The following is a 56,237-nucleotide window of genomic DNA, read 5'->3' on the forward strand; positions in this document are numbered from 1 at the left end:
TGTCGTCGATGTCCGAGGTGAGAAGGACGACTGGACGCCGCTGCCGTACGGCCATCTCGGCCACGACGGCGTCGATCGCGTACTTGTGGCCGTGCAACCCGGCGTTGATCAGCCTCGTCGAGGCGGCCTTGGCCTCCTCTTCGCCGACGTGAACGATCCGCACACCTGAGAGGAGCCAGGCCAGTCGCGCCTTGTCGGTCCGGCGATGCGCGGCTTCGATGATGGTCAGCGCGCTGATCACCACCTCCATGCCTCTTTTGCGGGATTCCGTGACCAACGCGACGACACGCTCGTGATCATCGACGAGCTTCGACAGTCCCTCACAGTCGAGCACGAGGGTGCCCTCGTGGCTCAGCTTGCGGCGGGCCAATTGCCCTCCTCGGCGAACACCTCGTCGAAGACCTGGCGCGCCGTCTCCTGTTCTCGTGCTGAGACCGGTCCCTTGCGGCGTTCGTAGTCGGCCAGGTACTCATCCAGGATCTGGCCGCGCAGCTCGCGCTCGACCGCTTCCGTGATGAAGGCCGAGAACTCGCGCTTGCCGACCCGTTGGCGGATCGCTTCGGCCGTTCCCTCGGGTAGGGAGAGACTCACCCTGGTCGCTGGGCCTTCGCCGACGCTGTACGCCTGCTCGCTCATGGAGCCAGATTATCAAAGAAGTAGGAATTCAGTCCGGCTACTGACGGGAGAGGACCCGGGTGACGCCTGTGGCGATCGTGGTGGCGAGGATCCAGCCCGACGCGACGAGTGCGGCGGCGAGCCACTGCTGCCAGCCGCGCGGCGCGTACGCCGACTCCTGGCCGAAGCCGATGATCGGCAGGAGCAGGTCGAGCGTGTAGAGGACCGGGTTGAACGGAGGGGCCTCGCCGACCTTGAGCGGTGGCGGGTGGTGGGCGCCGAACGCCGCGGCGCCGATGAGCAGCAGCCCGGCCAGCCAGAGCACCGCACGCTGCGGCCGGTAGCCGTAGCCGACCGTCCAGTCCTGCACCACGCCCCAGAGGGCGAGCCAGCGCGGCAGGGTCCGCCGACGGCGGCGTTGCCGGGCGAGCTGGACCGTACGGGCGTCGGCGTCCTGCCCGAGCCGCCGGTAGACGGCCGCGAGCTGCTCGTACGGCTGCGGCTGGTACCCGGCCGCGCCGTCGAGCCAGGCTACCCGGTCGGTCGCGGACAGCGGCGTGTCGAACGAGTCGTAGGAGAACCCCGTGAGCAGCGTCTCGGCGGGCCAGGCCGCCGGGTGGTCGCGGACCACACCGATCGTCGCGTGCTGGAGGTCGAGGGGGCCCGTGATACGCGTGCCCTCGGTGAGCCGCAGGGTGTCGGCCCGAGCGCCGTGCAGTGTGACGGAGGCGTCGATCTTCGCGTCCGTGAAGCACACCTGGCCGCCGATCCGGGCGCTGGAGAAGGAAACCCGGCCGTCGGCGGTGAACCCGTCGCAGCAGTCGACCACGCGGCCGACGTCGATCCCCGAGGCGGTCAGCGCGCGCCCGCCCGGATTGGACAGCGTCGCCCCGTTGAACTCGACGCTCGCGCCGACGCGGGCGTCCAGGAGCCAGATCCCGCCTTCGGCCGTCAGGCCGCCTTTGCCCGAGATCGTCCCGCCCACCTCGATCCGGTTCGCGGACAGCGCCGGACCGCCCGGATTGGACAGCCGGGCCCCGTCCAGGGCGAGTGAGTCCTGCACCGTGGCGGCCTCGAGCGACACCTCGCCGACGGCGGTGAAGCCGTCGCAGCAGTTCACGGCACCGCCGACGGAGATTCCACCGGCCTTGAGCGCCACGGTCCCCGGCGCGGTGATCCGGGCGCCGGACAGGTCGACGCCCGCCCCGACACGCGTGTCGACCAGGTGGACTGCGCCGTCGGCGGCGAAGCCGTACCTGCCGAAGATGCCGCCGGTGACCTCCACTCGGGAGGCGCGCAGCGCCGTTCCACCCGGATTCGACAGGTTGGCCCCGTCGAGAACGATCGACCCGGTGATGTGCGCGGCGTTGAGGTAAACCTGTCCGCTCGCCCGGATCGAGGCCCGAAGGCTGCTGCCGACGGTGAGGAGATGACCGCGCAGCGCGATGCCCGAGGGATTGACCAGCTCCGCGCCGCTCATCTCCAGGGTGCCGCCGATCACCGCCGACCGCAGGCTGACCATCCCCTCGGCGCGCAGACCGTTGCCGAGGGCGACCGCACCCTCGACCCGAGCCCGGTCCAGGTCCAGCGCCACACCGCCCGGGCAGAACAGCCGGGCGCGGTCGAGGATGATCGCGCCCTGCACCCGTACTCCCCGCAGGCGAGCCGATCCGGAGACGGTCAGGCCGGCGGCGATCAGGTCGCGGGCGACGGTCAGGCCGTCGGCCTGCAGAGCGCGTTCACCATCGACCCGCGCCGAGCTTAGGGACAGCGCGCCGTCGACCTGCGTCCCGACGAGAAGGACGGGGCCATCGAACCGGCAGCCCTTCAGCCAGAGCAGGCCGTCGATCCGGGCGTCGGAGGCATGCAGGCCCGGCAGCCGGGAGCCGGACAGGTTCATCTGCCGGAGCCGGGCGCCGTACAGGCTCGGCGTCTCCGCGAAATCGCAGTCGCGCAGCAGTGCGGCGTACGGCACGTCGGCGAACGACAGGTCGAGCAGCCCGGTGATCTTCGCACCGGTGAGACGGACCGCGGGCACCCGTCCCGGCTCGGGCGGCCGTGCGCCCGAGAGCAGCGCCGCGATGACCTCGGCCCGCACTTCGCCCCGGCCGCCGAGGTCAACGGTCCGCGCGGCGGGGAACGCCTCCCACAGTGCCGACTCCGACTCGGTCAGTTCCTCGGCGCGCATGACGATTCCTCCGGGGGCGGTGATCGGCCCCTACGATCCCATCGGAAGAGGCTTCGCGTCATCGGGTGGCCGGACGTGCCGTACGCTTCGATGCCGTACCTGCAGATCAGAGGGGGTCACCATGGCGCGTTTCATCGTCGAGGTCATGCTCAAGCCGGAAATTCTCGATTCCCAGGGCCAGGCGGTCGCCCGCGCACTGCCGCGCCTCGGTTTCGAAGGGGTCACCGGGGTAAGGCAAGGCAAGCGGTTCGAGATCGAAGTGGAAGGACCGGCCGACGAAGCGGCCACGGAACGTGTTCGGAAGATGGCCGAGACGTTGCTGGCCAACCCCGTCATCGAGACGTTCGAACTGCGCGCCGAATAGTCGCCCAAAGTTAGCTCGGTAACGCGATTACGCCAGTTTCCACCGGGGAAGCCTTAGCTTCGTTGAAAGAATCACGGAGACGGGGTCGACCCCCAGGTCAGGGGTCAAAGGATGACACGAGGTGACCGGTGGATATGAAGTTCTCACTCGACTTGCCGCGTGAGACTCTCAGCATCCCGGTGATCCGCCGGGTCCTGGGCGATACGCTGCGCGGGTTGGGGGTTTCGGAAGCCTGTATTGCCGACCTTCTCGTGGCCGCATCCGAAGCCTGCACGAATGTCGTGCAGCACGTTGATTCGACGAGTCACTATGAGGTGATCGCCAGTATCGCCGGGGATCACTGTGTCCTGAAGGTCGCCGACACGGGGCACGGCTTCCAGAGTGACGCGGAGAAGAACGCGGGCCTCGATTCGGAGTCCGGACGCGGGATCAAGATCATGCGGGCGCTCGTCGACGACGTCACGTTCGACAGCCGCCCGGACACGGGCACCGTCGTCTACCTCCAGAAGCGGCTGAGCTGGCAGGAGGAGTCGCCCATGCGGCTCCTCGAGCCGCAACTCCTGAAAAGCGCAGGTTAGAACCCCGGATAAGCTAGGGCACGCCCGAGTCCGTTCCTGTATCGGAGTGTGCCCATGTCAGCCCGTGTGGGCGTGATCACCTTCCCCGGGTCGCTGGACGACCGGGACGCCGCACGAGCGGTCCGCCTCGCGGACGCCGAGCCGGTGTCCCTGTGGCATGCCGAGGGCGATCTGCTCGGCGTGGACGCCGTCATCCTGCCCGGCGGATTCTCCTACGGCGACTACCTTCGCGCCGGGGCCATCGCGCGGTTCGCGCCCCTCATGGAGAAGTTGGTCGCCGCCGCGCGCGACGGCCTTCCCGTGTTGGGCATCTGCAACGGCTTCCAGGTGCTGTGCGAGTCGCACCTGCTGCCGGGCGCGCTGACCCAGAACGCCGGCCTCCACTTCGTGTGCCGCGCCCAGCGGCTGCGCATCGAGAACACCGACACCGCCTGGACCACCGACTACGAGGAGGGCCAGGAGGTCGTCATCCCGGTCAAGAACATGGACGGCTGCTACGTCGCCGCCCCGGAGACCATCGACGAGCTGGAGTCCAGCGGCCGGGTCGTGGCCCGCTACCTCGACGTCAACCCCAACGGTTCGCTGAACGACATCGCCGGCATCTGCAACGAGGCCGGCAACGTCGTCGGCCTCATGCCGCACCCGGAGCACGCGGTCGAGGCCCTGACCGGTACGTCCACCGAGGGCCTCGGCTTCTTCACCTCGGTCGTCAAGAAACTGGTTCATTCATGAGCGAGCGAAGCGAGCGAAGCATTGAGCACAGCGCTTCTGGTCACTCCTCCGACGAAGGAGGCCTCATGAGCGAGCAGGTGCCGGACAGTCCGGTGAACGAGCAGGGTGACGAGCGGTCCGAAGAGCAGGTGGCGCCGGCCGTGGCGGGCTCCGCCGAGGCGGCCACCGAGCCGACGCCGGTACGGCCGGTGGAGGTGGACACCGTCGACCGCGCCGCGGGGACGCCCGAGTTCCCGCTGCCGTACGCCGAGCTCGGCATGAAGGACGACGAGTACGCCCGCGTGCGGGAGATCCTGGGCCGGCGGCCGACCTCCGCCGAGCTGGCGATCTACTCCGTCATGTGGAGCGAGCACTGCTCGTACAAAAGCTCCCGCGTCCACCTGCGGCAGTTCGCCGACAAGGCCCCGAAGAACGACGCGCTGCTCGTCGGCATGGGGGAGAACGCCGGGGTCGTCGACGTCGGCAACGGCTGGGCCGTCACCTTCAAGATCGAGTCGCACAACCACCCGTCGTACGTCGAGCCGTACCAGGGCGCGGCCACCGGCGTCGGCGGCATCGTCCGCGACATCCTGTCCATGGGCGCCCGGCCGGTCGCCGTGATGGACTCCCTGCGGTTCGGCCCGCCGGACGCGCCGGACACGCGCCGGGTGCTCGACGGCGTCGTACGCGGCGTCGGCGGTTACGGCAACTGCCTCGGCCTGCCCAACATCGGCGGCGAGGTCGTCTTCGACGCCTGCTATTCCGCGAACCCGCTGGTCAACGCCCTGTGCGTCGGCGTGCTCAAGCCCGAGGACATCAAGCGGGCGATCGCGCCGGGGCCGGGCAACAAGGTCATCCTGTTCGGCGCGGGCACCGGGCCGGACGGCATCGGCGGCGCCTCCGTGCTGGCCAGCGCCACCTTCGACGAGCCGGGGGTGGCGGGGCGAAGCCAAGGGGGTGGCAACAGAGCGCAGGCGAAGCGGCCGTCGGTGCAGGTCGGCGACCCCTTCATGGAGAAGCTCCTCACCGAGTGCTGCATGGAGATCTTCGCCGAGGACCTCGTCGTCGGCATCCAGGACCTCGGCGCGGCCGGCGTCTCGTGCGCCACGACCGAGCTGTCCGCGGCCGGCACCGGCGGCATGGACATCGACCTGAACAAGGTCCCGCTGCGCGACCCGACGCTGCGCCCCGAAGAGATCCTGATGAGCGAGTCTCAGGAGCGCATGATGGCCGTGGTCGAGCCGGCCAAGGTCGAGCGCTTCCTCGAACTCTGCGCCAAGTGGGACGTCCCGGCCACGGTGATCGGCGAGGTCACCGACACCGGACGGCTGCGCATGACCTGGCACGGCGCGACGATCGTCGACATCCCGCCGGGTACCGCCGCCGACGAGGGGCCGGTGTACGAGCGGCCGTACGAGCCGCCGGCGGACCTGGGGCAACTGCAGGCCGACGGCCCCGGCCGCCTGCCGCGCCCCGCGACCGCGGACGACCTGCGCAACACCGTCCTGTGGCTGGTGGGCTCGCCCAACCTCGCCGACAAGACGTTCGTGACCTCGCAGTACGACCGGTTCGTGCTCGGCAACACGGTGCTGGCCACGCCGGAGGACGCCGGTGTGATCCGCATCGGCGACGGGCCGCAGGGCATCGCGCTGGCCACCGACGGCAACGGCCGGTACGCCCGGCTCGACCCGTACGCCGGCGCGCAGCTCGCGCTGTCCGAGGCGTACCGCAACGTCGCCACGACGGGTGCGCGGCCGCTCGCGGTGACGAACTGCCTCAACTTCGGCTCCCCGGAGGACCCGGAGGTCATGTGGCAGTTCGCGCGCGCCGTCGAGGGGCTCGCGGACGCCTGCCAGGCACTGGGCGTCCCGGTGACCGGCGGCAACGTGAGCTTCTACAACCAGACCGGCAGCACCCCGATCAACCCGACTCCGGTGATCGGCGTCCTCGGTGTCCACGACGACGTCAACCGGCGGGTGCCGATGTCGTTCAACGTCGAGGGCACCACGCTGCTGCTGCTCGGCGAGACCCGGCCGGAGTTCGGCGGCTCGGAGTGGGCGCACGTCGTGTTCCAGCACCTCGGCGGCCTGCCGCCGCGCGTCGACCTGGCCGCCGAGGCGGCGCTGGCGTCGGTGCTCGTGGCCGGGGCGCACGAAGGCGTGCTGAACGCCGCGCACGACCTGTCCGACGGCGGCCTGTCGCAGTCGCTGGTCGAGTCGTGCCTGCGCGGCGGGCTCGGCTGCGTGGTCAACCTGCCGGAGGACCCGTTCACCGAGCTGTTCAGCGAGTCGGTGGCCCGTGCCGTCGTGGCCGTCTACCCGGAGCACGAGGAGCGGGTGACGGCGCTGGCCGAGGCGGCCGGCGTCCCGGTCCGCCGCCTGGGCACGGTCGGCGGCGACGCGTTCGAGGTCGAGGGCGTGTTCTCCATCCCGCTGAGCGAGCTGCGCGAGGTGCACCAGGGCGCCCTGCCCGCCCTGTTCGGCTGAGCGATCCGCCGCGCCGGGTGATCCCCACCCGGCGCGGCCAGGGCCCCATGGCGGCGTCGCCCGGCGCGGCAGGGTGTCCCATGGCCGCCGCGCCCGTGACGACGAGGCGTCCTGTGATCGCCGCGCCCGGGGCCGTACGCGGGCCGGTCGTCAGCCGTTCGGGGCCAGGGCCCGGACGCCCGCGACGAACAACTCGATGCCGAGGGCGACCTCGGCGTCGGACTGGTCGATGGCGGCGAGCGCCGGGGCGGCCTCGATGACGTGTCCGTACCGGTCGGAGGACAGCGTCTCGAACATGACGCGTTTGCGCCGGCGGGCCTCGGCGATCTCCTCGGCGGTCATCTGCGGCTGCATCTTCGGATCACGGACGGCCAGCATCGTCGCCGTGCGCAGGCCGTACCGGCTGATGGCGGCCGCCTGGTCGGGGGTGAACCCGCCCTCGGCGAGGAGCACGAGGGCCGCCTCCATCGAGTCGTAGCAGTACGGGGCCGCATCGAGGTCCGCGGTCATCATGAGCTGGGCCGCGCTCGGGTGTGCGCGGAGCACGGCCACGACCGACGTCATCAACACGTGCAGCCGGGCGTGCCACGGCGTGGCCGGATCGACGTCCGTGTCGACCAGTGACCACAACCGGTTGACGAGCGCGCCCTGCAGCTCCTCCTTGTTCTTGAAATGCCAGTACAGCGCCATCGGCGTGACGCCGAGCCGCTGGGCGAGCCGCCGGATCGTCAGCCGGTCCAGGCCCTCCTCGTCGACGAGCGCGAGCGCGCCGTCCACCACCGTCTCCCGGCTGAGCCGGGCCCGTTCCTCTGTCGTGGCCACTTGACAACTATACGCCGTACAAGTTTCCCTATACGGCGTACATGTACGTCGTACAAGAACGCTGTATAGGAGCGGGGACCGATGGAATCTCGTCGACGCTGGTGGACCCTGACCGGGGTGGCGCTGGCGACCTTCATGACCTACCTGGACAACAACGTCGTCAACGTGGCGCTGCCGTCGATCCAGCGCGACCTGCACCTGACGCTGTCCGGACTGGAGTGGATCGTCAGCAGTTACATCCTGGTCTTCTCCGGCCTGATGCTCGTCGGCGGCAGGCTCGGCGACGTGTACGGCCGCCGCCGGCTCTTCTTGGCCGGGCTGACGGTCTTCACCGGCGCGTCACTGCTGGCCGGGATCGCGAACAGCGAGACGATGCTGATCACGGCCCGCGTCCTGCAGGGCATCGGGGCGGCGCTGTCGGCGCCGTCGACCATCGCGATCATCTCCTCGACGTTCCCCGACCCACGGGAGCGGAGCAGGGCCGTCGGCGTGTGGAGCGCCGTGGGCGCGCTCGCCCTGGCGCTCGGCCCGCTCACCGGCGGCTTCATCAGCGACCGCTGGCACTGGGGCTGGATCTTCCTCATCAACGTTCCGGTGGGCGTGGTGACGATCGCCATCATCGCGGTGTCGATGCGCGAGACCGCCGAGGCCGCACGCCGCCGCCTGGACCTCCCGGGCCTGCTGACCTCCGCGGTTGCCCTGTTCTCCGTCACGTACGCGCTGATCGAGGGATCGGACCGGGGCTGGACGTCCGCGCTGATCCTGGGGGCCTTCGCCCTCGCCGCGGTCGCCATGGCGGCGTTCGTCGTGATCGAGTCCCGCGCCGACGACCCGATGGTGGACCTGTCGATGTTCCGGAACCGGGTGTTCAGCGGCGGTGTCGGCGCGATGGTCCTGTGGGGCTTCGGCGTCATGGGCGTCTACCTGTTCACGGCCATGTTCCTGCAGAACATCCTGGGCTTCTCCCCGACCGAGGCGGGCGCGTCCATCGTCCCCATGGCGCTGACGATGATCGTCATCACGCCGTTCGCCGGGCCCGTCGCGCGCCGCCTGGGCACCCACCGCACCGTGGCCGGGGGGCTCGCCCTCAACGTCGCGGGGCTGGTCCTGGTGTCGTTCGTGGGCGAGGGCGCCCACTTCATGGACCTCATGCCCGCCTTCGTGCTCTTCGGGGTCGGCTCCGGCTTCACGATGATGCCGCTCACCGACGCGGTGATCGGCGTGCTTCCGCCCGCCCGGGCCGGCGCCGCCTCCGGCGTCCTCAACGCCACCCGCGAGGTCTCCGGCCTCCTCGGCGTCACGATCATCGGTGCGATCCTGACCTCCCGCCAGTCCGCGGTCCTGCGCGGCGGCTCCACCCCGACCCACGCGTTCCTGGCGGGCTACCAGCTCGCCCTCCTGGTCGGCGCCGCGATCGTCTTCATCGGCGTCCCGATCAGCCTGTACGCCCTGCGTGCCCGGCAGGCGACCCCCGCCGAGACGAAACCGGTGCTGGAACGGGTCGCCTGACCCGGTCGCCTGACCCGGCTTCGGTGATCCCTGGCGTTCACCGCTCTCTATGGGCGGTGAACGCCAGGGATCTTCGGTCGTTCGGCCTGTCGGTGAGCTCGGGTAACGTCGCGCGCACGGGCAGCCGAGAGAGGGAGCACGATGGCCGACCGCAGGCACGGGCGGCCCGCGCCGCCCACCGAGAGCACCGTCAGCTCCGAGGACTGGGACGGCCGGGACCTGTCCGGGCAGGAGCACACCCGGGTCGAGTTCGTCGACGTGGACCTGACCGAGACGTCGGGGCGGAGCGCGGTGTTCACCGAGTGCCTGTTCCGGGGCGTCCGGTTCAACGCCTCCTCCTACACCGACTCGGCCTTCGTGAACTGCGCGTTCGTCCGGTGCTCGTTCTTCGACACCACCTTCACCGGATGCAAGCTGGTGGGCGGCCTGTTCGACGGCTGCACCTACGGCCTGCTGAAGGCGGAGGGCGGCGACTGGTCCTTCACCGGTCTGCCGGGCGCCGACCTGCGCGGGTCCTCGTTCCGCAGGGTACGGATGCGGGAGGCCGACCTCACGGGCGCGCGGTTGCAGAAGGCGTCGTTGCGCGAGGTCGACTTCTCCGGCGCGTCGCTGCACAAGGCGGACCTGTCGGAATGCGACCTACGCGGCAGCGACCTGTCGTCACTGGACCCGCACACCACCGTCCTGACCCGCGCGGTGATCGACCCCTACCAGGCGGTCGTGCTCGCCCAGGCGCTCGGCCTCGAGGTGCAGGAGGCCTGACCCCGCCTCAGGGGAACCTCGGCCGGCTCCGACCTCAGCCGACCTCGCCCCGTCTGCCTCCCGCCCACCAGAAGAACGGCCCCGAGGCCGGGTGGACCTCGACGCGCCAGCCGAGAGCTTCCAGCCGTCGTCCGAGGTCGGCGGGCCGGTGCGGGACCTTGACGATCCGGTACGCGGTTCCGTCGTCGAGCCGGCGCCGGATGGTGGTGGACCGCTCGCCTTCGATGAGTTCGTCGGCGGTTCGGTATCGCGACCGGCACCGCAGGTGACGTGGTCGACCAGACGCTGATCCACGCCTACGGGCTCACGCGCCGACGAACGCCTTTGATCGCTGGTGCGGCAACGCGAAGAGGCCGCCGTCCCGACCAGACGGCGGCCTCCTCGCTGGATCACGTCAGAGGGAGCTCTTGTACAGCAGGCGGTTGTGGGTGTTCGCCTTGTTGTTCTTGATGACGTTGTTGGTGGCGTTCGAGTGGATCCACGACTGGACCGTGCCGAACGACTTCTGCCCGTAGGTCGACTTGTACAGCGCCGCGACGCCGGCCACGAACGGCGACGCCATGGAGGTGCCGCTATCGAACGCGGTGCCGCCGGGGACGGTCGACTTGATGCCGTAGCCGGGCGCGTAGATGTCGACGCACTTGCCGTAGTTGCTGAACGAGGCGCGCTTGTCGCTCGACGTGCTGGCCGCGACGGCCTCGACGCTCGCCGCGCTCGAGGGGGACGTCTTGCAGGAGTCGCCGTTGTCGTTGCCGGCCGCGACCGCGACGAAGACCCCGGACTTCGACAGCTTGGTGACCGCGTTGTTCAGCGCGGTCGACTTGCTGCCGCCGAGGGACAGGTTGGCCACCGACTTGGCGGCGTGGTGGGCGATCACCCAGTTGATGCCGGCGATCACGTCGGAGGTGGAGCCTTCGCCGTCGCAGTTCAGCACCTGGACGCCGTGCAGCTTGACGCCCTTGGCGACGCCGTACGTCTTGGAACCGATGATGCCCGCGACGTGGGTGCCGTGGCCGTTGCAGTCGGCCTTGCCGTACACCGTGTCCGCGCGGCCCTGGAACTGGCTCAGGGTCGTGTCGATGCCCGTGTCGATGACGTACGCGTCGACGTCGGCGCCGGTGTGCGTGTACTTGTACGAGTGCGACAGCGGGAGCTTGCGCTGGTCGATCCGGTCCGGTCCCCAGTTCACGGGCGTCTGGGTGGTGGTGGTCCGGTAGATCTGGTCCTGCTCGATGGCGGCGACGTTGGGGTCGCTCTGCACCTTCTTGAGCTGCTCGGGCGACAGCTTGGCGGCGAAGCCGTTGGTGAAGTCGTGCACGTGGCGGAGGCCGGAGACCCGGGACAGGCGGGCTCCGGTGTGCTTCATCGTGACGATGTACTGCCCCGGAACGGCCTGGGAGGAGACGGCGGCGGAGGCCACCGCGACCTGGGCGCTGGGCTTGGTGATGGCGGCGTACGCCGGAACCGCGGCGGCCGCGAGCGCGACGGCGGAGGTTGCGATCACGAGTCTTCTGGCTCGGACCCTCAAAGGGGGCTCTCCTTAGATCTGGGGGGTGCGCCGGGAGGGGGCGCCGGCTACGAAAGCCGAAACCGCCACAAGACGGTACTCCTGCGGCATGTGGGGTTAAGTGGCATATGGGGGATTACGACAATTTAGTGGGTCCAGTGGGGGAAGGGGCGTCGTACGGACCCGGTAGCGTCGTCCTGCCATGGCCAAACCCACACCGGAGCGGCTGCGTGCCGCGCTCGACGACCAGCTCGCCGCCCTCGGCGAGGAGCCCTACACGGGCCCGGCCGCCCGCCTCGCCGACGCCCTGATCGACGCGGTCGTGACCGCGTACGCCGCCGGCGCCGACCCCGAGCGCGCCGCCGTGCGCCTGGCCGTGAAGCTGCTGCTCGATCGGCTCGCCGGGCAGGCGCCGGGCAAGTCGGTCGAGGTGCGCGTGCCGCCGTACGCCGCCGTGCAGTGCGTGGCGGGTCCCCGCCACACCCGGGGCACGCCCCCGAACGTCATCGAGACCGACCCGAAGACCTGGGTCCTGCTCGCCACCGGCCGGCTCGCCTGGGCGGACGCCGCCGACCGGATCTCGGCGAGCGGCGCACGGGCCGACCTGTCGCCGTACCTGCCGGTCGACCCGTACGAACCCCGGTAGGAGAAGGTCAGCCCTGGTCGAGCGGTTCCAGGCGCTCGGCCGTCACGGCGAACGGCGCCCGGATTCGCGCCTCGTCAGGGGGTCGGGCTGGGTTTCAGGAAGGGGACCCGCTCCTGGAGGCACCGGTCGCGGTCCGCCTTCGTGGGGTAGCGGGCCCGGTCCGCGCACGGTTCGATGCGGCCGTAGAACCACACGGCGAAGCCGATCGCGATGAGGAGTGTCAGCGTGGACAGGACGACGCCCGCCACGGCCATGCCGCGGCCGTTCCGCCGGACCACCGCGACGATGCCGATGACCAGGCCGGCGAGGGCCAGGATCACGCCGACCCCGCACAGCGCGAGCGTCAGGAGCCCCGCGATCCCGAGGACCAGCGCGGCGATGCCCAGGCCCCTGCGCTGCGGCGGCGTCTCACGGATCGGCGGATACACTGCGTCATCACCTCGGCACCCATAGTGCTCGATCATCGGGTGGCCGGGCGGCGCGGCACGCCGATCGCCGGGCGCGGCGGATACGGGCAGATGAGGGGGCGCTCGACCGGCGCGGGCGTGAGCTTGGCGAATGCCCCATTAGACTGGGCGTGTGCCGCATGGAGACGGACGTCTGAGTCACGACCTCGACCCCCGTGATCGAAGCCCCCAGGACGCCTGCGGGGTCTTCGGCGTGTGGGCACCCGAGGAAGAGGTCAGCAAGCTCGCCTATTTCGGGTTGTACGCCCTGCAGCACCGCGGCCAGGAGTCGGCCGGCATCGCGGTCAGCGACGGCTCCCGGATCGTCGTGTTCAAGGACATGGGCCTGGTGTCCCAGGTCTTCGAGGAGTCCGTGCTGAACACCCTGCGCGGGCACATCGCGGTCGGTCACTGCCGCTACTCGACGACCGGGTCCAGCGTCTGGGAGAACGCCCAGCCGACGTTCCGCTCGACCGAGGTCGGCAGCATGGCGCTGGGCCACAACGGCAACCTGATCAACACGCCGGAGCTGGCCGCGCGCGTGCCGGCGGGCGAGCTGACCGCCACGACCGACACCGAGGTGCTCACCGCCCTGCTCGCCGGCGGGGAGGGCAGCGTCGAGGAGACCGCGCTGAAGGTGCTGCCGCTCGCCCGCGGCGCCTACTCCCTGGTCTTCATGAACGAGCGCACGCTGTACGCCGCGCGCGATCCGCAGGGCATCCGCCCGCTGGTGCTCGGCCGCCTCGAGCACGGCTGGGTGGTCGCCAGCGAGACCGCCGCCCTGGACATCGTCGGCGCGACGTTCGTCCGCGAGGTCGAGCCGGGTGAGCTGATCGCCATCGACGAGGCGGGCGTGCGGTCCACGCGGTTCGCCGTCGCCGAGCCGAAGGGCTGCCTCTTCGAGTACGTCTACGTGGCCCGGCCCGACACCTCGATCGCCGGCCGCAGCATCCAGGCCACCCGCGTCGACGTCGGCCGCCGGCTGGCCCGCGAGCACCCGGTCGAGGCCGACCTGGTGATCCCGACGCCGGAGTCCGGCACGCCGGCCGCGATCGGGTACGCCGAGGAGTCCGGCATCCCGTACGGCCAGGGCTTCGTGAAGAACTCCTACGTCGGCCGCACGTTCATCCAGCCGTCGCAGACGATCCGCCAACTCGGCATCCGGCTCAAGCTGAACCCGCTGCGCGAGGCGATCGCGGGCAAGCGCCTGATCGTCGTCGACGACTCGATCGTGCGCGGCAACACCCAGCGGGCGATCGTGAAGATGCTCCGGGAGGCCGGGGCCAAGGAGGTGCACGTGCGCATCTCCAGCCCGCCGGTCGCCTGGCCGTGCTTCTACGGCATCGACTTCGCGACCCGCGCCGAGCTGATCGCCGGGAACCTCTCGGTCGAGGAGATCCGGCAGTCCCTCGGCGCCGACACGCTCGGCTACATCTCCCTCGACGAGCTGATCGCCGCGACGCAGCAGGACAAGAACACGCTCTGCCGGGCCTGCTTCGACGGCGTATACCCGATCGACGTCGCCGACGACGCCCGCGGCAAGCACCTGCTCGAAGAGGCCCGCCGGTGACCGACGACTCCGCAGCCGGCACGTCCTACGCCGCGGCCGGGGTCGACATCGCGGCCGGCGAGCGCGCGGTCGAGCTGATGAAGTCCCGCGTCGCCGCGTCCCACCGGCCGGAGGTCGTCGAGGACGTCAGCGGCTTCGCCGGCCTGTTCGACGTCTCGGCGCTGAAGCGGTTCGAGCGGCCGCTGCTGGCCACCTCCACCGACGGCGTCGGCACCAAGGTCGACCTGGCCCGGCGTCTCGGGGTGTACGACACGATCGGGCACGACCTGGTCGGCATGGTCATCGACGACCTGGTCGTGTGCGGGGCCGAGCCGCTGTTCATGACCGACTACATCGCCTGCGGGCGGGTCGTCCCCGAGCGGATCGCCGCGATCGTCGGCGGCATCGCGGAGGCCTGCACGCTGGCGGGCTGCGCCCTGGTGGGCGGCGAGACCGCCGAGCACCCGGGGCTGCTCGGGCCCGACGAGTTCGACGTGGCCGGGGCGGGCACCGGCGCGGTCGAGGCCGCCAAGGTCCTCGGGCCGCACCGGGTACGACCCGGCGACGTGGTGCTGGGCCTGGCCTCGTCCGGCATCCACTCCAACGGCTACTCCCTGGTCCGGCACATCCTGCGCGAGAGCGACCTGTCGCTGGAGGCGACGCCGCCGGAGCTGAGCCGGACGCTCGGCGAGGAGCTGCTCACCCCGACCCGGATCTACGCCAAGGACTGCCTGGCCCTGATCGACGCCGCCGAGGTGCACGCGTTCGCGCACATCACCGGCGGCGGGCTCGCGGCCAACCTCGCCCGGTCGCTGCCGGCCGGCTGCGACGCGGTCCTGCGGCGCTCCTCCTGGGAGCCGCCGGCGATCTTCGGCCTCCTCGAGACGTACGGCCGGGTGCCGCGCGCGGAGATGGACAAGACGTTCAACATGGGGGTCGGCATGGCCGCCGTCGTGGCCCCGTCCGACGCCGACGCCGCGCTGCGGACGGCGGCCGACCGCGGCCTGCCGGCCTGGGTCCTGGGCGAGATCGTCGAAGGAACCGGCCAGGCCCGCCTGGTCTGAGCCGGAGGAACCGGCCGGGGTCGCTTGGCCGGGGAGGGGCGGCCCGCCTCCGCTGAGGCGAAGGGACCGGCCGGACCCGTCCAGGAAAGCGATCTTCCCGTGAACCCGCCGGTTGATCCGGGCATCTTCTTCGGTATGAGGCGGTTCTGGAGTGGCGTCTGGCGCTGTAGGGCGCCGTTGGCCGTGCTCGGCGCGCTCGGCGGGTACGCGCTGTTCCTTCCCGGCGCGTGGATGTACGCCGAGGCGGGCCACTACCGGACGGACGTCGCGCACGCCCCCCGGGTGACCGTCGGGATGATCTTCGGCGCGGGGATCTACTCCTCCGGCCAACCGTCCCGGATGCTCGACGAACGCCTGAAGCTCGGCGCGGCGCTGTACCGCGCGGGCAAGGTCCGGGTCCTGCTCGTCACCGGCGACAACAGCCGCAAGAACTACGACGAGCCGTCCGCCATGCGCGACGTCCTGATCGCCGAGGGCGTGCCGCAGACGCGGATCGTGCTGGACTACGCGGGCTTCAGCACCTGGGACTCCTGCGCCCGCGCCAAGCAGATCTTCGGCGTGGACCAGGCGATCCTCGTGACGCAGAACTTCCACCTGCCGCGGGCCCTCACCCTGTGCCGCGCCGCGGGCATCGAGGCGTGGGGCGTCGGCGACGACAGCAGCCGGTACGCCGACGTCACCACCGAGCACCTGTACGTGCGCGAGGTCCCGGCCGTCCTCAAGGCCACCTACGAGGTCGCGGTCCGTCCCCGGCCGTACTATCTCGGCCCCCGCGAGGCCGGGATCCGCCGGGCGCTCGAGGCGGCAAGCCGAAACTGAACGGACCAGGACCGGGCTGAGCCCGGCCTGAACCGGCCTGAATCGGGCTGAGCCCGGCCTGTACCCGCCTGAACCGGGCTGAGCCCGGCCGGAACCGGGCCCAGCCCGGCCGGTCAGGGCCCGGGCGGGCCCTGACCGGCTGCGGGGTCACCCGGCGACGGCCGGCTCCGCGATGCGCACCGAGGATCTCTCGTCCCGCCCGTCGTGCTGCGCGGCCCAGGACTGCAACGCCGTACGGCAGGCGTGGTCGAGGTGGCGCAGGCCGGACAGGTCGAGTTCGACCGCCCGTCCGTGCGGGATCGTCTCGAGCGTGTCGAGCACCTTCGGCAGGCGGAGGAACGTCGCGTTCCCGGTGAGCCGGATGACGAGCGGGTCCGCCTGCTCGTCCACATGGATGTGGATATCCGAGACGTCCCACGCGGTCTTCACGACGGCCAGCAGCAGGCCGATGAGAACGCCCTCGAACAGGTTCGTGACGACGATCGCCAGTGCCGTGCCGGTCAGGACGACCGCCTCGCCACGCTCGGTCCGCCAGAGTCGGCCGACCTCCCGCAGCGACAGCAGCTTCCAGCCCGCGTGCACGAGGATGGCGGCGAGGGCGGTCACCGGGATGTAGCCCAGCGCCGCCGGGAAGACCACCGTGAAGGCCAGCAGCCAGACCCCGTGCAGGATGCGTGACGCCTTCGTCCGGGCACCGGCCTGCACGTTCGTGGCGCTGCGCACGATGACGGCGGTCATCGGCAGCGCGCCCAGCAGCCCGCAGACGGTGTTGCCGGCGCCCTGCGCCATCAGCTCCCGGTCGTAGTGGGTGCGGGCGCCGTGGTGCATCCGGTCGACGGCGGCCGCGCTGAACAGGCTCTCCGCCGAGGCGATCAGCGCGAACGCCACCACGGTGCCGATCGCGCCGATCGACATCAGCCCGCCGAGTTGGCCCGTCCCCGGCGGCTGGATCGCGTCGAGCAGGCCCTTGACCTCGATGCGCTTGACCGGAAGGTCGAAGGCGATCGTGACCAGGGTCGCCAGCGCGACCGCGACCAGCGCGCCCGGGATCACCCGGAGGCGTTTCGGCGCGTACTTCCAGCAGACCAGGACGACGATGGTGCCGATGCCGATCCCGCCGGCGGCGAGGGCGGCCGGTTCGTTCGCCGAGTCGGCGAACAGGTCGGGGAGACCGGTGACGTTGGCCATCGCCGCGCCGGGCGACCTGTTGTCGAACAGGCTGTGCACCTGGCCGGTGACCAGGACCAGCCCGATGCCGGCCAGCATGCCGTGCACGACCGAGATGGAGATCGCGCGGAACCAGCGGCCCAGCCGCAGCGCGCCCATCCCGAGCTGGATGAGCCCCGCCGCGAGCACGATCAGGCCGAGGGACCGCAGGCCGTACTCCTGCACGGCCTCGTACACGAGCACGGTGAGCCCGGCGGCCGGGCCGCTGACCTGCAGGCTGCTGCCCGGCAGGGCGCCGGCGACGAGGCCGCCGACGATGCCGGTGGCCAGGCCGAGCTCGGCCGGGACGCCGGAGGCGACCGCGACGCCGATGCACAGCGGCAGGGCGACGAGGAAGACGACGATCGACGAGAGCAGGTCCTGCCGGAACACCGAGAAGGTGCCACGTCCGGAGAGGGGCGGTGCCATGTTCACCTCGTTTCTGGGTCGGGGGAGTTCAGAGCGGAAGGAAGGTGCCGGTGTCCGGGCGGTGGGCGCTGACGACGCCGGTGTCGATGGCGTAGCACCAGGCGTGCAGCGCGAGACGTCCGTCGGCCACGCGGGCCGCGACGCTCGGGTGGGTGCGGAGCCGGTCGAGCTGGGTCAGCACGTGCTGCTGGACGGCGGAGGTGATCGCGGGCCCGTCCGCGGCGGTCATCGCGTCCCGTACGGGGTCGTGCGGTTCGGTGTGGCTGAGCCAGCGCCGGACGGTGGGGACGGCGGTCAGGTCGTCGGTGCTCAGGAGCGCGCCCACGGCCCCGCAGTGCGAGTGCCCGCAGACGATGACGTCGGTGACCCCGAGCACCTCGACGGCGTACTCGATGGTGGCGGCCTCGGCGGTCACCCGCTCGGCGTCGTGGACCGGGACGATGTTCCCGGCCGTACGGAGCTCGAAGAGTTGCCCCGGGCCGGCGCCGGTGATCAGGGTGGGCACGACGCGGGAGTCGGAGCAGGTGATGAACAGCGCCTCGGGGTACTGGCCCTCGGCCAGCCGACCGAGGTCCGTGCGCCGGTCGGCCGCGCGTTTCGGGAAGAGACGGGCATTGTCGATCAGCGACTGCATGGCACAGCCCTTTCTGTGGTCGTCGGAGTCGAACCGACGAGAACGGACGGGTACTGGCGAGCGTTCACGCGGCACGCGAGGGCACGGCGCTGGGCCATCGCGGGCAGGCGTCGATCAGGCGGCGTCGAGAACGAGGCCGTCTGCGGAGAAAAGGGAAATGTCGGGCGCTGGGTCGCCCTAGGCGTCCATCAGCAGCGGAACACCTGTAGCGACGCGGGAGAGCATCGGGTATCGCGTCGCGCGAGCCGGCGGCCGGCCGCACCCGCCGATCCGAGGGCGCGGTCGGTGAGCCCGCCGGTGTGCCCGATCGCCGCGGCCGGGCGGGTGCCCTGGTCGGGCGGGAGGCCAGGCATCCGGCGCCGGCCGAGCGTGAGGTGCTCGATGACCGAGGCGGGGCTGCCGGACTCCTCGCCGACCCGGTTGTCGCGCTCGGCCGCCGACGCGGCGACGGCGCGGGCCGGGGAGTGTTCGGTCAGGAGGTCGGGGCCGCCGAGGAACGCCAGCGCGATCAGCAGCACCGCTGCGATCCAGCCTGCGCGCGCCCTCAGCACCGCGTCCCCCCGACTCGGATCCTGACTGAATTGACCAAGGTCAGCCTAACCCGAGACGCTGCGTGCTGGGGAGGTGTCGTACGGTGCCGAATACGGCGCTGGCCAGCCATTTTCCGGGATGATTCACCACTATTCGGGACGAAATCCGTCGCCTGGTCAGGGTGATTTAACCGGGAAGTTACATATCGTCAGCGGACGGTGACCAAGGAGAATCCGTCCCGGACGGCGCACGGGCCGCGGGGAAGACCCCACGGCCCGTGCCTCTCACCGGCAGCCGACCGGTGCACCGTTCAGGGCGGCTCCGCTCAGCCGCAGGCGTGATCCGGTTTGAGCGTGAAGTCGGCCGTCGTGGACGCCAGCTTCACGATCTTGACGGACCTCGTCTGCGGCGCCCAGCCGTCCTTGGCCGCGATCAGGGTGAGCGGGTTGTTGCGGACGTCGAGCCAGAGCACGTACTGGCCGTTCTTGTCGGTCTTGAGCGTGTAGCCCGCCGTCCAGCTGTCGATCTGCACGGTCGCCCCGGCCAGCGGCGCCGGAGCCCCGGTGCACCCGGCGCCCGTGACCGTCCCGGTGATCTTCCCCCAGGTCGACGGCGGCTTCACCGTCAGCGTCACGGGCACCGAGGTCCCGCCGTATGGCGTCTTGGCCTCGACCGTGAGCTGGGCGGTGAACGTCCCCGGCTGGGTGATCGCGGCGACGTTCGCGTCGAACGTCACCGTGACCTTGGCGCTCTTGCCCGGCTGGATCGTCACCTCGGTCGGGTCCTCCGACAGCCACGGGACGTCGGCCGCCGCGACGCACTGGTCGTACCCGGGCAGGGTCTCGCCGCTCTTCACGGCGTTGAACCCGCCGGTCGAGCCGCCGACCTTGTACAGGCCGCAGGCGGCGCCGCCCCGGTAGAGGGTGTTGTTGGAGTTGGGCAGGGCCGTCCACGAGTCCGAGTCGGGGTGGTAGGCGAAGCCCTGGTTGGTGAGCGTGCTGGTGCCGTTGGTCACGCCGCCGGACAGCAGGAGCTGCCCGCCGGCCGCGGCGTACCCCATCGCCCACAGGTCGATCGGCAGGTCGGCGATGGCCGACCAGGTCCCGCTCGACGGGTCGTAGGCGTAGGCGTGCTTGCTGCTGACGCTCGCCGACGAACCGCCCGCGCAGTACAGCTTGCCGCCGAGACCGCCACAGGCCAGCCAGGCGGTCTTCTCCGGGTACGCCGCCGCCGAGCTCCAGGAGTTCGCCGCCGGGTCGTACACCTGCACGTCGGTCGCTCCGCAGGCGTCCAGGCAGCCGCCCACGACGTAGATCTTGCCGCCCAGGACGCCGACGCCGGCCCCGGCGTACGGCTTGGGGTTGTCCGCCCCGGCCGACCACGCGCCGGTCGCGGGGTCGAAGATCTCCGTCTTGGCGACCGCGTCGCCGGTGGAGCCCCAGCCGCCGAGGACGTAGATCTTCCCGCCGACCGTCGCCGCCTGCGGTGCCTCCCGCGCCGTGCCCAGGCTCGCGATCGGCGACCATGCCTGGCCGACCGGGTCGTAGACGTACGCCTTGTTGAGGACGGTCGTGGCATCGACGCCCGCGAGCGAGTAGACCTTGCCGCCGACGTTCACGACCGCGTTGTCCATGATCGTCGAGGGGTAGTCGGCGATGCTCGTCCACGGCGGCGCGTACGGCGACGCCGCGGCCCTGGCGGCGGCCTTCGTACGGGCCGTGACGCTCTTGTCGGGACGGAACCGGCCCGCCGCGTAGTCTCCCTTCACGCTCTGCAGCGGCGCGCCCTGCGCCGCCGGGCGGTAGTCGCCGGACTGCTCCCCGAGCTTGGCGGTCACCGGCGCCGAGCCGGTGTTCTTCAGCGTCAGGGTCGCGCTGCCCTGGCCCTGCAAGGCGACCGTCTTCGTCAGCTCCGTCGGCGTCACCGCGATCCGCGGCGCGGCCAGCGTGAAGTCGGCCGCCGTCGCCCAGCCGGCCGCCACGTTCACGGTGGCGTCCTTGGCGGAGTAGCCGCTCGCCGACGCCGTGAACCTGTGGCTCCCGGTCACCGAGGAGAACAGCCAGTAGAAGCCGTCACCGAGGTTCGGGTCGTCCGGCGTCGCCGCCGAGGTCGCCTTCTCCGCCGGCCGGTCGGCCGACGTCACGGTGGCGCCGTTCACGCCGGCACCGGTGTTCTGGTCGAGGACTTGGCCGACGACGAGACCGCCGGAGACCGGGTCGCAGGTGCGCTGGCCCAGGAACACGTCGTCGACCTGCCACCAGTAGCCGAACTTGCCGGTGAAGTGGAACCGCACCTGGACCGCGCTCTTGCCGGCCGCCGCCGACAGGTCCACGGTCTCCGTGCGCGGCCCGCGGGCGCTCGCCGCGTGGTGCGAGACCGTCGTCCACGTCTGACCGCCGTCGACGCTGAGGTCCACGTCGCCGGCCTGACCGGAGTAGTGGTAGTAGTCGCTGCGGAAGGACACGATCGGGTGCGCCTTGCCGCTGAAGTCGAGGATCGGGCTGACCAGCGAGGAGTCCTGGCTGTTGCCCGAGCCGTACTTGTCGCTGTCGATGATGGCGAAGCCGCCGGACCCGCCGGTCTTGTTGCCGCGGCCGCCCGGATCGTTGAACACCCAGGTCTGGCCCTTGCCGACCTTGTCGTCGACCGTCCAGCCGGCCGGGGCGGCGGTGCCGTCGAAGCCCTGCGTCGCACCCGAGTAGTTGAAGCCGTACCCCGGCGCGCTGCACGTCGTCTGGTCCACCAGGGTCGTGACGTCGTGCGTCGCGTCGGCCGACCCGACGCGCACGTCCTGGGAGTCGGACGTGTAGCCCGGATACAGCGGGTCCACCTGCAGCGTGTACGTGTCGTCGACGGGCAGGCTCAGCGCGTACCGGCCCGTCTTCGGGTCGGTGTAGGTCACCGCGGTCGGCTCGTCCTTGACGCGGACGGTCGCGTACATCGGCCAGCCGTGGCCGGACCCGTCCCGTACGAGGCCGGTCACGTTGACGCGCGTCTTCGCGGTCAGCGCGAGGTTCTCGGTCACCGTCCGACCGTCCGCGACCTGCACGCCGCTCACGGTCTTGGCGGTGTAGCCGAACTTGCTCGCGGTCACGTCGTACGTCCCCGGCGGGACGCTGAGCGTGTAGTTCCCCTGCCCGTCCGTCGTGGTCGTGGCGTCGCCCGCCGCGACCTTCGCGGCGGCGAGCGGAGCGGTGCCGTCCGTCACCGTGCCGGTCACGATGCCGTGCGGCCCGGACCGGAACGCCCCGACGCCCTTCGGCGTGCCGAGCCCGGTCGGCCCGTCGTATCCCGGTCCCGCCGTGCACAGGTACGCCGGGCTGCAACTGCCGTTCGACCCGCTGGTCACGTCGTTGAGGTCGCCCGGGTGCGCGTACGGCAGGGCGTTCGGCGAGGAGCCCGCCGCGGGCGTGCCCGCGAGCGCGTAGACCGACGCGATGATCGGCGCGGACGCGCTGGTGCCGCCGTAGACGTGCCAGCCGCCGTTGTAGACGGCGACGCCGGTGTTCGGGTCGGCCACCGCCGACACGTCGGCGATCGACCGCTTGGCGCAGCCGGTGTCCTGCTGGAACGACGGCTTCGCCTCGTAGGCGGAGCAGCCGCTGCCCGCGCCGTCCCACACCGTCTCCGTCCAACCGCGCGAGGAGGAGTCCTTGACCAGGGACGTGCCGCCGACGGCCGTCACGTACGGCGACGCCGCCGGATAACTCGTCCCGTACCCGTCGTCGCCGCTGCTGGCCGTCACCACGACGCCGGGGTGGTCGAAGTAGGCGTCGTCGGCCTGGCCCTCGTCGGAGCCCTCACTGCCGCCGTAGCTGTTGGAGACGAACTTGGCGCCCTGCGCGACCGCCTGGTTCACCGCCGCGCCGAGGTTGTCCATGTAGTTGTCGTCCGCCTCGACCAGCAGGATCTTGCAGCTCGGGCAGACCGCGCTGACCATGTCGACGTCGAGCGCGATCTCCCCGGCCCAGCCGGAGTCCGGCGGCGGGTAGCTGGTCCCGCCACGCTGGTCGATCTTCTTGAAGCAGCCGTTGGCGGTCGTGCACGCCGGCAGCCCGTACTGCTGGCGGTACACGGCCAGGTCGCTCTCGGCGTTCGGGCTGTCGAACGCGTCGACGATCGCCACCGTCTGCCCTGCCCCTGTGTCGGGCAGGGCGTACGCGCCGACCAGATCGGCGGGCGCCCATCCGGCCGGAGTGCTGTTCGGCTGCACGCCCTTCGGCCCGACGGCGTCGTCGCGGACGAACGCCAGGCAGGCCATCTCGCCGGCCCGCGCGGGCTTGGCGCAGACCCGGCTGGTCGGGTGCAGACCCGGCGCGGTCGGACTGGTCGCCTTGGTGTGCGGTGCGGATCGCTTCGCCGGGGTGCCGGACGCGGACGCCGCCGGAACGGTGATCACCGTCAGAACGGCCACCATGAGCGCCACGACGATGGCGCCCACGCGTCCGCCCGCGGACCATGCCGCGAGCGGAGGGGGGAGGCGACGAGGCCGCCGCCGGGTGGGGGGTTGGAGCATGTACGTGACTCCTGGCGGGGGTGGCTGGGACCCGGATCACGGGTCTCGAACACGCCGATCCTCACCCAAGAAACGGTAAAGATCACGACCGCATCTGGCCGTTAGTCAAGGCAACTGTCAGCTTGAAAACTTCTGAAAAAACGCTCATGGCGTCAAAAATGTACGAAGAGTGAGATTTTCGGCCATCCGGCACATCTGTGTGGAACGTGCCAGTAGCGAACCCCTACAAACCCAGCCCTCCAATCTTGGTCACGTAGCGACCCGATCACGATCAGTAACGCCACGGCCCCGGACCGCCCCGACTCGTCCCCGCCCCGCCGGCCCGGCTCGTCCCCCCGTCCGTCCCGCTCATCTCCCCACCGAAGCGCCCCTGCCCGGCTCATCCCCGCCTCGCCCGCCCGGCTTATCTCCGCACCGAAGCGCCCCTGCCCCGTACGGGCGGCGGCCCACGCGCCACATGCGTCAAAGCGCCGAAGGTGCCCCTCGCGCCACACCGAGGCCCGGTGCCTGGAACCGCGGTCGGTCGGTCGGTGGAAGGGCTCGGCGAACGCTGCCGGGTCGGCGTCGAGACTCGGACGAAATACGGCGAATCGAGCGGCTGTGGTCGCGTTTCCCGAGACTTCCGCACACCATCGGACCCCGCGCGAGCCACCTGTGCCACCGACGTGCCCGCGCGCCGAAGAGCCCAGAGTGTGCGGCACGCGAGCCGAGGCGTCCTACGCCGGGTGCCCCTCGGAAGGAACGGAGCCGTACACGAGCCGAGGCACCTCAGGTGACTCCTGATGCTACGTGCGCGCCTCGTGGCGTTGGTGCCGCCGGTGGCCCCCGCCACCCAAGTGGGTTGGCGCTTGCGCCGCCCACACCGAACGGCTTGCCGCCGCGCGCCAAGGGCGCCGCCTACGGTGCCGTCCGTGCCGAACCGCGTGGGCCGTAGCACCGGTGCGGCCGGAAGGTTCGGCGAACGCGCAGGATCCGCGTCGCGACTCGGGCGATATGCGGCAGGCCGGGTGGCTTGGGGAAGCGTTCTCCGAGAGTTCTGCGCGCCGTCGGCCCTCGGAGGCGGGGAAGAGCAAGCGGATCGCCGTCGCTGTCGCCACCTCGCCGTCGGTATGGCCGGTCAAACGCCCGAAGCGCCGCAGTCGCCCGGTCATAACGACGGCAAGGTCATGTTGCTACGTAGAGACCTGATGCTGGCCGGTCTGCTCACGGGCCGGCGCCGGAGCGCCTTGGTGGCGGATGGGTGGGCGAATGGCTCGGGGAACGTCTCCGGTTCCGCGTCGCGAATCGGACGAGATGTGACAAATCAAGTGGCTACGGCCGCGTTTTCCGAGAGTTCTGCACGCCGTCGGACAACGGGAGCCGAGGCGCCGCGCGTGGGCGGATGCGCCTAGAGGGGATCGGATGCTGCACAGGCCCCAGGGCGCCGGCCGAGCCGCGAGACGTCCGTCTGAGGTGGTCGGGCCGTGCGGGTGGCTGGTTCGTCGCTCGTGCTGGACGGCCTGCCGCCGTGCGCCACGGAGGTCACCTGCGGCACTCGTGCGCCGTGGCGGGAGAACGCGCGGCGGGCGCGGGTCTACCCGGAACGGGTGTTACGAAAAGCGTCCCCGCCCTGGCAGCGGGGACGCTTTTCGGTCGTACATCCCGGCATACCCCTCAGGCCTCGGTCGGCCGGGGCGACCGGGTTGCTCAGACGTCGGGACGGCACTCAGCTCTTGCTCGTGCCGTCCTTCTTCTCGTCGTAGTCCTCGGCGTAGTCCGCATAGCGCGATGCGAGGTCTTCGTACGACGAGTCGTCGTCGTAGGGGTCATGGTCATCCTGCGAGTTCTGGTTGACGCCCAGCTCGCCGCGCAGGCGATCCAGGTCCGTCCCGCCGCTGTTGTACTTCAGCCGGCGAGCAACCTTAACCTGCTTGGCCTTGGCTCGGCCGCGCCCCATTGGCTCGACCCCCTCGATGGTCGGGGACCCGTCGTATCGGCCCCACTTACGCTCGCTTACGCATCCGCAACCGGGCGCGACAACACCCCACGCACCGGCTACGGATACAACCGTACCCGTTTTGCGCCTAGCTCGGTACGTCGTCTGCACGGCAGCGGCTGGTCTAGAGCTTAACCCACCGCTCACGTACCCGCTCCGGCGGCCTTCGCCGGAGGGAGGATCCGCAGCGTGCGCCGATCACGGGTTCAGGAGGATGCCTCGCAGGCGGCCGATTTCGGACATCCGTCGCTCGGCGAGTCGATCCGCCGCAACCGCGGGCGGTACGCCCTCGTCTGCGGCGATTGCGAAGATTCGCCGGGTCGTCTCGAAGATGCCGCTCGCCTTCTGCTTCGCCCGATCGAAGTCGAATCCCTCGATCTCGTCGGCGACCTGGATCACGCCGCCGGAGTTCACGACGTAGTCCGGCGCGTAGAGGACGCCCCGGTCGTCGAGCTGCTTCTCGATGCCGGGGTGGGCGAGCTGGTTGTTGGCCCCGCCGCAGACGACCTTGGCGCCCAGCACCGCGACCGTCTCGTCGTCGAGGGCCGCGCCGAGCGCGCACGGGGAGTAGACGTCGATGTCGGAGCCGACGAGGGCCGTGTGGCCGTCGACCACGTCGACCTCAGGGTGGCGGGCCCGTACGCGCGCGACGGCGGCCGCGTCGACGTCTGTGATCACCACGTCCGCGCCGTCCTCGCGCAGGTGCTCGACGAGCCGGTGCCCGACCTTGCCGACGCCCTCGACGCCGACACGACGGCCGCGCAGCGTCGGCGAGCCCCACACGCGCTCGGCCGCCGCCCGCATGCCCTGGAACACCCCGAAGGCCGTGAGGATCGATGAGTCGCCGGCGCCGCCGTGCGCGACCGTACGGCCCGTCACGTAGTCGCACTCGCGCGCGATGACGTCCATGTCCTCGGAGAAGGTGCCCACGTCACAGGCCGTGAAGTAGCGGCCGCGCAGCGACTGCACGAAGCGCCCGTACGCGCGCAGCAGCGCCTCGGACTTGTCCACGGCGGGATCGCCGATGATGACCGCTTTGCCGCCGCCGAGGTCGAGGTCGGCCAGGGCGTTCTTGTACGCCATGCCCTTGGAGAGGTTCAGGACGTCGTCCAGGGCCTCGTCCTCGGAGCCGTAGGGGTAGAAGCGGGTGCCGCCGAGCGCGGGACCCAGCGCGGTCGAGTAGATGGCGATGATCGCCTTGAGGCCGCTGGTCTCGTCGTGGCAGAAGACGACCTGCTCGTGGGGCGTGCCGAAGACCTTCGTCACTGTGGTGGCTCCTCTCTGAGCACACGCTGCCCATGGCCGGGGTGAGGCATGGGCGGAACACCTGGTGCCGGCCGCATCATCGTGGATCGCACGATCGGGGCCGGCACCGGGGCATGAGTCCGACAGGATCAGGGTAGGCGTCCTGGGACCGGTGTGCGGGCAGCGGCACGGTAAACGCCGAACAGGTCTCAGGAGCATCTCGGCGGCCCTGGCGACGAGCGTTTTCCGTACAGCCGTGTAACGATGCGGCTGTGTTGCCTTACGCCGCCTACCTCCGGGTGTACGAACCGCTGACCGCTTATCCCGAACCGGAGCGCTCCCGGTGGTCGGCGTACGTCGATTCGCAGGAGCGGCCGCGGCGGGTCGGCGCGCTGGGCGTCGAGCATACTCGCGCACTGTGGCGGGTGATCGCGGTTCCGCCCATCGTCGCGCCGACGCGGGAGAGCGGTGACGCGTACGTCCGGCGTGTCGAGGGCGTGACATATGTCTGCCCCTGGGAGACGCGCCTGCGGTCATGGCTGGCGTTCGACCGGTTCCGCGCGGAGATGCCCGACGGGCTGGCGGACATGTTCGTGCCGCCGCGCGTCGCCGCGCAGGCTGACGAGGCGTTCGAGAGCTGGCAGCGGTCGTCCGGGTCGCTGAGCCCGCACATTCTGTCCAGTACCTGGCAGGTGCCGCTCGCCTGGTTCCTGCCGTTCGTGGCCAAGGAGCGCTGGCTGGTGCTCGGCGGTCAGGCGGAGCCCGGATCCGGGGGCCCGACGACCGCCACGCCGACCCGCACGCTGATCTACGTGACGCCGATGGCCCAGGCCCGCCGCCGTGTCGCGCGCGCCCGAGGCGTCCTGCGGCGTCAGGTGGGCGACGGGCTGGACCTCGGGGACGTCGAGTCGGTGGGCCGCTGGCTCGAGGAGTTTCACCCGCACTCCCTGGTGGAACTCGACTACGGCGGACTGGTGCACCTGCTCGACGACGCGGCGTTGCGCGCCGATGAGTCGGTCGGAGAGATCGCTGCTGCGATCATGGGACTGGAGACCGGGCAGGCCGAGGTCGCCGTCGCGATGCACAAGCGCGTGACCGCCCGGTGGCGGGTTGTACGAGCTCTTGAATCCGCCAACTGAGCAAAATTAGCCGAATCACCGCGCGATGCGACTATACGTGTCGCTAGAATCACGCAGCGTGACTCGACCACCAAAAATCACAGAGTTGCTATCAGGGACTTGCCTGTTGCGCTCAGTGGTGGCATGGTTACGTCTTGTGATGTCAAAGTGGTCCATCCAGACCATAAGAGACATCAGTGGCACGCGCGAGGTTCAAACGCTGGATCGCTGTCATCGGTCCACGGAGGAGAGGCCGCACAAATGTCAGCTCGTACGCCAGAGGCCGAGCCCCTGCTGACGCCGGCAGAGGTGGCGACGATGTTCCGCGTCGACCCCAAGACCGTCACCCGTTGGGCGAAGGCCGGGAAGTTGACGTCAATCCGGACGCTGGGAGGGCATCGGCGCTACCGCGAGGCCGAGGTCCGCGCTCTGCTGGGGGGGATCCCGCAGCAGCGGTCGGAGTAGTCGGAGCACCCCGATCAGTCGTCGGTGACCGGTACGGACCCGCCGGCGACGTTCACTGGGGGGCGCACGGCCGGCCGTCGCCGGGCGTGTCGCATGAGCCGCGAGGTGGCGGAGGTCCGCCGCCAGCGGCAGGTCGGGGAGCTTCCGTGAGGTTCGACCGGTCCCGTGACTTCGGGGCCGAGCCGGGGGGTTGCACGGACTCCAGGTGATGGATGCCCCGCCCGAGTCGGGCGGGGCATCCACGCTGTCCGGCGTGTCGCGCCTTTGGGGGGATCAGGTGGCGCGGGACTCTCGGGTCAGCCGCTCGATGAGCGCCGCCACTTCGGGGTCGTGCCGGGCGGCGACGTCGAGCAGCACGACATGGTGGTCGATGAGCAGGCGTTCGAGTTCGTCCCGGGGGATGTCACGGTGTTCGAGCCAGTCGAGACCCGCGGTCTCCACGGACGCCATCCACGACCGCAGCGTGATGCGCAGGATCGGGCCCGGCTCATCCGCGCCGATCGTGGCGGTGATGCGGTTCATGACGAAGTTTCGGATGCCCTCGATGACCTCGCCGATCTCGCCGGTCCGGTAGGCCGGACCGCCCCGCAGCAGCGCGACGAACGCCGCGGCGTAGTGCTCGACGAAGTCGAAGTACCGGTGCAGCGACACGGCCAGCCGCTCCAGGCCCCGGCCCTCCGCGGGCGGGTCGAGCAGCTCGCCGAGCTGCTTCGCGGCGGTGTGCAGCGCGGCGAGGTAGAGCTCCTGCTTGCCGCCGAAGTAGTGATAGACCAGCGCGCGGGAGGCCCCCGCCGCGTCGGCCACGTCGTCGATCGAGATCTCCTCGGGCGGCCGGTCGCTGAACAGCTCCAGGGCGGCGGAGATCAGCTCCTCGCGGCGCTCGTCGACGCTCAGCCGACGTCGGGCCGGTCGGCCGCCGCCAGAACGCCGGGGCGGCTCCGGCTGCTCGTCCGGAGCGGTTGCGCGATCACCCACAGTGGAAGCGTATCGGAGCAGGCTTTCCGGCGGTGGTTCGGTCAATGGCTGGTCAGCGCCTAGACCAGATGTAGTGACCTGGCCCGAAATCCCTTCCATGCATGCCCATTACTGAGGGTCAGGGGCGTGAAGGGCGATAGGAGGGCATCATGGCATCTCCTCCCTTGCGGCGGTCCGCCGGTATCTGTCCCTGATTCAGGCGGTCGCCGGGACAGGAGAACCCCCAAATGCCCGAGGACCCACGCCAGGAGGCGGCCGTGCCCAAGGTGCCGGCGGCGAAGCCGACCATCCGTAATGTGGCGGAGCGCGCCGGCGTGTCGAAGTCGCTGGTCTCGCTCGTCATGCGCGGGTCACCGCACGTCAGCGAGGCGCGCCGGCAGGCCGTGCTGAAGGCCGCCAGAGAGCTCGGCTACCGCCCCAACGCGGTCGCCCGCAGCCTGGTCGAGGGCCGCACCCGGCTGATCGGCGCGCTGGTCGCCGACCTGCACAACCCGTTCTTCGCCGAGTTCCTCGACGGGTTGCAGGAGAGCCTGCACGGCGCGGGGCTGCGGATGCTCGTCGGCAGCGGACGCTGGGACCCGCAGTTCGAGGCGGAGGCCGTCGAGGCGTTCCTGGAGATGCGCGTCGACGGGCTCGTGCTGCTCAGCGTCGTGCCGGAGACGCTGACCGACACGGCGAAGAACGTCCCCGTCGTCGTCGTGGGCGAGCGCGACATCGAGGGCGTGGACATCGTCGTCGACGACGACGAACTCGGCGGGCGGCTCGCGATCGACCACCTCGTCGAGCTCGGCCATCGCCGGATCGCCCACATCGAGGGCGCTCCCTCGACGACGGCGCACTACCGCAGGGCCGGGTACGAACACGCGATGCGCCGGCACGGGCTGGAGGACCGGATCGTCGTGGAGCCCGGCGACTTCACCGAGGAGGGCGGCTACCGCGCCGCCCACAAGCTGCTCGACCACCCCGAGCCGCCGACGGCCATCTTCGCGCCGAACGACCTCGTCGCCACCGGCGTCCTGTCCGCCGCCGACGAGCGCGGCCTGAGCGTACCGAACGACATCTCGATCGTCGGATACGACAACACCCACCTGGCCGCGATCCGCCACATCGCGCTGACCAGCGTCGACCAGCCCCGCCGCGACATGGGCCGGGTCGCGGCCGAGCGCCTGTGCGCGCGCATCGACGACCCGCTCCGGGTGCCGAAGCAGACCCTGGTCGTTCCCCACCTGGTCATCCGCTCGACCACCGGCCCCGTCCCGAGCTGAGATCCGGCGGGCCGGGTTCCGGCACGGCATCCCCGAGATCCGGTGGGCCGGGTCCCGGTACGGCATCGCTGACTCCGGCGGGCCGGTTCCGGTACGGCACCGCCGAGATCCGGGGCGGATTCCGGTGCGGCATCCCTGAGTCCGGCGGGACGCACTCCCGTACGGCATCGCCGATCTACCTTCGGGCGCCTCTCGTCCGGCCGTGGTCTCCGGTCGGTAAGGGCGTCGTCAAGCCTCGCCGAACCCGCGTACCGGCGGTCGGCGCGCCCGCCTTAATGGGTGCGTGACCGCCGCCCGGCGGGTCCGTCATCGGGAGTGCCACCGGTCCTGTTCGGGGGGACGGCCGGGGCACGGACCCGGGACCGCCGGGCGGCGGGCGGGCGGAGCCGAGAGATGCCAGGGGGCGATCGTGCGTGATCCGGAGCTTGTGTCATCCGCGCAGCGGGCGGCGAGTGAGCTGGAGCGCGCCTGGTCGCAGTGGCGGCACGCGCGCGGGCTGATCGAGGAGGTGACGGAGTCCGTCGCCGGATACGTCAGCCACTCGATCGACCACCCGTGGGGCCGGCCTCGCGTGGTACTCGGCCTGGACGCCGACGAGGCCAGGGCCCTCGCCGTCCTGCTCGGCAAGGAGAGCGCCGTCCGCTGACCGGTGGCGGTGGCCGGTGGGTCGCGGGCGGCCGGGGGCGGCCGTTCCGTGCGGTCGGCGGCCGCCGACCGGCCTCAGGCGTGGCCGCCGTCGCCCGACTCAGCGCGGAGAGAGCGACGGCGGCCACTCGCCGTTCATGGCGACAGCCTTCCCGGTGGATCGCCGACTGTTTGAGTGCGGAGAAGTGTGCGCAATGTGCCTCTGAGTGAGGCTATGGTTGCCGTGTGAGTTTGGCGGGGTTGGTGCGAGGGCCGAGACGTTGTATCGGCGGCCCGCCATGACTGACGTACGCCCCATCCAGGTGCCGTTCGTCGCGCTGGGGCCGTCCGGTGTGGCGGTACGCGATCGGTTCAAGGACCTGACGGCTCGAGATGCGCGGGTGCTGCGGCTGGTGGGGGACCATCTCGGTTCGCTGTTCTCGCGTGATTTGAAGGCCCGGTGTGCGGCTGGGCTGGCACACGACACTGATCAGTGGGCGGACCGGAAACGGGCTTTGACGGTTGAGTCGTCGTCGCGATGGGCGGGTTCGATCACTAAGGCCACGCATGATCAGTGGGCGTTAGCGCGGCGTAGCCAACTCGCCTACATCCGCAGTCTCGAGGCCGGGATCGCTACGATCACGCACCGCCTGTCCCTGCCGATCGGTGAGAAAGGCTCCAAGAAAGCGCCGGGAGGCTATCGCAGCGCCCAGGAATGGTTCGCCAAGACTCGGCGTCTGCGCCTGCTTCAGGACCGGCTCCAGCGCCTACAGGCCGATTATCAGGTCGGGCGGGTCCGAGTCGTGCGGGGCGGTAAACGGCTGCTGCGTACCCGGCACAACCTCGACGCCGCCCAGCTCACCAAGGCCGAATGGCGTGAACGCTGGCAGGCCGAGCGTCGGTTCTTGACCGCTGATGGTGAGTCCGGCAAGCCGTACGGCAACGAGACCATCCGCATTACCCCCGACGGGCAGGTCAGCATCAAGCTTCCGGCGCCGTTGGCGTATCTGGCCAACGCCAGACATGGCCGATACGTTCTGACGGCGCGGGTGTCCTTCCCGCACCGGGGCCACCAGTGGCGCGACCGCGTGGCCGCGAATCGGGCGGTCGCCTACCGCATCTGTGAGGATGTGGGGCGTGGCCGCTGGCATGTGACCGCCTCGTGGACGGTTCCACAGGCCCAGACCGTTCCGCTGGAAACCGTTCGGGCTGGATGCGTGGTCGGGGTGGATACCAACGCTGACCACCTGGCCGCCTGGCGACTGGACACCCACGGCAACCCCGTCGGTGAGCCACGCAGGTTCGACTACGACCTGTCCGGCAGCAGTCAGCACCGTGACGCTCAAATCCGGCATACCCTCACCCGCCTGCTGCACTGGGCGCGGCGGCACGACCTGACTATCGCGATCGAAGACCTGAATTTCACCGCCGAGGCAACCCGTGAAAAACACGGGCACCGCAAGCGGTTCCGCAAACTGATCTCCGGAATGCCCACCGGCAAGCTGCGGGACAGGCTGGCTGCGATGGCTGCTGAACTCGGCGTCACCGTTGTCGCCGTCGACGCCGCCTAGACCTCCAAATGGGGGGCCCAGCACTGGCAGCGCCCGCTGACGACCACCCGGCGCTCCGTTACCCGCCATGAGGCGGCGGCGGTGGCGATCGGACGACGCGCCCTGGGGCACCCGATCCGGCGACGGATGGCACCGCCCCCTGCTCACCAGAGCGATGAGCAGGGGCATCGGACCGTCCAGGCCGCACCGGGCGCCCCGCGGCGTGAGGAACCCCGCCGCCGTATCCTGGGACCACGGACACGATCCGCGCCGCCCGGACACGGACCGAACGCGGGGAACCAGGACGCCCAACACCGTTCGGAGCGTCCGGCCGAGTACCGACAACCCGTGCTCAGTTCCTAGGAACGGTTTGGCAGACTGGTCGTGATGCCTCTTTCGATAGTTCGCTCCGGCAGGGCGCTGAGCGCCCTGGTCATGACCGTGCTCGCGGGCGGGTTGACCGCCTGCGGTTCCGGCGGCTCGTCGTCGGCGGCTCCGCCGACGGCGTCGTCGGCGACCTCGCACGCCGTGCCGGCCTCCTCGGGATCTCCGTCGCCGACCGGCGGGCCGAGCGGGCAGGGTCCCCTCGCCGGGAAGGTCATCGTGCTGGATCCGGGGCACAACGGCGGTAACGCCGAGCACCCCAAAGAGATCAACAAGCTCGTCGACATCTACAACGGCAAGAAGCCCTGCAACACGACCGGCACCGCCACGAACGACGGTTATTCCGAGCACGCGTTCACCTGGGACGTCGCTAACCGTCTGGCCAAGATCCTGCAGGCGAAGGGCGCCAAGGTCGTGCTGACCCGGCACAGCGACACCGGCGTCGGCCCGTGCGTCGACGAGCGCGCCCGGATCGGCAACCGCGCCAACGCCGACGCGGTGCTGGCCATCCACGGCGACGGCGCGCCCGCCAAGGGGCACGGGTTCCACATCATCGAGCCGGCGAAGATCAAGAGCGGCCACAACGACGCGATCCTCGCGCCGTCCCGCAAACTCGGTAAGGATCTACGCGACGCCTTCCACGAGGGCACCGGCATCCCGTACTCCACCTACCTCGGCAAGGACGGCATCGACGTCCGCGGCGACCTCGGCGGGCTGAACGTCTCGACGCGGCCGGCGGTGTTCATCGAGGCGGGCAACATGCGCAACCCGGGTGACGCGGCGAAGATGAAGAGCGCGCAGGGCCGCCAGCAGATGGCCGAGGCCCTCGCGAACGGCTTCGTCAAGTTCCTGGGCTGAGCATGGCCGTCGACGAGGGCGCCGCCGCGCGCGTGCGCGGGCTCTTCGAGCACGCCGACTACACCGTCGCCGGGGTGCGGCACCTCCTGGGGCCGGTCGCCGGTGCGGCGCTGGCCCGCGACGAGATCGTCCCGGCGCTGCGGGCCACCCGGGGCGGCACTCCGTTGGAGACCCTGGTCCGGCTGTTCTGGTTGCAGGTGCCGGTGCCGGAGTCGGCGCTGCCGGTCGCCGACCTGGCCGCGCTCGGCCTGGTCGAGCGGTCCGGCGGCGAGGTCCGCGCGCTGCTGCACGTCGAACCGGTCGAGTCCGCGTCCGGCGTCGGCGATCCGCCGTCCGCCCGCGGCCACATCGTCTCCGACCTGAAGGCCCGGCCGGGCGGCGCGCCCCTTCACCCGGACCACGTCGTCGGGCAGGGCGGCGCGTCGAACAACCTGGCGCAGTTGGTCGTCCGCGGTCCGGCGGGCGACGTGCTGGACCTCGGTACGGGGTCCGGCGTGCAGGCCGTGCACCTCGCGGACCGGTCCCGGAGCGTCACCGCCACCGACGTCAGCCCGCGTGCCCTGGACCTCGCCCGGCTGAGCTTCGCGCTGTCCGGGATCGACGCGGAGCTGCTGGAGGGTGCGCTGTTCGAGCCCGTCGCGGGCCGTACGTTCGACCTGATCGTGTCGAACCCGCCGTTCGTGATCTCGCCGGACCTGCGGTTCGAGTACCGGGAGACGGGGCTGCCGGGTGACGAGCTGTGCCGGCGCCTGGTCCGGCGGGCGCCCGCCCACCTGGCGCCGGGCGGCTGGTGCCACCTGCTGGCGAACTGGCTGCACGTCGAGGGCGAGGACTGGCGCGAGCGCGTCGCGGACTGGATCGAGGGCGTCGACGGCTGGGTGGTCCAGCGCGACGTGCAGGACCCCGCGGAGTACGCCGAGCTGTGGCTGCGGGACTCCTGCGACGTCGGCTCGCCCGAGTACCGCTCCCGCTACGACGCCTGGCTCGACTACTTCGAGGCGCACAAGGTCACCGGCGTCGGCTTCGGCTGGATCACCCTGCACGCCTCCGGCGGCGAGGACGTACGGGTCGAGGAGTTGCGGCACGCCGTCGACCAGCCCGTGGGCGGTTATGTCCGGGAGGTCGTACGCGCCCGGCCGCACCTCACCCCGTCGACCACGCTGCGCACCGCGCCGGGCGTCGTCCAGGAGCAGATCGGCCCGCCCGGCGCGGAGGACCCCGAGCGGATCGTGCTGCGGCAGACGCGCGGGCTGCGCCGCGCGGCCCAGGTCGGGACGGTCGAGGCCGCGCTGGCGGGGGCCTGCGACGGCGACCTGCCTCTCGGCCCGCTGCTCGCCGCGATCGCCGAGCTCACCGGCGCCGACGCCGGGATCGTACGGGCCCGGGCCCTCGCCGTGCTGCCCGATCTGGTGGCCGACGGGTTCTTTGACATCATTTGAGCATGGTCCCGATCCGTACGCTCACCCTCGGGGTGCCCGAGCCGCACCCGCTGGCCGCGGACGTCGTCGCGAAGGGCGCGGACGCGCTGCGCCGCGCGGAGGCGGTGTTCCGCGACGCCGGATACGAGGTGCAGACGCTCCGCCTGTCCACCCGTCCCGTGTTCGACGACATGACGCCGACCGCCGCGTACGCGCGTGACCTGCAGGCCGCGCTGGACGACGCGGGCCTGACGTACTGCTCGCTCGGCCCGGCGACGTCGGGGGTCGAGACCATCCCGGATCTGCTGATCGGGAACGACGCGCTGAACTGCACCGTCCGGCTCGACGGCAACACGGCGGCGGCCCGGCCGGCGGCGGAGGCGATGCTGCGGCTGGCGAACGAGACGGAGGAGGGCTTCGGCAACTTCCGGTTCGCGGTGCTGGCGTGCGTCCCGCCGGGCAGCCCGTTCTTCCCCGCCGCGTACCACCAGGGGCCGGCGAACCTGACGGTCGGCCTGCAGGGCGCGAGCATCGCGGTCGCCGCGGCCAAGAGCGGCTTGGACGGCCTGACCGAGCGCTCCGCCGCGGCCAAGGGCGGTCTGGACGGCCTGACCGAGCGCTTCGCCGCGGCCGTCACCGAGGAGGCCGCGCCGGTCGTGCGGCTCGCCGAGCGGGTGGCCGCCGAGTTGGGCGTGGCGTTCGGCGGGATCGACCTGTCGCCGGCCCCGAACGGCGCGGACAGCATCGGCGCCGCGTTCGAGGAGATCACCGGGGAGTTCGGCGCGCCCGGCACGCTCGCCGTCGCCGCCGCGCTGACCGCGGGGATCCGGAGCACCGACCTGCCGACCTGCGGCTACAACGGGCTGATGCTGCCGGTGATGGAGGACGTCGTGCTCGCCCGGCGCTGGGAGGAGGGCCGGATCGGCCTGCACGACCTGCTGGCGTACTCCTCGGTCTGCGGCACCGGCCTGGACACCGTGCCGCTGCCCGGCGACAGCTCCGCCGACGCCATCGCCCGGCTGCTGCTGGACGTCACCGCCCTGGCCGTACGCCTGCGCAAGCCGCTGTCGGCGCGGCTGTTCCCGGTCCCGGGCACGCGCGACGGCGACCGTACGGCGTTCACCTCGGAGTACCTGACCGACACGACGGTCAGGTGGTGACGCGGCGGATCGCCTCCAGGGTCGTGGCGACGTAGGTCTCGGGGTCGGCGAGGAAGACGTCGTGGTCGTCGTCGATCTCGAGCACCTCGGCGTCCAGGCGGCGGGCCATCTCGTACTGGTCGGCGGGCGGCACCGCGCGGTCCCGCGTCGTCAGGACGACGGCGGTGGGCAGCCCGGCGAGCTGCGGCGCGTGCGGCCGGAAGTCGAACTCGTACTCCGCCAGCATGGTGTCGACGATCGCCCGGGGATGGGCGCGTACGAGCTCGCGGCGCAGCCAGGGCCACAGCCGGGCCGTCTCCTCGCTGCGGTCCCGCGTGTCGCTGAAGTAGCGCAGCGGGGCCGTACGGCCGACGTCGAAGCGGGTCAGCGGCCGGAGCGCCTTCAGCAGCGGCCGGGTCACCCGGTCGGCGGGGCTGTCGAAGCGCAGGGCGGTGGACTGCAGGACCAGGCCGGCGACCCGGTCGGGGTGGCGGCGGGCGAGTTCGAGACCGACCGGGCCGCCGAGGGAGTAGCCGCACACGACGACCTCGTCGATGCCCAGGGCGTCGAGCAGCGCGGCCTGGTCGTCGGCCGCGGCCTCGATGCGGAACCGCCCGGGCCGGCTCGGCCCGCGGCCGTGCCCATGGTGGTCCATCGCCACCATGCCCTGGGACAGGTGCGGCATGAGGTGGCAGAAGTTGACGTCCGCGGTGAGCGCCCAGCCGTGCAGGAGGAGCACGGGCGCGGGGCCCTCGACGGCCCGTACGGTGACCTCGCCGCGCCGGCGCAGTGAGACGACGCGGGCGGGGGGCAGCTCGGGTTCGACGACGCTCTCGCGGGTTCTGCCGACCCGGCGGACGAAGGAGAGTCCCCGCCGGAGATCCGCCTGCATCGAACTCATGATCAGAGCTTGGCACGCCCAGGTGTCGCCGAGGTATGAGACCGTCGTCACATCTGTGTATTCCAGGTTTGACCTACGCTGAAGCCGATGGAACGCATCCTCGTCAGCTCGTGTCTGCTGGGCACGCCGGTGCGCTACGACGGCACCGCCAAGCGCAGCGACCACGACCTGTTCGCGCGGTGGCGGGCCGAGGGGCGTCTCGTGCCGGTCTGCCCGGAGGTGCGCGGCGGGCTGCCCGTGCCGCGCCCGCCCGCCGAGATCCACGGCGGCCTGGGCGGCGACGTGCTGGACGGGCGGGCCCGGGTGCTGACCCCCGACGGCACCGACGTCACGGCGCACTTCCTCAAGGGCGCGCGGCACGCGCTCGAGCAGGCGCGCGCCCAGGGCGTGCGGATGGCGATCCTGAAGGAGCGCAGTCCCTCCTGCGGCGTCGTGTGGATCTACGACGGCGGCTTCAGCGGCACGACGGTGCCGGGCGAGGGCGTGACGACCGCCCTGCTGGAGCGGAGCGGGATCGCGGTGTTCGCCGAGGACGACATCGACGCGGCCGCCGCCCACCTGGCCGAACTGGAGCGCTGAGCCGGTCGGTCGACCGTCGGGCCTCGAGCCCCTGGCCGTCCCGGAACACCGACCCGTCGCGGCGGATTCACGCCTGGTGTTCGGCACGGCGGTAGGGGGAGCCCGGTGACGAGCGCGAGGACGATGCCGACGGTCAGCGCCCCACCGTGAATGTTGCGGGCGACGTCCAGGATGACGGCGGTGAGCACGGTGGCGGCGGCCAGGTAGCGGTGCACTGCCACTCCGCGTCGTCGCTGACGGTCGGCCAGGTTTCCGGCGATCGCTCCACCGATGACGGCGGGGATGAACAGTACGGATGAGATCGTGCCGATCAGCACGCCGCACCACATCATCTGCGCTTCGGGGACGAAGGCGGGGAGGCGGTCGTCGTCGCGCCAGAGCGCGAGCGCGACGGCGCCGGCCAGGCCGCAGACGGCGATCGAGTTGCCGCCGCCGACCGGATCCCAGGCATAGCCGATGAACTCGGCCGCGATGCCGACGCCGAAGTACTGGAGCAGCCACCGGGGTCGGGAGAGCACCTGTTCGGCCATCGCACCGATGACCGCGAGGAACACCAGGTTCGACGCGGTGCCGACGAGGCCCCCGTCCTGGACGAACAGCGAGGTCACGGTGCGCCACCACTCTCCATGCAGGCCTGCGGGCGTGCGCTGGAGATGGGTCAGCAGCCCCGGTACCGCGAACTGCGCGAGGTTGACCAGGGCGGTCACGCCGAAGACGACGGCGGTGACGACGGGGCGGCGGTGCAGCGCGGCGAGCACCTCGCGCCGGGTCCGGGCTGTGGAGCTTGAGGTCATGCGACGACTCTAGGAAAGAATATATACCGAGTCAAAGTTTTTTCCGAGAAAAAATTTTGACCTGATACAGTCTGGCTATGAGCGACCAACTCGGACTGCGCGAGCGCAAGAAGCTCGAGACGGCGCGGACCCTCTGGGAGACCGCCATCGGCCTGTTCTTGGAGCATGGATTCGACGACGTCACGGTCACGCAGATCGCCGCCGCGGCGAACGTCTCGAAGATGACCGTCTTCAACTACTTCCCCGCCAAGGAAGACCTGGTGATCAGACCGCTCGAGCCCCACGTCGACGAGCCGGCGCGCGTCGTTCGCGATCGCGCACGCGATGAGTCGGCCGTCGCGGCGCTGCGTCGCGACTTCCTGGACGCGCTCGCTCGCCGGGACCCGTCCACGGGGCTCAACGACACCCCGGGCGTGCTCGGCGTCCAACGCCTTCTCCGTGACACGCCCGCACTCACCCAGCGGGCGCTCGCCCTGGGGCGCCGCAGTCGGCGGCTGCTCGCCGAGGAGCTCGCCCGGTCGACCGGGTCCGGTGGCGTGCTCGTGGATGTCGCGGCGGCCCAGCTGATCGGCGCCCGGGAGGCGCTGGTCGACGAGAACGTTCGCCGGGTGCTGGGCGGCGAGAGCGCCGATGGGGCGTACCCGGACGCGGTGGCCGATGCGGAACGCGCCTTCGACCTCCTCGAGGCGGGTCTGCGTGGCTACGGCGCGCGTTCGTGAAGGTCGCCACCCACAGGTGTGTTCGAGCGGCACGCGATACCGGGCGGTCGGCGCGGAAGGACAACGCGATATGTCTTGACCGCTCTCGGCATACGCGATATATCTCCTCTCTAAGAACGAGTAATTACGTCTAAGGAGAGGTCATGACCGCGACCGACGAGTCCCGGGTGGGCGTCGGCATCTCGGGGGTGTACCGCTGGCGGTGGGTCGCCCTGTTCGTCATTCTCGCCGCCGAGGTCATGGACATGTTGGACGCCATGATCACGAGTATCGCGGCGCCGTCGATCCGCGCCGATCTCGGCGGTAGCGCGAGCACCGTGCAGTGGCTGGGCGCCGCCTACACACTGGCGATGTCGATCGGCCTGATCACCGGCGGGCGGCTGGGCGACGTCGTCGGCCGCAAACGGATGTTCGTGATCGGCGCGCTGGGCTTCACGGCCGGCTCGCTGCTGTGCGCGCTGGCGCAGTCGCCCGAGAGCCTGATCGCCTTCCGCGGCCTGCAGGGGCTCTTCGGCGCGGTCATGCTCCCCCAGGGCCTCGGCATGATCAAGGAGATGTTCTCCGAGCAGGAGATGGGCAAGGCGTTCGGGATGTTCGGGCCGGTGATGGGGCTGTCCTCGGTCGGCGGCCCGCTCCTCGCCGGCTGGCTCATCGACGCCGACCTCTTCGGCACCGGCTGGCGGATGATCTTCCTCATCAACCTGCCGCTCGGGCTCCTGGCCGTGCTCGGCGGGCTGCGCTTCCTGCCCGCCTCCCGGTCACCGCAGGTGGCCAGACTCGACCTCGCCGGCGTGGTGCTGGCCGCGGTCGCCTCCCTGCTGATGATCTATCCGCTGGTGCAGGGCCGCGAGCTCGGCTGGCCGGCCTGGACGTTCGTGATGATCGCCGCCGGGGTCGCCGTCTTCGGGCTCTTCGGCTGGTACGAGGCCCGCACCAAGCGCGCGGGCGGTGACCCGCTGGTCGTGCCGAGCCTGTTCCACAAGCGCGGCTTCACGGGCGGGCTGATCGTCGGGACGGTGTTCTTCTCCGGCATGGCCGGGTTCTCCCTCGTCTTCAGCCTCTTCCTGCAGATCGGCCTCGGGTACTCCCCGCTGCGGGCCGGGCTGTCGACGGTGCCCTGGTCGGTCGGAGTGATCATCGGTTTCGGCGTCGCCCAGGCGGTGCAGAAGTTCGGCCGCAAGGTGATCCACGGCGGGACGCTGGTGATGGCCCTCGGCGTCGCGGCCGTCGTCCTCACCCTGCACCTGGCCGGTACGGGGGTCGGCCCCTGGCAGTTCGTCCCCGCGCTGACCCTCACCGGCATCGGCATGGGCCTGCTGATGGCGCCGTTCTTCGACACCGTGCTGGCGGGCGTCGAACCGCACGAGACCGGTTCGGCGTCCGGCACGCTCACCGCCGTGCAGCAGTTCGGCAGCGCCCTCGGCGTGGCGGTCCTCGGCACCATCTTCTTCGGAGTCCTCGGCGGCCAGGTCGCGTCCGCAACGGACACGACGGCGCCCAAGGCGTTCGCCGCGGCCGGGGTGTCCGGACCGGCGCGGGACCGGCTCGTCGCCGGGCTGCGCGACTGCGGCCACGACCGGGCGGTGGCCAAGGACGCCGAGGCCGTCCCCGCGTCCTGCGTCCGGGCCGAGGGAGAGGTGCGCGCGGCGGGCGCCACGGCGCAGCGTGCGGCCGCCGACGTCGGCCGCACGGCGCTGAAGAGCGGGTTCGTCGAGACGATGAAGATCACGCTGTGGGTCGAGGTGGGCCTGCTCGGCCTGACCTTCCTCGCGGCGTTCCTGCTGCCGAGGCACGCCCGCGACCCGGAGTGAGACCTCAGGCGATCAGCCCTCGAGCTTCCGGCGCCGCAACTCGGCGTCGGAGGCTCTGCGCTGGACGCCGACCCCGCCCCAGAACGCGAAACCGGTGATGATGATCTTCGGCGCGCCCGCGGCGCCCACGCCGCTCGCACGGTGATCGAAGCCGCCCATGATGCCGATGCCGTTCACGTGCACCTCGGCGTCCTCGGGCACCAGGATCTCCATGCCGCCCATGACGGCGAACGCCCGGATGGTCACCACGGGCGCCTCGAACTTCGCCTCCCGCAGGTCGAGCTGCCCACCGCCCCAGAACGCCACGGCGGTGAACTCCTCGGGGACCACCCACACGCCCTTGCGCTGGAACCCGCTCATGATCCCGAACGCCGTACGGGAGCCGGGAGTCCCGCCGAACCGGTCGCCGCGCGGCGCCGCGGCCGGCCGGGTCGCGGGTTCGGGCAGGTCACGGGTGATGGGCTCCAGGTCGCCGTACGTCTTGGCGGCGTAGACTGCCGTGAGGCGTTCGTCGAGCTCCTCGAGGCCGAGCCGGCCCTCGCCCGCCGCCTCACGAAGGATCGCCGCGACCTGGTCGCGCTCGGCATCGGAGATGCGCAACTCGCGCCGCTCCGGAAGATTCGTCATGACGCCACCCTAGATCGCCCGCATTTCGGTGCGTAGGGTTTGTGGTCGGCAAACACGCTGGGGGTTTCACATGAGACCGCACCGAACCGCCCTTCTCGCGTCACTCGCCCTCGCCGGCGGAGCGATGTTCACCGGCCTGGCGCCCGCCGCGCAGGGCCAGACCTTCGACCCGTGCTCCGCCGCGAACCAGGGCAAGCTGCGATATCCGACGGGGTCGGCGTCGCACGTGGTGTTCGCGATCTCCTCTTCGTACGACTCGAACCACGTGGTGGTCACCGAGTGCGCGAAGCAGGGCAAGTCCTGGAAGAAGGTCAGCGTCACCACGGGACGCGCGGGGACCGCCGCCTTCGCCCGGCCGGGCGCGAAGCGCGAGGGCGACGGCAAGACGCCGACCGGCTCCTTCACGCTCACCGAGGCGTTCGGCATCGGCAACCCGGGCACCAAACTGAAGTACCGCACGCTGCGCGACAGCGGCGACTGCTGGGGCGCGACGCCGGGCAAGAGCCACTACAACGAGTACTACTCCGGCACCTGCCGCTCGACCGACGAGAACCTGTCGGCCATCGCGCAGCGGGGCCCGTACCGCCAGGTCGTCGTGATCAACTACAACCGGCCGAACGCCAAGTCCGGACTGGGTTCGGCGATCTTCTTCCATGTCGGCGGGATCAACCCGACCGCCGGTTGTGTGTCGATCAGGGAGCCGGAGCTGCGCGCCGTCATGCGCACCCTCGTGCCGAACGACCGCATGATCATGGGCCCGCGGAGCGCGCTCTTCCACTCCTAGGGCGTCTTGTCGCCGGCTGGGTAGATGTCGGTGGAAGAGGACGGGCGACCCCGGTGTGTGATCTGTGGAGGTCGTCCGTTTTCTCCTTGGGTGGTCGTGTGGGGTCGTGCCGGATGCTCGGGAAAGCCCTACCCGTGGTGCCGATATGAGGGGCTTTGCCGCCGTTCTGAACCGCGGTCACCGAGCATTCGGTACGCCGTGGGCGGCGGACCGGAGCCGTCCCGAGCGCCGGCTCAGCCGACCAGGGCGTACGACCCGGCGTACGACCCATGACCGATGGTCCGGTGCGGCGCCCGCGTGGGTGAATGAGGCATGGACGAAATCCGGGTGAAGGCATACCTTTCCCGCATCGGCGCGGACCTGCCCGCGCGCCCCGACGATGAGGCCCTCCGTGACCTGCATCTGCGCCACCTGCTCGCGGTGCCGTTCGAGAACCTCAGCATCCATCTGGGCGAGGACATCGTCCTCGACGAGGACGCTTTGGTCGCCAAGATCGTCGACCGGCGGCGGGGCGGGTTCTGTTTCGAGCTGAACGGGGCGTTCGGGGCCCTGCTGTCGGCGCTGGGTTACGACGTGACATACCTCAACGCCCGCGTCCACGCCGACGACGGCCCGAGCATCCCGTACGGGCATCTGGCGCTGCGGGTCGGTCCGTGGCTGGTCGACGTCGGCTTCGGCAGCCACATCCACCACCCGCTGCGGATCGACGAGCGCGGCGACCAGAAGGACCCCGGAGGGATCTTCCGGGTCGTCGAGACCTCCGAAGGCGACCTCGACGTGCTGAAGGACGGGCGGCCGGTCTACCGCCTGGAGACCCGCCCGCGCAGGCTGCGGGACTTCGTCACCGGCTGCTGGTGGCACCGGACGTCCCCGGAGTCCCACTTCACCCGGTCCCTCGTGTGCTCGCTGCTCACCGAGACCGGTCGGATCACGCTGAACGGCCGCACCCTCATCCGTACGGTCGACGGCGAGCGACGCGAGGAGGAACTGAGCGACGACGCGGAGGTGCTCGCCGCCTACCGCGCCCACTTCGGCGTCGAGCTGGACCGGGTCCCCGAGGTCAGGACGCCCTGAGCCCACGTTCGGCGGCCCGTACGAGACGGCGGGTCAGCGAGCGGAGCAACAGCAGCAGCGCCCGCTGGACGACAGGGCCCGTGCCGGGGATCAGCTCGGTGAAGGCGCCCCGCCACACGACGTCCGTGCCGCCGCCGTCGCGGGCCTCGAACGTCACCTCGGCCCGGTAGTCCCGTAGCGGGGCCGGCGTGCGCAGGGCGTATCCGTGCAGCCGGTCCTGCTCGAAGGCGACCGTCTCCTCGCGGACGACGATCGGCCACAGGCCGAGGCGGCGGATCGCGCCGATCCCGCCGGGCGGTGGGTCACCCTGCCGCTCCCACGACGACCGGGGCGCGAGGGTCCCGGCCCACTCCGACCAGCGGCCGCCGTCCGCGGCCAGCCGGAACAACGTCGCCGGGGCGGCGCTGCTGTGCGCGGTGACCGTGACCGAGAACCTGCGTCCGTCGCCTGCCATGCCGACCTCCCGGGCGTCGCCCCCACGATCTCGCACCACGGCCCCCTTGGGAATGGTCACCGTCACCGTGACGAGCGGCGAGTACGGAGCGAGCAAAACGGGAGTGCGCACGGGTAAGCGCGGCCCGCCGTCCCTTTGCAGGCCTGCCGCTGACCGAGGCGGTGCGCGACTGTCAGCGACCGGTAGGCGCTCGGTCAGCGCCTCCGCCGAGGCTTCCGGACATGACGAAACGACGGATCTTTCGGAACACCGTACGGATCGGGGCCACGGCGTCCGTCGGCCTCCTGGCGGCGGGGCTGGCGGCGGCGCCGGCCCTGGCCGAGACGGATGCGGCGGACGGGCGGCTGGTCAGGACGGCCTCGGGCCCGGTCCTGGGCAGCGTGGGCGGCGACGTGCGAGAGTTCAACGGAGTCCCGTACGCCGCGCCGCCGGTCGGCTCACTGCGGTGGACGGCGCCCCGGCCCGTGACCCCCTGGTCCGGCCCCCGGGACGCGACGAAGCCCGGACCCGTGTGCGCGCAGTCCCCGTACAACAAGCCGGTGGGCAGCACGGTCAGCGAGGACTGCCTCACCGTCAACGTCACGACGCCGCGCGACGCGTCGGCGGCGCGCAAGAAGCCCGTGATGGTGTTCCTGCACGGCGGTGACCTGACCACCGGCTCCGGAAGCCAGTTCGAGCCGCGCCGGATGGCCGCGCAGGGCGACGTCGTGGTGGTCACGGTGAACTACCGGCTCGGGATCTTCGGGTTCTTCGGGCACGCCGGGCTCCCCGGCTCTGGCACGTTCGGGCTGCAGGACCAGCAGGCGGCACTGCGCTGGGTCCGGCGGAACGCCGCGGCGTTCGGCGGAGACGCGGGCAACGTCACCCTGTTCGGCCAGTCGGCGGGGGCGATCAGCACCTGCGGGCAGTTGACCTCCCCGGGAGCGAAGGGCCTGTACGACAAGGTCGTCATCCAGAGCGCGAGCTGCGGCAGCTACACCCCGACCCTCATGCTCGGGCAGCCGGCGCCCGCGTCGACCGCCGCGACCAAGTGGAAGCCGCTCGCGGAGGTCGACGCGCAGGGCGGTGCGCTGGCCGAGGAACTGGGCTGCGCGGACGCGGCGGAGGCGATCGCCTGCCTGCGCGCGCTGCCCACCGACCGTCTCCTGCCGCACACCGAGGAGTTCTCCAGCGGGGCGTACGGCACGCCGACCCTGCCGCAGAACCCCGAGGCGGCCATCCGCGCCGGGCGGTTCAACCGGGTCCCTGCCATCATCGGGCACACCCGGGACGAGGGCCGCATGGTCGCCGCCTCCCTCGTGAACCCCGCATACGGCGGAACGCCGATGACCGAGCAGCGGTACGTCCAGCTCACCGACCAGGCGTACGGGGCGCGGGCGGCCGACGTGCGCCGGCACTACCCGTCGTCCGCCTACGCGACGGCCGGCGAACAGTGGGCGCCCGCCCTGGCCTGGGCGGCGATCGAGACGGATCGCACCACGGTCTGCCCGGTCCTGCGGGACGCGGACGCGCTCGCGCGCCGGACCTCGGTGCACGCGTACGAGTTCGCCGACCCGAACGCGCCGACCTGGACGCAGTTCCCCGCGGGATTCCCGGCCGGCGCGTCGCACATCTCGGACCTGACCTACCTGTTCGACGTCAACCGGCCGGACGGCACGCCGGTGACCCTCGACGCCGACCAGCGCGCGCTCGCGGAGAAGATGATCGCCTACTGGACCGGCTTCGCCCACAACGGTGCGCCGACCGCCGACGGCGCCCCCGCCTGGGCGGCGTACGCCTCGGGGACCCGGCACGTCCAGACGCTGGCGCCGACCCGGATCGGCTCGGTCGACGACGCCACCGAGCACCAGTGCGCCTTCTGGAACACCGCCGAGTAGGCGCCCCGGTGCGAGTAGGCGCCCCGGTGCGAGTAGGCGACTCGGTGAACGGTCCCGGCGGTGACGCCGGGGCCGTTCTGGCGTTGGTCAGCTGAAGGGGTGTTGGCGCACGTAGACGGCCTCCAGCAGGCCGAGGGCGATCATGTTGGCGAGCGTCGCCGAGCCGCCGTAGGAGATGTACGGCAGCGGGACCCCGGTGATCGGCATGATGCCGATCGTCATGCCGATGTTCTCGAACGTCTGGAACGCCAGCCACGACACGACCCCGGTCGCCACGAGCATGCCGAAGCCGTTGGGGCACTGCGCGGCGATGCGCAGGCCCCGCCACAGCACCACGCCGACGAGCACGACGATCAGCGCGGAGCCGAGGAAGCCGAGCTCCTCGCCGGCGACCGTGAAGATGAAGTCGGTGTGCTGCTCGGGGACGAAGTGGCCGCCGGTCTGCTGCCCGCGGAACAACCCCTGACCGGCCAGCCCGCCGGAGCCGACCGCGATCCGGGCCTGGGCCGCGTTGTACCCCGCGCCCCTCGGGTCGGCCGCGGGATCGGCGAAGGCGATGAACCGGTTGATCTGGTACTGCTTCAGCAGGTGGAACTGCCAGGCGGCGATCGCGCCGCCCACGCCGCCGGTGACCATGGCCACCAGCCAGCGCTTGGGCGCGCCGGAGATGGCCACCATCGCCAGGACGACGACGGAGAGGACCATGGTGGTGCCGAGGTCCGGCTGCATCATGATCAGGCCCGCGACCACCCCGGCGAGGACGAGCGCGGCCACGATGTCGCGGGTGTCCGGGGCGGTCTGGGCGTCCCGTGGCTCGCCGAGCAGCACCGCGAGCACCACGACCAGGCCCACTTTGGCGAACTCCGCGGGCTGGAGCTGGAAGCCGCCGCCCAGCTCGATCCAGGAGTGGTGGCCCTTGATCGTCGAGCCGAGCGGGGTGAGCACGAGGATCAGGCCCACGCAGGACGCGCCGTAGACGATCGACGCGTACGCGCGGACGAGCCGGTAGTCCAGCGCCGTGACGAGCGCGGCGAGACCGAGGCCGATCGCCACCGTCAGCAGGTGCTTCTTGAGGAAGACCTGCGGGTCCTGGCCGGTGTTCAGCAGGGCCGGCCGGGTCGCCGACCATACGAGGAGCGTCCCGATCAGCGTCAGCATCACGACGGCGCTCAGCAGGACCCAGTCCAGCCGGCGCAGCGGTGACTCGTGGCCGGACCAGCGACGTAGCAGCGAACGCCGCCGCGCCGTCCGTACCGTGTCGTGCATCCCGAGCATGGCACCCCCCAACCCGCCCCCCGACGGGTCCTGACCGTCCGCGTCCGGGTCCGCGGCGGCGGCCGTGGACCCGGACGGCAGACCGATCACATGACGTCGCGTGATCGATCAGTCACTCTGTGAGCATACTCGTGAGCAGCGGAAAGGGTCCTCAGGCGAGGGGGCGGCGCCGGGACGCTACAACGGCACGAACGCGCCGGTGTCCGGGCGGTACCTCCAGACCGCGCCCGTCTCGACGTCGTAGAACCAGCCGTGCAGCCGCAGCGTGCCGGCCGCCAGGCGCCGGGCCATCCACGGATAGCGGCGGAGCTTGTCGAGCTGGGCGACGAGGTGCGACCGGCCGGGATCCTCCTGCTCCTGAGCGCGGATCCCGCGCCACCGATGCGTGTGCAGCAGCCAGAACCGCGTGGTCGGAGCGTGGCGGAGCGCGCTGCCGCCCGTACGGGCGCGGACCGCGCCGCATCGGGTGTGGCCGCACACGATGAGGTCCGCGATGCCGAGGATCACCACGGCGTACTCCAGGGTCGCCGCCTCGGCGGTCAGCCGCCCCACCCGGTGGGGCGGGATGACGTTGCCCGCCGTGCGCAGCTCGAACAGGTCTCCGGGCGCGGAGCCGGTGAGCAGCGAGGGGACGACCCGGGCGTCGGAGCAGGAGACGAAGACGGCCTGGGGCGTGCGGTCCGGCCGCGGCGGGGAGAGCCGCCCCCGGTGGGTCGCGACCTGCTGATGAAAGCTGCGGGCATGGTCGATCAATGACTGCATGGGACAAGTCCTTCGCGCTGAAGACGGGTGAGGCGGACCGGTGCTCCCGTACGCGCGGCACTCCTGCTCCGCGTACGGGCGGGCCGCGGATCAGCAGCGGAGGACCTGCAGCCGGGCGGCTTCGGGGTGCGCGCGGTGCCGCGCCGAGCGCGCGGGCCGGCGGGGCGTCGTCGAGCGCGGGTCCGCGCCCGTCCAGGTCGGCTGCCCGGCGCATCCGCGCAGGAGCTGGGCGCCCGGGCCGGAGGGCGGCGCGGGCGCCCGGTGCAGGACGGCGTCGCAGTGCCCCCACGGCACGGGACGGCCGCCGTCGCCCGGATCGGGGCGCAGCCGGTCCGTCGACCGGGCGGCCGGGCACGGGTCCGCCTCCGGGTGATCGGCCTGGATGGACGCCAGCACGGCCGCCGAGTGCGCGCCATGCGGGGCGGCGCCGTGCACGAGGAGGACGACGGTGACGGTCAGCGCCCACAGGATGACGGCGGCCGCGCGTGCCATCCGGAGCGCACCGTCCTCCACTCGCCGCCCCCAGGCCAACCCGACTCCAATCGACTACCAAGAGTGCTCAATCAATGACTCTATGTTGCCACTGGCGACGGGTCTACACGTGTGGGGAGGCAGAGGTGGCGACGCCGCCACCCACGTCATGGCGCGGCCTCGTCGCGCGAACGGGTCAGGGACCGAGCCGTGTCCGGATCGGCTCGGTCCCTGACGTCTTCACTCGGGAGGGTCTCGGTGCGGGCCGGGGCGGCCCGGACTCCGCTCAGCCGCCCTCGTGCCAGGTCATCTCGGCGCCGAGGTGACCGGTCCGCACCACCCAGATCGCCGAGACGACCGCGGCCACGACGGCGAGGGCGGCCACCACGGTGCCGAGGGCCGGACCGGCGAGGAGACCCTCCGTGGTGGCGAGCGCGCGGTACCGCGCGAGGATGACGAGGACGACCAGGAGGACGACGAGGGCGAGCACGAGCAGGCGTAGTTGCGAGCCCAGTTCGGCGTGCCGGTCGAGGAGGTCGCCCTCTCCGCCGCCGCCCCGGCGCGGGGCGCCGCCCGGACGGCCGCCCGGGGCGCCGCCGGGGCGCGGCTGCCTCATCCGCTGCATCCGCTCGTCCCGCAGTTTCTCGCCGGCGCCGGCGGTGAGGATGGTCGCCGCCATCGTCACGATGCCGAAGACGCCCGCCGCCAGGCCGTACCGGACCCGCCATACGGGGCGTACGGCCAGGGCGATGACGACGCCCGCCAGAATGGGCACGAGCACCACCGGGACGTGCAGGAACAGCGCGTGCGCGGGCAGACCGAAGAGCTTGGACAGCTCGAACGGGGCCACCGCGACGGCGACCACCACGGTCGCCACCAGGAGAAGGACCGAGGGGTCCGAGGGGAAGAACCGCCGTGTTGGCGGCTTCGTCGGGCTGTCGGATCCGGTCAGGGCCGTAGTCATGGCCCGAAGTTATGAGAGGTGCCGTTGTGATGGCTGTGAGAAGGCTATGAATCGCTGCTGAAAGTCCCCTCGGGCTCCGCTCCGTGTCGCCGATCACTTACCTGATGTGTCGCGTCTGGCGCGCAGCGTGGCGAACACGGCGCTAACGTGTCCTGATCGTGAAATCGCGGTGAACCCCGCGGTGGGCTGGAAGGGCAGGACGTGGCGAGTCGGGCGAAGATCATCGGAGGGGTACTGCTGCTGGCCGTCCTGGCGGTGCTGGGCATGGCCGCCAAGACCGCCGCGCTGACCAGCGCGGACCTCCGCGTCGACGAGCATCTCGTGACCCTGCGGAACCCCGCCCTCACCCTCGTCGCCAAGGCCGCGACCTTGGTCGCGCAGTCTGCGGTCGGCGTCGTCGTCGCGGTCGTCGTGCCGGTGGTCCTGTGGTTCACGCGGCGCCGTCGTGACGCGCTGCTGACCGCCTGCCTGATGATCGGCGCACTGGCGATCGCGTTCGTCCTGAAGACCCTGGTCGCCGAGCACCGCCCGCCGCGGCGGCTGTGGGTGATCCCGCCGGACAACGCGATGAGCTTCCCGAGCGGGCACGCCACCGTCGCCGCCGCGGTCGCCCTCATCGTCGGCATGCTCGTACGCGGGCGCCTGCGGCCGCTCGCGATGACGGTCGGCGTGCTGTTCGCCGGCGTCGTGGCGTTCGCCCGCATGTACCTCGGCGTGCACTACCTGCTCGACGTGGTCGGCGGCTGCCTCGCCGCGGTGAGCGCGGCGCTCCTGGTCTCGGGGTTCCTGGACCTGCCGCGCATCCGCAGCGGGCTGGAGGACGTGGGAACCCCCGCCGCCGGCCGGCACCACGCCGGTCGTTCGCATCGGACGCCCACCGGGCGGCGCTGACGCCGCCGCGGGCGTTCCTCGGGGAGGCGGCGGCGCGATAGGGCGCGGGGTCAGGGGGTAGGGCTGCGGCATGTGGCGACAACGTGCGCGAAGGTGGACCTACCGGCGGTTCAGCCCGGACGGGCGTCTCGGGCTGAGACTGACCCTGGCCGGCGCCGCCGTCTTCCTCATCGTCGTGCCGTTCGTCGTCCTGCTGGCGCTCGTCGACGTCCACTGGGCGCCGTTGCGGCACCTGGACGACACCGCCACGACGCACACCCACGGCTTCGTCCTGCGGCACCGGGCGCTGGTCGGTCCGTTGCGGGCCACCGCGTACGTCTTCCATCCCTGGGTGTTCCGGACGATCCTCCTCGTGCTCGCGGCGTGGCTCCTCTACCGGGGCGCGCGGCGACTCGCCCTGTGGGCGGCGACGAACGTGCTGGTGGCCGGGGTGGTGAGCGCGACGCTCAAGACGGCGGTCGGCCGGACGCGTCCCGTACTGCCCAGTCCGATCGCGCACTCCGGCGGAGGGTCGTTCCCGTCGGGGCACGCGCTGATGACGGTGGTGGGCACCGCGACGATCGTGCTGGTGCTGCTCCCGCTCCTGCGGCGGGCCTGGCGGGCGGTCGCGTGGGCGGCCGCCGCCGTGCTCAGCGTGGTGTCCGGGCTGTTCCGGGTGCTGCTGGGCGTGCACTACCTCAGCGACGTCATCGCCGGGTGGATCCTCGGCACCGCCATCGTGCTGGCCACCACGGCGGCGTTCGAGGCGTGGCGGCGCGGTGGGGGCCGTCGCCCGGCGGACCCGCTCCGCGAGGGCACCGAGCCCGAGTCGGGGGCGCGGATCGCCGGTGAGGGCCACGCCCGCTCCGCCTGACCCGAGCGCACCGGCCTGAGGGCGGCCTCTCGCGCGTGTCGACGGCCAGGGGCGCGGCGTGGGCCGCTTGTTTCCCTGCCGCTGACGGTGCCGTGACCCGGATCGGCCGTCTCGCCCGGGGGCCGCGCGCAAGCATGGTGCGGACACGTCGTCTCGCCGTACGTCCGTCCGTGCGGCCTGCCCGCGGGGAGCCCGAGCACCATGAAGCCGAGGACGCGACCGCGCCCGTGGGCCGCGGTGATCGCCGCCGCGGCCCTGCCGGTGTGCTGCGTGCCGGCTCCGGTGTTCGCCGCCGTGGCCCTGCCGGCCCCGGGCAGGTACCTCCCGACGCCGATCCCGCCCGTCCGGCTCTCCGGCATCACGGCGGTCTCCGCCGGAGACGACTTCGCGCTGGCGCTCCGTACGGACGGCACGGTCGTCGGCTGGGGTGCCGACCGGTTCGGCCAGTCCAGCCTCGCGCGTCGGCTCAGGGGAATCACCGCGATCTCCGCCGGCCGCGACTTCGGTATCGCGTTGCGCACCGACGGCACGGTCGTGGGCTGGGGGAACAACGAGCACGGCAAGGCGAGCCCGCCGCGCTGGCTGACCGGCGTCCGGTCGATCTCGGCCGGTGCCGAATGGGCCCTCGCGGTGCGGTGGGACGGCACCGTCGTCGGCTGGGGCGACGACCGGTTCCGCGAGGTCAGCTCGGCCCGCCGGCTCTCCGGGATCATCCTCGCGTCGGCCAGCGACCGCTTCGGCATCGCGCTGCGCACCGACGGCAGGGTCGTCGGCTGGGGGAACGACGAGTTCCGGAAATCGAGACCCCCGCGCTGGCTCTCGGGGGTGCGGGACGTGTCCACTGGTGGCATCTTCGCCCTGGCCCTCCGCTGGGACGGCACGCTGGTGGGCTGGGGGGCCGACGATTTCCGCCAGGTCAGCATCGCCAACCGGATCTCCGGTCTCCGGCAGGTCTCCGGCGGCGATCGTTTCGTCGCCGCGCTCCGGTGGGACGGGACCGCCTTCGGCTGGGGGCGGAACGAGTTCGGCCAGGCAAGGCCACCGCGCTGGGCGCGTGGCATCATCCAGCTCTCCGCGGGCAACGACTTCGTGGTCGCCGTGCGGACCGACGGGACGGTCCTCGAGTGGGGGAACGTCGGCGGACCTGGTCAGCCCGCCGAAGTCGGCTCCGGCAGCACGGGCGCGGCCGGGGGCGCGGGCGGAGCGAGCGGCGACGGCGGCAGCGGCAGCGGCGGAGACTGACGGCGGGCGATCCGGGGCGCCAGCGCTCCGACCCCCAGCGCCGCCGCCGTGCCGGCCACGGCGCTGAACCACCACACCACGGCCGGCCCGGCCGCCGCGTACACGCCGGTGCCCACCGACAGGGCCGCGAACCGGGCGATGCCCCAGGTCCACTGGAACGCGCCCTGGTACCGGCCGCGGGCGTACTCCGGGGCCAGGCCCGCCACGATCGCGCCGGGGACGCCGCCGACCGTCGCCTCGCCGACCGACCAGAGCACGACGGTCCCCGCGTACGCCCAGGGGCCGTGGGCCACTCCCGTCAGGGCGATGCCGACCGCCACCAGCACGCTGCCCGCGACGTACACCGGGATCTGCCGGAACCGGGCCAGGACGTGCAGCGCGACGGGCGCCTCGACCTGCCGGCCGGCGAGCGCGTTCCGCCACCGGCGCCCTCATCCGCACTGCCCGTCACACCCGCGTATTTCACCGAGCCCCGGCAGCGCATCGTGGTGGCCAACGCCATGGTCGGCCGGTCGGTGGCGGCTCAGGCGTACACGATGTTGCTCGGCAGGCGGCTGGAGAAGAAACTCCGGATGGAGCTGGGAATCAGCTACAGCCCGGCGGCGTCGTACGACGTGCGGGACGCGACGTCGCCCATGTCACGGCGTTCGCCGACGGCCTGCCGGAGAACCACGCCGAACTGGTCTCCGCCTTCGTCTTCCATTTCCGGCTCACCGCGGAAGAGGCCGCGTCCGGCCAGGAGATCACCGACATCGTGGACCGGCTCCGTACCGCCAGACACGACTCACCGTCCGGCACCGCTTACGGCAACGCGCGGCGCGAGCTGTTCGGCGGCGAGCCGATCAGCGACCGCGACCTCGAGGCGAGCCTGGCCGCCGTGAGCCCCGAGGCCGTCCGGGAGGTGGGTGCCGAGGCGTTCCGGTCCGCCCTCCTGATGGCGCCCGGCCGGGAACTGCCGGGCGCCCGGTTCCATCCGGCACCGTGGACTTCGGCCGACGCGGTCGATGGGCAGGTCCTGCGCAGCGCCGACGCGCCGGTCGACGGTGAGCGTCTCGTCATCGGCCCGGCGGGCGTCAGCCTGGTCCAGAGCGCCTCCCGCCGCGTGACGGTGCGGTTCCCCGAGTGCGAGGCGATGCTCGCCTGGCCGGACGGCGCGCGGCGGCTGATCGGCCGGGACGGCTTCTCGCTGCTGATCGAGCCGACGCTCTGGATCGGCGGCTCGTCCCTCGCCGCGCGTCTCGACGAGGCGGTTCCGGCCGATCGGATCGTGCCGCGCCCGCGGCGGTCCCCCGACCGCATCCCCAAGCCCAAGGCGAGCCGTTACCAGCGGGTCCGTGCGCGCCTGACGCGCGACCGGGCGGGGGTCGCCCCCACTCGGCGTACGAGTGGGGGCGACGCGGGTTAGGAGACCTTCTCGACCGACGGGACGTGCGTGACCTGGTTCCAGGTGAACCGGTACTTCGTGCCGTCCGCCGGGACGCTGAGCTTGAGGTTCTCACCGCCGGCGGCACCGCCCGCGCCGTAGTTCTCGGTCCACGAGTCGTTGATGGCGATCTTCCATTCGTAGTCGCCGGCCGGCAGCGTGAAGGTGCCGTGCCACTGGCCGTCGGTCGTGTCGAACGCCAGCCGGCTGGCCGCGCAGGCCGGGTCCCAGTCGCCGCCGCAACCGACCTCCGACTGCAGCGAACCGGCGAGCGTCACGTGGTCGCGAGCGGGCTTGGGCTCGGCGGTGGTCACCGTGATCGGGGTGCCGGTGACCGGCCGCGCGCCGCGCTCGAGCAGGGTGGCGCGGTACCGGACCCGCGTGCCCAGCGGCAGCTTCGACACGTCATCGGTGACGGTGTACGCCGGGGAGGAGGTGTCCGTGCCCAGGTTCTCCCAGGCCCCGCCGCCGACGCTGCGCTCGAACCTCACCGACTGCGTCGCGCGCTCGGGGTCGACGTTCGCCTGGACGGTGACCGGGTCGATGTTCGTGACGGTCCCGCCGTCCTTCGGGGCGGTCACGGTCACCGCCGGCGCCGGCACGGCCGTCGACCGCTCCTGGCTCCAGCGGGTGTGACCGGCGTTGTCGAGCACGACCGCCCGGTAGCGCAGCGGGGTGCCGGTCCGGTACCCGCTCGTGTCGTGGAACACCTGGTACGGAGCGGAGTCGTCGGTGCCGATCGGCTGCCACGGGCCGTTGCCGACCTTGACCTGGAAGGTGACCTCGTTGAACGAGGACCCGGCGACGTTCGCGGCGACGTGCATGCGCCCGTGCGATGCCTCCGCCGGCGTGGGCGCGTCGAGCGTGATGGCCGGGGCGGCCTTGGCCGCGGGGACCCGGCCGTCGGCGAGGTACACCACCGCGGACAGGGCGGGCACGGTCACCCGCAGGGTCCGGTCGCCGTTGCTGCGCAGCGTCGCCGCGCCCGTGCCGTACACCTTCGTGAAGCCGCCGTCGGCGACGTACGTGGGGATCGCGGCCGACTGCGCCGTCGTGCCGTTGTTCAGCGCGACGACGTACTCCCGCTGCGAAGTGCGGTCCATCCGGGAGAACGCGAAGACGCCGGGTCCGTCGGAGGCGTACCGGACCTGCTCGGCGCCGTTCCGCAGGGCGGGGTGCCGCTTGGTGACCGCCGCGAGCTCGCTGATCGTCCGGTAGAGCGGGTGGCTCGTGTCGTAGTTGTCGACCGCGTGCGTCGAGGTGGTCCCGAGCAGGTCGTCCTTGAGGTACTCCGGCACCTTGCTGGCGAACATCGTCTGCCGGGCCAGCTGGTCCCCGCCCGTGCCGGTGAAGCCCTGCTCGTCGCCGTAGTAGACGACCGGGTTGCCGCGCGAGAAGTACATCAGCTCGTGCGCGAGCCGGTCCCGTGCCACCAGCTCGGCGTCCTTCGCGCCCGGGTTGTCGCTGGTCAGGAAGTAGCCGATGCGTCCCATGTCGTGGTTGCCGAGGAACGTCGGCAGCTCGTAGACGTTGGAGTCCGCGTCGGTGTACCAGTCGTCATTCTGGAAGAACCGTGCCAGCGCCGCGTTGCCCAGGCCGCGGGACGCGAAGTCGCGCGCGGCGTCCTGGAAGGGGAAGTCCAGCACCGCCTGCATCTTGTCGTGCGTCGTGTAGTGCGAGGTGAGGCTCTTCGCGGCGTCGTCGCTGCCGTCGAGGGCCACCTCGCCGAACATGAAGAAGTCCGGCTTGCCGTGCGCCCGCGCGTACTTCACGATGCCCGGCCCGAACGTCTGCCAGAACTCGTCGTTGACGTGCTTCATCGTGTCGATGCGGAAGCCGTCGATGCCGAAGTCCTTGATCCACGTCTCGTAGACGTCCATGAACCCGCGGACGACGCGCGGGTTCTCGGTCATCAGGTCGTCGAGCCCGTAGAAGTCGCCGTACTGCGCGTCCTCGCCGGTGAAGGTCGTGTTGCCGCGGTTGTGGTATAGCGTGACGTCGTTGAGCCAGTCCGGCACCTTGAGGTGCTTCTCGCTGTCGTCGAGCACCGGGGTGTACGGGAAGGACGTGTTCGGGTCGAGCTTGGGGAAGGTCGAGGTGCCCGCGTAGTCCCGGTCGTCGAACGGCTTCCCGTCGGCCGTGCGGTACGGCTGCTGATCCTTGGAGACGTACGCGGTGCGCGCCCCCTGCTTGTAGCCGATGACGTCGGCGGTGTGGTTGGTGATGATGTCGAAGTAGACCTTCATGCCCCGCTGGTGCGCGGCCTTGACCAGCGCCGACAGGTCGGCGTTCGTGCCGAGGTGCGGGTCGATCTGCGTGAAGTCGGTGATCCAGTAGC

The 56,237-nt window shown here is 71.5% G+C and carries 51 protein-coding genes and 1 pseudogene (2 of these 52 cut by a window edge); 29 read left to right on the forward strand and 23 right to left on the reverse strand.

Translation table 11 applies throughout. From position 1 onward, the window contains the following. The 3 genes in view from AB0K82_RS19630 to AB0K82_RS19640 are tightly spaced (at most 37 nt apart) and all read right to left on the reverse strand, a layout consistent with a single transcriptional unit that may run on beyond the window. Positions 1–370 carry the 5' portion of a DNA-binding protein gene (locus AB0K82_RS19630; RefSeq protein ID WP_364398683.1) on the reverse strand. 44 nt of this gene lie to the left of the window's left edge, so the window shows 370 of its 414 coding nt (coding positions 1–370); the start codon lies at positions 368–370; the stop codon falls past the left edge of the window. Continuing rightward, positions 352–636, reverse strand: a complete 285-nt coding sequence (locus tag AB0K82_RS19635) for a hypothetical protein (protein WP_345367099.1) — start codon at positions 634–636, stop codon at positions 352–354. The genes AB0K82_RS19630 and AB0K82_RS19635 overlap by 19 nt, the downstream gene beginning before the upstream one ends. Before the next feature lie 37 nt (positions 637–673). Further along, positions 674–2,803 carry a hypothetical protein gene (locus AB0K82_RS19640; RefSeq protein ID WP_364398685.1) on the reverse strand — a complete coding sequence of 710 codons (2,130 nt, stop codon included), beginning with the start codon at positions 2,801–2,803 and terminating at the stop codon, positions 674–676. Between the two features lie 121 nt (positions 2,804–2,924). On the opposite strand from AB0K82_RS19640, the gene purS reads away from it, so the two are divergent. The 4 genes from purS to purL all read left to right on the forward strand — a co-directional run bounded on the left by purS (position 2,925) and on the right by purL (position 6,942). After that, positions 2,925–3,167 (forward strand): phosphoribosylformylglycinamidine synthase subunit PurS, encoded by a 243-nt coding sequence (purS, locus tag AB0K82_RS19645; RefSeq protein WP_364398687.1) that lies wholly within the window; start codon positions 2,925–2,927, stop codon positions 3,165–3,167. A 134-nt stretch (positions 3,168–3,301) separates the two neighbouring features. Then, on the forward strand, positions 3,302–3,745 hold the full coding sequence (locus tag AB0K82_RS19650; RefSeq protein WP_364398689.1) for an ATP-binding protein: 444 nt from the start codon (positions 3,302–3,304) through the stop codon (positions 3,743–3,745). Between the two features lie 54 nt (positions 3,746–3,799). Next, complete coding sequence (purQ, locus tag AB0K82_RS19655; RefSeq protein WP_364398691.1) at positions 3,800–4,477, forward strand: phosphoribosylformylglycinamidine synthase subunit PurQ; 678 nt, start codon at positions 3,800–3,802, stop codon at positions 4,475–4,477. 65 nt (positions 4,478–4,542) lie between these two features. After that, positions 4,543–6,942 (forward strand): phosphoribosylformylglycinamidine synthase subunit PurL, encoded by a 2,400-nt coding sequence (purL, locus tag AB0K82_RS19660; protein ID WP_364398693.1) that lies wholly within the window; start codon positions 4,543–4,545, stop codon positions 6,940–6,942. 150 nt (positions 6,943–7,092) lie between these two features. Here the strand turns inward: purL and AB0K82_RS19665 are convergent, their stop codons facing one another. Beyond that, positions 7,093–7,764 (reverse strand): TetR family transcriptional regulator, encoded by a 672-nt coding sequence (locus tag AB0K82_RS19665; RefSeq protein ID WP_364398695.1) that lies wholly within the window; start codon positions 7,762–7,764, stop codon positions 7,093–7,095. 81 nt (positions 7,765–7,845) lie between these two features. On the opposite strand from AB0K82_RS19665, the gene AB0K82_RS19670 reads away from it, so the two are divergent. From AB0K82_RS19670 to AB0K82_RS19680, 3 genes are all read left to right on the forward strand, one after another. After that, entirely contained in the window at positions 7,846–9,273 is a 1,428-nt protein-coding gene (locus AB0K82_RS19670) for an MFS transporter (protein WP_364398696.1), read from the forward strand. A gap of 141 nt (positions 9,274–9,414) precedes the next feature. Continuing rightward, positions 9,415–10,035: a pentapeptide repeat-containing protein gene (locus AB0K82_RS19675; RefSeq protein WP_364398698.1), complete on the forward strand. Its 621-nt coding sequence runs from the start codon at positions 9,415–9,417 to the stop codon at positions 10,033–10,035. Between the two features lie 91 nt (positions 10,036–10,126). Continuing rightward, positions 10,127–10,324: a hypothetical protein gene (locus AB0K82_RS19680; RefSeq protein WP_364398700.1), complete on the forward strand. Its 198-nt coding sequence runs from the start codon at positions 10,127–10,129 to the stop codon at positions 10,322–10,324. A 105-nt stretch (positions 10,325–10,429) separates the two neighbouring features. Here the strand turns inward: AB0K82_RS19680 and AB0K82_RS19685 are convergent, their stop codons facing one another. Next, positions 10,430–11,539: a S8 family peptidase gene (locus AB0K82_RS19685; protein WP_364398702.1), complete on the reverse strand. Its 1,110-nt coding sequence runs from the start codon at positions 11,537–11,539 to the stop codon at positions 10,430–10,432. A gap of 205 nt (positions 11,540–11,744) precedes the next feature. Here AB0K82_RS19685 and AB0K82_RS19690 point away from each other — a divergent pair, with 205 nt between their 5' ends. Beyond that, the gene (locus AB0K82_RS19690; RefSeq protein ID WP_364398704.1) at positions 11,745–12,188 is read left to right on the forward strand and encodes a sterol carrier family protein; all 444 of its coding nucleotides are present in this window, start codon (positions 11,745–11,747) and stop codon (positions 12,186–12,188) included. Between the two features lie 74 nt (positions 12,189–12,262). On the opposite strand, the gene AB0K82_RS19695 is transcribed toward AB0K82_RS19690, so the two are convergent. Next, positions 12,263–12,616 carry a DUF4190 domain-containing protein gene (locus tag AB0K82_RS19695; RefSeq protein ID WP_364398706.1) on the reverse strand — a complete coding sequence of 118 codons (354 nt, stop codon included), beginning with the start codon at positions 12,614–12,616 and terminating at the stop codon, positions 12,263–12,265. A gap of 151 nt (positions 12,617–12,767) precedes the next feature. Between AB0K82_RS19695 and purF the strand changes: the two genes are divergently transcribed. The 3 genes from purF (at position 12,768) to AB0K82_RS19710 (ending at position 16,066) form a co-directional block, all read left to right on the forward strand. After that, positions 12,768–14,204 (forward strand): amidophosphoribosyltransferase, encoded by a 1,437-nt coding sequence (gene purF / locus AB0K82_RS19700; protein ID WP_364398708.1) that lies wholly within the window; start codon positions 12,768–12,770, stop codon positions 14,202–14,204. Further along, the gene (purM, locus tag AB0K82_RS19705; protein WP_364398710.1) at positions 14,201–15,247 is read left to right on the forward strand and encodes a phosphoribosylformylglycinamidine cyclo-ligase; all 1,047 of its coding nucleotides are present in this window, start codon (positions 14,201–14,203) and stop codon (positions 15,245–15,247) included. The genes purF and purM overlap by 4 nt, the downstream gene beginning before the upstream one ends. Positions 15,248–15,430: 183 nt before the next feature. Beyond that, positions 15,431–16,066, forward strand: coding sequence for an ElyC/SanA/YdcF family protein (locus AB0K82_RS19710; protein WP_364398815.1), 636 nt, complete (start codon positions 15,431–15,433; stop codon positions 16,064–16,066). A 147-nt stretch (positions 16,067–16,213) separates the two neighbouring features. On the opposite strand, the gene AB0K82_RS19715 is transcribed toward AB0K82_RS19710, so the two are convergent. The 6 genes from AB0K82_RS19715 to AB0K82_RS19740 all read right to left on the reverse strand — a co-directional run bounded on the left by AB0K82_RS19715 (position 16,214) and on the right by AB0K82_RS19740 (position 26,623). Further along, the gene (locus AB0K82_RS19715; RefSeq protein ID WP_364398712.1) at positions 16,214–17,701 is read right to left on the reverse strand and encodes a SulP family inorganic anion transporter; all 1,488 of its coding nucleotides are present in this window, start codon (positions 17,699–17,701) and stop codon (positions 16,214–16,216) included. A 28-nt stretch (positions 17,702–17,729) separates the two neighbouring features. Beyond that, positions 17,730–18,335 carry a carbonic anhydrase gene (locus tag AB0K82_RS19720; protein WP_364398713.1) on the reverse strand — a complete coding sequence of 202 codons (606 nt, stop codon included), beginning with the start codon at positions 18,333–18,335 and terminating at the stop codon, positions 17,730–17,732. 188 nt (positions 18,336–18,523) lie between these two features. Continuing rightward, entirely contained in the window at positions 18,524–18,886 is a 363-nt protein-coding gene (locus tag AB0K82_RS19725) for a hypothetical protein (RefSeq protein WP_364398715.1), read from the reverse strand. Positions 18,887–19,191: 305 nt separating this feature from the next. Next, on the reverse strand, positions 19,192–23,307 hold the full coding sequence (locus AB0K82_RS19730; RefSeq protein WP_364398717.1) for a carboxypeptidase regulatory-like domain-containing protein: 4,116 nt from the start codon (positions 23,305–23,307) through the stop codon (positions 19,192–19,194). Between the two features lie 1,780 nt (positions 23,308–25,087). Next, positions 25,088–25,318, reverse strand: coding sequence for a DUF3073 domain-containing protein (locus AB0K82_RS19735; RefSeq protein ID WP_364398718.1), 231 nt, complete (start codon positions 25,316–25,318; stop codon positions 25,088–25,090). 237 nt (positions 25,319–25,555) lie between these two features. Further along, entirely contained in the window at positions 25,556–26,623 is a 1,068-nt protein-coding gene (locus AB0K82_RS19740; protein WP_364398720.1) for a Glu/Leu/Phe/Val dehydrogenase dimerization domain-containing protein, read from the reverse strand. Positions 26,624–26,874: 251 nt separating this feature from the next. Between AB0K82_RS19740 and AB0K82_RS19745 the strand changes: the two genes are divergently transcribed. Both AB0K82_RS19745 and bldC read left to right on the forward strand, forming a co-directional pair. Then, the gene (locus AB0K82_RS19745) at positions 26,875–27,741 is read left to right on the forward strand and encodes a hypothetical protein (protein ID WP_364398721.1); all 867 of its coding nucleotides are present in this window, start codon (positions 26,875–26,877) and stop codon (positions 27,739–27,741) included. A 240-nt stretch (positions 27,742–27,981) separates the two neighbouring features. Then, entirely contained in the window at positions 27,982–28,185 is a 204-nt protein-coding gene (gene bldC / locus AB0K82_RS19750) for a developmental transcriptional regulator BldC (protein WP_141956617.1), read from the forward strand. A 273-nt stretch (positions 28,186–28,458) separates the two neighbouring features. Here bldC and AB0K82_RS19755 read toward each other — a convergent pair whose 3' ends face one another. Next, the gene (locus AB0K82_RS19755) at positions 28,459–29,160 is read right to left on the reverse strand and encodes a TetR/AcrR family transcriptional regulator (protein WP_364398723.1); all 702 of its coding nucleotides are present in this window, start codon (positions 29,158–29,160) and stop codon (positions 28,459–28,461) included. A gap of 227 nt (positions 29,161–29,387) precedes the next feature. On the opposite strand from AB0K82_RS19755, the gene AB0K82_RS19760 reads away from it, so the two are divergent. The 6 genes from AB0K82_RS19760 to AB0K82_RS19785 all read left to right on the forward strand — a co-directional run bounded on the left by AB0K82_RS19760 (position 29,388) and on the right by AB0K82_RS19785 (position 36,419). Further along, entirely contained in the window at positions 29,388–30,425 is a 1,038-nt protein-coding gene (locus tag AB0K82_RS19760; RefSeq protein WP_364398725.1) for a LacI family DNA-binding transcriptional regulator, read from the forward strand. Positions 30,426–30,834: 409 nt separating this feature from the next. Beyond that, positions 30,835–31,071: a hypothetical protein gene (locus tag AB0K82_RS19765; RefSeq protein WP_252784072.1), complete on the forward strand. Its 237-nt coding sequence runs from the start codon at positions 30,835–30,837 to the stop codon at positions 31,069–31,071. A 277-nt stretch (positions 31,072–31,348) separates the two neighbouring features. Continuing rightward, entirely contained in the window at positions 31,349–32,620 is a 1,272-nt protein-coding gene (locus AB0K82_RS19770; protein WP_364398727.1) for an IS200/IS605 family accessory protein TnpB-related protein, read from the forward strand. Between the two features lie 366 nt (positions 32,621–32,986). Beyond that, positions 32,987–33,841: an N-acetylmuramoyl-L-alanine amidase gene (locus AB0K82_RS19775; protein ID WP_364398728.1), complete on the forward strand. Its 855-nt coding sequence runs from the start codon at positions 32,987–32,989 to the stop codon at positions 33,839–33,841. Between the two features lie 2 nt (positions 33,842–33,843). Beyond that, on the forward strand, positions 33,844–35,280 hold the full coding sequence (locus tag AB0K82_RS19780) for a class I SAM-dependent methyltransferase (protein WP_364398730.1): 1,437 nt from the start codon (positions 33,844–33,846) through the stop codon (positions 35,278–35,280). 2 nt (positions 35,281–35,282) lie between these two features. Further along, complete coding sequence (locus AB0K82_RS19785; protein ID WP_364398732.1) at positions 35,283–36,419, forward strand: DUF711 family protein; 1,137 nt, start codon at positions 35,283–35,285, stop codon at positions 36,417–36,419. Here the strand turns inward: AB0K82_RS19785 and AB0K82_RS19790 are convergent. Next, positions 36,409–37,299, reverse strand: a complete 891-nt coding sequence (locus tag AB0K82_RS19790; protein WP_364398734.1) for an alpha/beta fold hydrolase — start codon at positions 37,297–37,299, stop codon at positions 36,409–36,411. The genes AB0K82_RS19785 and AB0K82_RS19790 overlap by 11 nt on opposite strands. A gap of 87 nt (positions 37,300–37,386) precedes the next feature. Here AB0K82_RS19790 and AB0K82_RS19795 point away from each other — a divergent pair, with 87 nt between their 5' ends. After that, entirely contained in the window at positions 37,387–37,878 is a 492-nt protein-coding gene (locus AB0K82_RS19795) for a DUF523 domain-containing protein (RefSeq protein WP_364398735.1), read from the forward strand. A 257-nt stretch (positions 37,879–38,135) separates the two neighbouring features. Here the strand turns inward: AB0K82_RS19795 and AB0K82_RS19800 are convergent. Beyond that, positions 38,136–38,672, reverse strand: a pseudogene (locus AB0K82_RS19800) (rhomboid family intramembrane serine protease); the annotation flags it as partial. A 77-nt stretch (positions 38,673–38,749) separates the two neighbouring features. Here AB0K82_RS19800 and AB0K82_RS19805 point away from each other — a divergent pair. Together AB0K82_RS19805 and AB0K82_RS19810 are read left to right on the forward strand one after the other, a co-directional pair. Beyond that, the gene (locus AB0K82_RS19805; RefSeq protein WP_364398737.1) at positions 38,750–39,391 is read left to right on the forward strand and encodes a TetR family transcriptional regulator; all 642 of its coding nucleotides are present in this window, start codon (positions 38,750–38,752) and stop codon (positions 39,389–39,391) included. Positions 39,392–39,534: 143 nt separating this feature from the next. Then, complete coding sequence (locus tag AB0K82_RS19810) at positions 39,535–41,202, forward strand: MFS transporter (protein ID WP_364398739.1); 1,668 nt, start codon at positions 39,535–39,537, stop codon at positions 41,200–41,202. Positions 41,203–41,214: 12 nt separating this feature from the next. Here the strand turns inward: AB0K82_RS19810 and AB0K82_RS19815 are convergent, their stop codons facing one another. Then, on the reverse strand, positions 41,215–41,829 hold the full coding sequence (locus tag AB0K82_RS19815) for a DUF1707 domain-containing protein (RefSeq protein WP_364398740.1): 615 nt from the start codon (positions 41,827–41,829) through the stop codon (positions 41,215–41,217). Between the two features lie 70 nt (positions 41,830–41,899). Here AB0K82_RS19815 and AB0K82_RS19820 point away from each other — a divergent pair, with 70 nt between their 5' ends. Next, complete coding sequence (locus AB0K82_RS19820; protein WP_364398741.1) at positions 41,900–42,613, forward strand: L,D-transpeptidase family protein; 714 nt, start codon at positions 41,900–41,902, stop codon at positions 42,611–42,613. 312 nt (positions 42,614–42,925) lie between these two features. Beyond that, positions 42,926–43,687 (forward strand): arylamine N-acetyltransferase, encoded by a 762-nt coding sequence (locus tag AB0K82_RS19825; RefSeq protein ID WP_364398743.1) that lies wholly within the window; start codon positions 42,926–42,928, stop codon positions 43,685–43,687. On the opposite strand, the gene AB0K82_RS19830 is transcribed toward AB0K82_RS19825, so the two are convergent. Continuing rightward, complete coding sequence (locus tag AB0K82_RS19830; protein ID WP_364398744.1) at positions 43,674–44,141, reverse strand: SRPBCC family protein; 468 nt, start codon at positions 44,139–44,141, stop codon at positions 43,674–43,676. The two genes, AB0K82_RS19825 and AB0K82_RS19830, sit on opposite strands and share 14 nt — an antisense overlap. 221 nt (positions 44,142–44,362) lie before the next feature. Here AB0K82_RS19830 and AB0K82_RS19835 point away from each other — a divergent pair, with 221 nt between their 5' ends. Beyond that, positions 44,363–46,018 (forward strand): carboxylesterase family protein, encoded by a 1,656-nt coding sequence (locus tag AB0K82_RS19835; protein ID WP_364398745.1) that lies wholly within the window; start codon positions 44,363–44,365, stop codon positions 46,016–46,018. An 87-nt stretch (positions 46,019–46,105) separates the two neighbouring features. Here AB0K82_RS19835 and rodA read toward each other — a convergent pair whose 3' ends face one another. From rodA to AB0K82_RS19855, 4 genes are all read right to left on the reverse strand, one after another. Continuing rightward, entirely contained in the window at positions 46,106–47,284 is a 1,179-nt protein-coding gene (rodA, locus tag AB0K82_RS19840) for a rod shape-determining protein RodA (protein ID WP_364398746.1), read from the reverse strand. A gap of 186 nt (positions 47,285–47,470) precedes the next feature. Further along, the gene (locus AB0K82_RS19845) at positions 47,471–48,055 is read right to left on the reverse strand and encodes a carbonic anhydrase (RefSeq protein WP_364398748.1); all 585 of its coding nucleotides are present in this window, start codon (positions 48,053–48,055) and stop codon (positions 47,471–47,473) included. A 90-nt stretch (positions 48,056–48,145) separates the two neighbouring features. Beyond that, entirely contained in the window at positions 48,146–48,547 is a 402-nt protein-coding gene (locus tag AB0K82_RS19850) for a hypothetical protein (protein WP_364398750.1), read from the reverse strand. Between the two features lie 265 nt (positions 48,548–48,812). Continuing rightward, a complete protein-coding gene (locus AB0K82_RS19855) occupies positions 48,813–49,490 on the reverse strand; it encodes a DUF2231 domain-containing protein (protein WP_364398752.1) in 678 nt (225 codons plus the stop codon). A gap of 201 nt (positions 49,491–49,691) precedes the next feature. Here AB0K82_RS19855 and AB0K82_RS19860 point away from each other — a divergent pair, with 201 nt between their 5' ends. The 3 genes from AB0K82_RS19860 to AB0K82_RS19870 all read left to right on the forward strand — a co-directional run bounded on the left by AB0K82_RS19860 (position 49,692) and on the right by AB0K82_RS19870 (position 52,476). After that, a complete protein-coding gene (locus AB0K82_RS19860; RefSeq protein ID WP_364398754.1) occupies positions 49,692–50,381 on the forward strand; it encodes a phosphatase PAP2 family protein in 690 nt (229 codons plus the stop codon). A gap of 70 nt (positions 50,382–50,451) precedes the next feature. Then, positions 50,452–51,234, forward strand: coding sequence for a phosphatase PAP2 family protein (locus AB0K82_RS19865; protein WP_364398755.1), 783 nt, complete (start codon positions 50,452–50,454; stop codon positions 51,232–51,234). A 201-nt stretch (positions 51,235–51,435) separates the two neighbouring features. Continuing rightward, positions 51,436–52,476, forward strand: coding sequence for a hypothetical protein (locus tag AB0K82_RS19870; protein WP_364398757.1), 1,041 nt, complete (start codon positions 51,436–51,438; stop codon positions 52,474–52,476). On the opposite strand, the gene AB0K82_RS19875 is transcribed toward AB0K82_RS19870, so the two are convergent. After that, on the reverse strand, positions 52,383–52,820 hold the full coding sequence (locus AB0K82_RS19875) for a hypothetical protein (protein WP_364398759.1): 438 nt from the start codon (positions 52,818–52,820) through the stop codon (positions 52,383–52,385). The two genes, AB0K82_RS19870 and AB0K82_RS19875, sit on opposite strands and share 94 nt — an antisense overlap. A 410-nt stretch (positions 52,821–53,230) precedes the next feature. Here AB0K82_RS19875 and AB0K82_RS19880 point away from each other — a divergent pair, with 410 nt between their 5' ends. Further along, entirely contained in the window at positions 53,231–53,881 is a 651-nt protein-coding gene (locus tag AB0K82_RS19880; RefSeq protein WP_364398760.1) for a hypothetical protein, read from the forward strand. Here AB0K82_RS19880 and AB0K82_RS19885 read toward each other — a convergent pair. Continuing rightward, positions 53,878–56,237, reverse strand: the 3' portion of a protein-coding gene (locus tag AB0K82_RS19885) for an alpha-amylase family glycosyl hydrolase (protein ID WP_364398762.1). It continues 409 nt past the right edge of the window; 2,360 of the gene's 2,769 nt are visible here — the last part of the coding sequence; its start codon lies beyond the right edge, outside the window; its stop codon occupies positions 53,878–53,880. The genes AB0K82_RS19880 and AB0K82_RS19885 overlap by 4 nt on opposite strands.

Origin of the sequence: Actinoallomurus sp. NPDC052274 (assembly GCF_040679475.1) — a bacterium.
Lineage (GTDB): Bacteria > Actinomycetota > Actinomycetes > Streptosporangiales > Streptosporangiaceae > Actinoallomurus > Actinoallomurus liliacearum.

What these genes read in the sequence shown, in the direction of transcription:
- AB0K82_RS19635 (WP_345367099.1), bottom strand. Translation starts at nt 636, where the DNA reads ATGAGCGAGCAGGCGTACAGCGTCGGCGAAGGCCCAGCGACCAGGGTG.
- AB0K82_RS19640 (WP_364398685.1), bottom strand. Translation starts at nt 2,803, where the DNA reads ATGCGCGCCGAGGAACTGACCGAGTCGGAGTCGGCACTGTGGGAGGCG.
- purS (WP_364398687.1), top strand. Translation starts at nt 2,925, where the DNA reads ATGGCGCGTTTCATCGTCGAGGTCATGCTCAAGCCGGAAATTCTCGAT.
- AB0K82_RS19650 (WP_364398689.1), top strand. Translation starts at nt 3,302, where the DNA reads ATGAAGTTCTCACTCGACTTGCCGCGTGAGACTCTCAGCATCCCGGTG.
- purQ (WP_364398691.1), top strand. Translation starts at nt 3,800, where the DNA reads ATGTCAGCCCGTGTGGGCGTGATCACCTTCCCCGGGTCGCTGGACGAC.
- purL (WP_364398693.1), top strand. Translation starts at nt 4,543, where the DNA reads ATGAGCGAGCAGGTGCCGGACAGTCCGGTGAACGAGCAGGGTGACGAG.
- AB0K82_RS19670 (WP_364398696.1), top strand. Translation starts at nt 7,846, where the DNA reads ATGGAATCTCGTCGACGCTGGTGGACCCTGACCGGGGTGGCGCTGGCG.
- AB0K82_RS19675 (WP_364398698.1), top strand. Translation starts at nt 9,415, where the DNA reads ATGGCCGACCGCAGGCACGGGCGGCCCGCGCCGCCCACCGAGAGCACC.
- AB0K82_RS19690 (WP_364398704.1), top strand. Translation starts at nt 11,745, where the DNA reads ATGGCCAAACCCACACCGGAGCGGCTGCGTGCCGCGCTCGACGACCAG.
- AB0K82_RS19715 (WP_364398712.1), bottom strand. Translation starts at nt 17,701, where the DNA reads ATGGCACCGCCCCTCTCCGGACGTGGCACCTTCTCGGTGTTCCGGCAG.
- AB0K82_RS19720 (WP_364398713.1), bottom strand. Translation starts at nt 18,335, where the DNA reads ATGCAGTCGCTGATCGACAATGCCCGTCTCTTCCCGAAACGCGCGGCC.
- AB0K82_RS19735 (WP_364398718.1), bottom strand. Translation starts at nt 25,318, where the DNA reads ATGGGGCGCGGCCGAGCCAAGGCCAAGCAGGTTAAGGTTGCTCGCCGG.
- bldC (WP_141956617.1), top strand. Translation starts at nt 27,982, where the DNA reads ATGTCAGCTCGTACGCCAGAGGCCGAGCCCCTGCTGACGCCGGCAGAG.
- AB0K82_RS19760 (WP_364398725.1), top strand. Translation starts at nt 29,388, where the DNA reads ATGCCCGAGGACCCACGCCAGGAGGCGGCCGTGCCCAAGGTGCCGGCG.
- AB0K82_RS19770 (WP_364398727.1), top strand. Translation starts at nt 31,349, where the DNA reads ATGACTGACGTACGCCCCATCCAGGTGCCGTTCGTCGCGCTGGGGCCG.
- AB0K82_RS19775 (WP_364398728.1), top strand. Translation starts at nt 32,987, where the DNA reads ATGCCTCTTTCGATAGTTCGCTCCGGCAGGGCGCTGAGCGCCCTGGTC.
- AB0K82_RS19780 (WP_364398730.1), top strand. Translation starts at nt 33,844, where the DNA reads ATGGCCGTCGACGAGGGCGCCGCCGCGCGCGTGCGCGGGCTCTTCGAG.
- AB0K82_RS19785 (WP_364398732.1), top strand. Translation starts at nt 35,283, where the DNA reads ATGGTCCCGATCCGTACGCTCACCCTCGGGGTGCCCGAGCCGCACCCG.
- AB0K82_RS19790 (WP_364398734.1), bottom strand. Translation starts at nt 37,299, where the DNA reads ATGAGTTCGATGCAGGCGGATCTCCGGCGGGGACTCTCCTTCGTCCGC.
- AB0K82_RS19795 (WP_364398735.1), top strand. Translation starts at nt 37,387, where the DNA reads ATGGAACGCATCCTCGTCAGCTCGTGTCTGCTGGGCACGCCGGTGCGC.
- AB0K82_RS19805 (WP_364398737.1), top strand. Translation starts at nt 38,750, where the DNA reads ATGAGCGACCAACTCGGACTGCGCGAGCGCAAGAAGCTCGAGACGGCG.
- AB0K82_RS19810 (WP_364398739.1), top strand. Translation starts at nt 39,535, where the DNA reads ATGACCGCGACCGACGAGTCCCGGGTGGGCGTCGGCATCTCGGGGGTG.
- AB0K82_RS19815 (WP_364398740.1), bottom strand. Translation starts at nt 41,829, where the DNA reads ATGACGAATCTTCCGGAGCGGCGCGAGTTGCGCATCTCCGATGCCGAG.
- AB0K82_RS19820 (WP_364398741.1), top strand. Translation starts at nt 41,900, where the DNA reads ATGAGACCGCACCGAACCGCCCTTCTCGCGTCACTCGCCCTCGCCGGC.
- AB0K82_RS19825 (WP_364398743.1), top strand. Translation starts at nt 42,926, where the DNA reads ATGGACGAAATCCGGGTGAAGGCATACCTTTCCCGCATCGGCGCGGAC.
- AB0K82_RS19830 (WP_364398744.1), bottom strand. Translation starts at nt 44,141, where the DNA reads ATGGCAGGCGACGGACGCAGGTTCTCGGTCACGGTCACCGCGCACAGC.
- AB0K82_RS19835 (WP_364398745.1), top strand. Translation starts at nt 44,363, where the DNA reads ATGACGAAACGACGGATCTTTCGGAACACCGTACGGATCGGGGCCACG.
- rodA (WP_364398746.1), bottom strand. Translation starts at nt 47,284, where the DNA reads ATGCACGACACGGTACGGACGGCGCGGCGGCGTTCGCTGCTACGTCGC.
- AB0K82_RS19845 (WP_364398748.1), bottom strand. Translation starts at nt 48,055, where the DNA reads ATGCAGTCATTGATCGACCATGCCCGCAGCTTTCATCAGCAGGTCGCG.
- AB0K82_RS19850 (WP_364398750.1), bottom strand. Translation starts at nt 48,547, where the DNA reads ATGGCACGCGCGGCCGCCGTCATCCTGTGGGCGCTGACCGTCACCGTC.
- AB0K82_RS19855 (WP_364398752.1), bottom strand. Translation starts at nt 49,490, where the DNA reads ATGACTACGGCCCTGACCGGATCCGACAGCCCGACGAAGCCGCCAACA.
- AB0K82_RS19865 (WP_364398755.1), top strand. Translation starts at nt 50,452, where the DNA reads ATGTGGCGACAACGTGCGCGAAGGTGGACCTACCGGCGGTTCAGCCCG.
- AB0K82_RS19870 (WP_364398757.1), top strand. Translation starts at nt 51,436, where the DNA reads ATGAAGCCGAGGACGCGACCGCGCCCGTGGGCCGCGGTGATCGCCGCC.